This is a genomic window from Corallococcus praedator (genome assembly GCF_003612125.1).
Classification (GTDB): Bacteria; Myxococcota; Myxococcia; order Myxococcales; family Myxococcaceae; genus Corallococcus; species Corallococcus praedator.
Genome location: NZ_RAWI01000017.1, coordinates 1 through 54062 on the forward strand (window position 1 = coordinate 1; position 54062 = coordinate 54062).

46 protein-coding genes are annotated in these 54062 nt (G+C 70.3%); 25 read left to right on the forward strand and 21 right to left on the reverse strand.

The window, feature by feature from the left end; all coding sequences use genetic code 11:
• The first annotated feature begins 227 nt into the window (after positions 1 to 227).
• The 3 genes from D7Y13_RS03965 (at position 228) to D7Y13_RS03975 (ending at position 2591) form a co-directional block, all read left to right on the forward strand.
• Entirely contained in the window at positions 228 to 437 is a 210-nt protein-coding gene (locus D7Y13_RS03965) for a hypothetical protein (RefSeq protein WP_120538344.1), read from the forward strand.
• 118 nt (positions 438 to 555) lie between these two features.
• A complete protein-coding gene (locus tag D7Y13_RS03970) occupies positions 556 to 1932 on the forward strand; it encodes a sigma 54-interacting transcriptional regulator (protein ID WP_120582790.1) in 1377 nt (458 codons plus the stop codon).
• Positions 1933 to 2111: 179 nt separating this feature from the next.
• Positions 2112 to 2591, forward strand: coding sequence for a hypothetical protein (locus D7Y13_RS03975; RefSeq protein WP_147444229.1), 480 nt, complete (start codon positions 2112 to 2114; stop codon positions 2589 to 2591).
• On the opposite strand, the gene D7Y13_RS03980 is transcribed toward D7Y13_RS03975, so the two are convergent.
• The 8 genes from D7Y13_RS03980 to D7Y13_RS04015 are packed head-to-tail and all read right to left on the reverse strand — an operon-like array spanning position 2588 to position 12460.
• Positions 2588 to 3553 (reverse strand): hypothetical protein, encoded by a 966-nt coding sequence (locus D7Y13_RS03980; RefSeq protein ID WP_120582786.1) that lies wholly within the window; start codon positions 3551 to 3553, stop codon positions 2588 to 2590. The genes D7Y13_RS03975 and D7Y13_RS03980 overlap by 4 nt on opposite strands.
• A 31-nt stretch (positions 3554 to 3584) precedes the next feature.
• Positions 3585 to 4271 carry a hypothetical protein gene (locus D7Y13_RS03985; protein WP_120533626.1) on the reverse strand — a complete coding sequence of 229 codons (687 nt, stop codon included), beginning with the start codon at positions 4269 to 4271 and terminating at the stop codon, positions 3585 to 3587.
• Between the two features lie 33 nt (positions 4272 to 4304).
• The gene (locus D7Y13_RS03990) at positions 4305 to 6164 is read right to left on the reverse strand and encodes a metallophosphoesterase family protein (RefSeq protein ID WP_233595364.1); all 1860 of its coding nucleotides are present in this window, start codon (positions 6162 to 6164) and stop codon (positions 4305 to 4307) included.
• Positions 6140 to 7915: a GMC oxidoreductase gene (locus tag D7Y13_RS03995; protein ID WP_120582785.1), complete on the reverse strand. Its 1776-nt coding sequence runs from the start codon at positions 7913 to 7915 to the stop codon at positions 6140 to 6142. The genes D7Y13_RS03990 and D7Y13_RS03995 overlap by 25 nt, the downstream gene beginning before the upstream one ends.
• Positions 7899 to 9983: a patatin-like phospholipase family protein gene (locus D7Y13_RS04000; protein WP_120582784.1), complete on the reverse strand. Its 2085-nt coding sequence runs from the start codon at positions 9981 to 9983 to the stop codon at positions 7899 to 7901. Before D7Y13_RS04000 ends, D7Y13_RS03995 begins: the two co-directional genes overlap by 17 nt.
• Positions 9980 to 10525, reverse strand: a complete 546-nt coding sequence (locus D7Y13_RS04005) for a DUF1772 domain-containing protein (RefSeq protein WP_120582783.1) — start codon at positions 10523 to 10525, stop codon at positions 9980 to 9982. The genes D7Y13_RS04000 and D7Y13_RS04005 overlap by 4 nt, the downstream gene beginning before the upstream one ends.
• Entirely contained in the window at positions 10522 to 11439 is a 918-nt protein-coding gene (locus tag D7Y13_RS04010; RefSeq protein WP_120533630.1) for an acetoacetate decarboxylase family protein, read from the reverse strand. Before D7Y13_RS04010 ends, D7Y13_RS04005 begins: the two co-directional genes overlap by 4 nt.
• 13 nt (positions 11440 to 11452) lie before the next feature.
• Positions 11453 to 12460: an alpha/beta fold hydrolase gene (locus D7Y13_RS04015; protein ID WP_244222313.1), complete on the reverse strand. Its 1008-nt coding sequence runs from the start codon at positions 12458 to 12460 to the stop codon at positions 11453 to 11455.
• A 223-nt stretch (positions 12461 to 12683) separates the two neighbouring features.
• Between D7Y13_RS04015 and D7Y13_RS04020 the strand changes: the two genes are divergently transcribed.
• The 4 genes from D7Y13_RS04020 (at position 12684) to D7Y13_RS04035 (ending at position 16467) form a co-directional block, all read left to right on the forward strand.
• Positions 12684 to 13034: a hypothetical protein gene (locus D7Y13_RS04020; RefSeq protein WP_120533632.1), complete on the forward strand. Its 351-nt coding sequence runs from the start codon at positions 12684 to 12686 to the stop codon at positions 13032 to 13034.
• A 135-nt stretch (positions 13035 to 13169) separates the two neighbouring features.
• Positions 13170 to 14165 (forward strand): dioxygenase family protein, encoded by a 996-nt coding sequence (locus tag D7Y13_RS04025; RefSeq protein WP_120582781.1) that lies wholly within the window; start codon positions 13170 to 13172, stop codon positions 14163 to 14165.
• Positions 14166 to 14227: 62 nt separating this feature from the next.
• Complete coding sequence (locus tag D7Y13_RS04030; protein ID WP_120582780.1) at positions 14228 to 14917, forward strand: response regulator transcription factor; 690 nt, start codon at positions 14228 to 14230, stop codon at positions 14915 to 14917.
• Positions 14914 to 16467, forward strand: coding sequence for a sensor histidine kinase (locus D7Y13_RS04035; RefSeq protein ID WP_120582779.1), 1554 nt, complete (start codon positions 14914 to 14916; stop codon positions 16465 to 16467). Before D7Y13_RS04030 ends, D7Y13_RS04035 begins: the two co-directional genes overlap by 4 nt.
• Positions 16468 to 16670: 203 nt before the next feature.
• Here the strand turns inward: D7Y13_RS04035 and D7Y13_RS04040 are convergent, their stop codons facing one another.
• Together D7Y13_RS04040 and D7Y13_RS04045 are read right to left on the reverse strand one after the other, a co-directional pair.
• Complete coding sequence (locus D7Y13_RS04040) at positions 16671 to 17243, reverse strand: hypothetical protein (RefSeq protein ID WP_120533636.1); 573 nt, start codon at positions 17241 to 17243, stop codon at positions 16671 to 16673.
• Positions 17244 to 17373: 130 nt separating this feature from the next.
• Complete coding sequence (locus tag D7Y13_RS04045) at positions 17374 to 17979, reverse strand: sigma-70 family RNA polymerase sigma factor (RefSeq protein WP_120533637.1); 606 nt, start codon at positions 17977 to 17979, stop codon at positions 17374 to 17376.
• A gap of 211 nt (positions 17980 to 18190) precedes the next feature.
• Between D7Y13_RS04045 and D7Y13_RS04050 the strand changes: the two genes are divergently transcribed.
• The 5 genes from D7Y13_RS04050 to D7Y13_RS04070 all read left to right on the forward strand — a co-directional run bounded on the left by D7Y13_RS04050 (position 18191) and on the right by D7Y13_RS04070 (position 26424).
• The gene (locus D7Y13_RS04050; protein ID WP_120582778.1) at positions 18191 to 20185 is read left to right on the forward strand and encodes an alpha-1,4-glucan--maltose-1-phosphate maltosyltransferase; all 1995 of its coding nucleotides are present in this window, start codon (positions 18191 to 18193) and stop codon (positions 20183 to 20185) included.
• A 17-nt stretch (positions 20186 to 20202) separates the two neighbouring features.
• The gene (gene treS / locus D7Y13_RS04055) at positions 20203 to 21852 is read left to right on the forward strand and encodes a maltose alpha-D-glucosyltransferase (protein WP_120533639.1); all 1650 of its coding nucleotides are present in this window, start codon (positions 20203 to 20205) and stop codon (positions 21850 to 21852) included.
• Positions 21853 to 21858: 6 nt separating this feature from the next.
• Positions 21859 to 23193: a phosphotransferase gene (locus D7Y13_RS04060; RefSeq protein WP_120533640.1), complete on the forward strand. Its 1335-nt coding sequence runs from the start codon at positions 21859 to 21861 to the stop codon at positions 23191 to 23193.
• Positions 23190 to 25394, forward strand: a complete 2205-nt coding sequence (glgB, locus tag D7Y13_RS04065) for a 1,4-alpha-glucan branching protein GlgB (RefSeq protein ID WP_120533641.1) — start codon at positions 23190 to 23192, stop codon at positions 25392 to 25394. The genes D7Y13_RS04060 and glgB overlap by 4 nt, the downstream gene beginning before the upstream one ends.
• A gap of 64 nt (positions 25395 to 25458) precedes the next feature.
• Positions 25459 to 26424, forward strand: coding sequence for an aldo/keto reductase (locus D7Y13_RS04070; protein WP_120582777.1), 966 nt, complete (start codon positions 25459 to 25461; stop codon positions 26422 to 26424).
• A 64-nt stretch (positions 26425 to 26488) separates the two neighbouring features.
• Here D7Y13_RS04070 and D7Y13_RS04075 read toward each other — a convergent pair whose 3' ends face one another.
• The 3 genes from D7Y13_RS04075 to D7Y13_RS04085 form a co-directional block, all read right to left on the reverse strand.
• On the reverse strand, positions 26489 to 26839 hold the full coding sequence (locus D7Y13_RS04075) for a PilZ domain-containing protein (RefSeq protein ID WP_233595363.1): 351 nt from the start codon (positions 26837 to 26839) through the stop codon (positions 26489 to 26491).
• A 133-nt stretch (positions 26840 to 26972) separates the two neighbouring features.
• Entirely contained in the window at positions 26973 to 27758 is a 786-nt protein-coding gene (locus tag D7Y13_RS04080; protein WP_120582776.1) for a biliverdin-producing heme oxygenase, read from the reverse strand.
• On the reverse strand, positions 27755 to 28018 hold the full coding sequence (locus tag D7Y13_RS04085) for a hypothetical protein (RefSeq protein ID WP_120533645.1): 264 nt from the start codon (positions 28016 to 28018) through the stop codon (positions 27755 to 27757). The genes D7Y13_RS04080 and D7Y13_RS04085 overlap by 4 nt, the downstream gene beginning before the upstream one ends.
• Positions 28019 to 28432: 414 nt before the next feature.
• On the opposite strand from D7Y13_RS04085, the gene D7Y13_RS04090 reads away from it, so the two are divergent.
• Positions 28433 to 29839 carry a PQQ-dependent sugar dehydrogenase gene (locus D7Y13_RS04090; protein WP_120582775.1) on the forward strand — a complete coding sequence of 469 codons (1407 nt, stop codon included), beginning with the start codon at positions 28433 to 28435 and terminating at the stop codon, positions 29837 to 29839.
• A gap of 33 nt (positions 29840 to 29872) precedes the next feature.
• On the opposite strand, the gene D7Y13_RS04095 is transcribed toward D7Y13_RS04090, so the two are convergent.
• Genes D7Y13_RS04095 through D7Y13_RS04105 form a run of 3 tightly spaced genes read right to left on the reverse strand, consistent with a single transcriptional unit; the run spans position 29873 to position 32002 of the window.
• On the reverse strand, positions 29873 to 30400 hold the full coding sequence (locus D7Y13_RS04095; RefSeq protein WP_120533647.1) for a gamma-glutamylcyclotransferase family protein: 528 nt from the start codon (positions 30398 to 30400) through the stop codon (positions 29873 to 29875).
• Between the two features lie 16 nt (positions 30401 to 30416).
• Positions 30417 to 31007, reverse strand: coding sequence for a GbsR/MarR family transcriptional regulator (locus tag D7Y13_RS04100; RefSeq protein WP_120582774.1), 591 nt, complete (start codon positions 31005 to 31007; stop codon positions 30417 to 30419).
• Positions 31004 to 32002: a polyprenyl synthetase family protein gene (locus D7Y13_RS04105; protein WP_120533649.1), complete on the reverse strand. Its 999-nt coding sequence runs from the start codon at positions 32000 to 32002 to the stop codon at positions 31004 to 31006. Before D7Y13_RS04105 ends, D7Y13_RS04100 begins: the two co-directional genes overlap by 4 nt.
• 193 nt (positions 32003 to 32195) lie before the next feature.
• On the opposite strand from D7Y13_RS04105, the gene D7Y13_RS04110 reads away from it, so the two are divergent.
• Positions 32196 to 33689, forward strand: a complete 1494-nt coding sequence (locus D7Y13_RS04110; protein ID WP_120582773.1) for an MFS transporter — start codon at positions 32196 to 32198, stop codon at positions 33687 to 33689.
• 12 nt (positions 33690 to 33701) lie between these two features.
• Here D7Y13_RS04110 and D7Y13_RS04115 read toward each other — a convergent pair whose 3' ends face one another.
• From D7Y13_RS04115 to D7Y13_RS04125, 3 genes are all read right to left on the reverse strand, one after another.
• Positions 33702 to 35234, reverse strand: a complete 1533-nt coding sequence (locus tag D7Y13_RS04115; protein ID WP_120534944.1) for a methyl-accepting chemotaxis protein — start codon at positions 35232 to 35234, stop codon at positions 33702 to 33704.
• 220 nt (positions 35235 to 35454) lie between these two features.
• Positions 35455 to 36642 (reverse strand): alpha/beta fold hydrolase, encoded by a 1188-nt coding sequence (locus D7Y13_RS04120; protein ID WP_199732697.1) that lies wholly within the window; start codon positions 36640 to 36642, stop codon positions 35455 to 35457.
• 195 nt (positions 36643 to 36837) lie between these two features.
• Entirely contained in the window at positions 36838 to 38088 is a 1251-nt protein-coding gene (locus D7Y13_RS04125) for a hybrid sensor histidine kinase/response regulator (protein WP_233595362.1), read from the reverse strand.
• Positions 38089 to 38328: 240 nt separating this feature from the next.
• On the opposite strand from D7Y13_RS04125, the gene D7Y13_RS04130 reads away from it, so the two are divergent.
• The 10 genes from D7Y13_RS04130 to D7Y13_RS04175 all read left to right on the forward strand — a co-directional run bounded on the left by D7Y13_RS04130 (position 38329) and on the right by D7Y13_RS04175 (position 50916).
• A complete protein-coding gene (locus D7Y13_RS04130; protein ID WP_120534945.1) occupies positions 38329 to 39432 on the forward strand; it encodes an ornithine cyclodeaminase family protein in 1104 nt (367 codons plus the stop codon).
• 73 nt (positions 39433 to 39505) lie between these two features.
• Entirely contained in the window at positions 39506 to 40732 is a 1227-nt protein-coding gene (locus tag D7Y13_RS04135) for a tetratricopeptide repeat protein (protein WP_120582772.1), read from the forward strand.
• Positions 40729 to 41856 (forward strand): HupE/UreJ family protein, encoded by a 1128-nt coding sequence (locus tag D7Y13_RS04140; RefSeq protein ID WP_120534947.1) that lies wholly within the window; start codon positions 40729 to 40731, stop codon positions 41854 to 41856. Before D7Y13_RS04135 ends, D7Y13_RS04140 begins: the two co-directional genes overlap by 4 nt.
• A gap of 148 nt (positions 41857 to 42004) precedes the next feature.
• Entirely contained in the window at positions 42005 to 43525 is a 1521-nt protein-coding gene (locus D7Y13_RS04145) for a DUF4331 domain-containing protein (protein ID WP_120582771.1), read from the forward strand.
• A gap of 4 nt (positions 43526 to 43529) precedes the next feature.
• Positions 43530 to 43826, forward strand: coding sequence for a hypothetical protein (locus tag D7Y13_RS04150; protein ID WP_147444228.1), 297 nt, complete (start codon positions 43530 to 43532; stop codon positions 43824 to 43826).
• Between the two features lie 152 nt (positions 43827 to 43978).
• Positions 43979 to 44821, forward strand: a complete 843-nt coding sequence (locus tag D7Y13_RS04155) for a peptidoglycan recognition protein family protein (protein ID WP_120534950.1) — start codon at positions 43979 to 43981, stop codon at positions 44819 to 44821.
• A gap of 101 nt (positions 44822 to 44922) precedes the next feature.
• Positions 44923 to 45237, forward strand: coding sequence for a hypothetical protein (locus D7Y13_RS04160; protein ID WP_120582769.1), 315 nt, complete (start codon positions 44923 to 44925; stop codon positions 45235 to 45237).
• Positions 45238 to 45339: 102 nt separating this feature from the next.
• Positions 45340 to 46608: a TolC family protein gene (locus tag D7Y13_RS04165; RefSeq protein ID WP_120582768.1), complete on the forward strand. Its 1269-nt coding sequence runs from the start codon at positions 45340 to 45342 to the stop codon at positions 46606 to 46608.
• On the forward strand, positions 46605 to 47798 hold the full coding sequence (locus D7Y13_RS04170) for an efflux RND transporter periplasmic adaptor subunit (protein WP_120582767.1): 1194 nt from the start codon (positions 46605 to 46607) through the stop codon (positions 47796 to 47798). The genes D7Y13_RS04165 and D7Y13_RS04170 overlap by 4 nt, the downstream gene beginning before the upstream one ends.
• The gene (locus D7Y13_RS04175) at positions 47788 to 50916 is read left to right on the forward strand and encodes an efflux RND transporter permease subunit (RefSeq protein ID WP_120534954.1); all 3129 of its coding nucleotides are present in this window, start codon (positions 47788 to 47790) and stop codon (positions 50914 to 50916) included. The genes D7Y13_RS04170 and D7Y13_RS04175 overlap by 11 nt, the downstream gene beginning before the upstream one ends.
• A 15-nt stretch (positions 50917 to 50931) precedes the next feature.
• Here D7Y13_RS04175 and D7Y13_RS04180 read toward each other — a convergent pair whose 3' ends face one another.
• Together D7Y13_RS04180 and D7Y13_RS48595 are read right to left on the reverse strand one after the other, a co-directional pair.
• Positions 50932 to 51648 (reverse strand): immunity 52 family protein, encoded by a 717-nt coding sequence (locus D7Y13_RS04180; protein ID WP_120582766.1) that lies wholly within the window; start codon positions 51646 to 51648, stop codon positions 50932 to 50934.
• 13 nt (positions 51649 to 51661) lie between these two features.
• Entirely contained in the window at positions 51662 to 53248 is a 1587-nt protein-coding gene (locus tag D7Y13_RS48595; protein WP_120582765.1) for a Tox-REase-5 domain-containing protein, read from the reverse strand.
• A 159-nt stretch (positions 53249 to 53407) separates the two neighbouring features.
• On the opposite strand from D7Y13_RS48595, the gene D7Y13_RS04190 reads away from it, so the two are divergent.
• Positions 53408 to 53953: an RNA polymerase sigma factor gene (locus D7Y13_RS04190; protein ID WP_120582764.1), complete on the forward strand. Its 546-nt coding sequence runs from the start codon at positions 53408 to 53410 to the stop codon at positions 53951 to 53953.
• Positions 53954 to 54062 lie beyond the last annotated feature (109 nt).

Here is a 54062-nt window from a genome sequence, read left to right on the forward strand (position 1 = left end):
CCCATGCCCCTGGAACCGCCACGGCTCCGGGCCCCGCCCCAATCCAGACCGGGTGCGACCGGATGAACCTATGCATGCCGTCCACCGTGCAAACCCCCGGGCGTCCCGCTCCCTTGCCCCCTCGCACTCCCCCACATTCCGGGCGCCGCATTTTTGACACCTTGAAACGGCGTGTGCGATAACTCCCGGTCAGCCTTTTCTCACCACCGCACAAGGAGTGGCAGGCGATGTTCACGGGCGTGAAGGTCTTCTCCGCTACCAAGGCCAAGGAGCGGGAAGAGTTGGGTGAGAACGTCACCCGCTGGATCAAGAGCAACTCCGATCTCGAGATCGTGGACCGGGTCGTCTGCCAGTCCTCCGACAACGAGTTCCACTGCTACACGCTGGTGCTGTTCTACAAGCACGCGAAGCCGGCGGTACCGGCCACAGCGCCTTAACGGACCTCTTCTCCAGCACCGCTTCTTTCGTCGAGGGCCTGATCCCCCCGCACGCGCGGCCTCACAACGCGCGCGGGGAGACCGGGCCTTTCTATTTCCCCATGTTAAGGTGCGCGCCGTGGCGCGCTTCGGTGACGACAACGGGGAGGAAGATCGGCTGCTCCGCACGGATGCCCTCCCGGCCCTGCGCCCGACGCGGGTGCGGGTGCGGCTGGTGGTGCTGTCCGGTCCGGAGGCGGGCCAGAGCTATCCGCTGACCCCCGGGCGCTACCGGCTGGGCGCGGATCCGGCGTCGGACATCGTCATCGCGGACCGCGCCGTCTCCCGCAGCCACCTGCTCTTGGACGTGCGCGAGGACACCATCCAGGCGGTGGACGTGGGCTCGCGCAACGGGTCCTTCTGCGAGGGCATGCGCTTCACCACCCTGGACGTGCGTCCGGGCGCGGTGCTCACGCTGGGCACCACGGAGCTGAAGCTGGTGCCGGAGGGCGAACAGTCGCGCGCCATGCCGCTGTCCACCCGCGAACGCTTCGGGAACCTGGTGGGAACGAGCCGCCGCATGCGGGAGCTGTTCACCCTGCTGGAGCGGCTGGCGCAGGGCGAATCCGACGTGCTCATCCAGGGTGAGACGGGCACCGGCAAGGAGCTGTGCGCGGAGGCCCTGCACACGCACGGGACGCGCTCCAAGGGGCCCTTCGTCATCGTGGACCTGGCGGGCGTGGCGCCGCAGCTCCTGGAGTCGGAGCTGTTCGGCCACGTGAAGGGCGCCTTCACCGGGGCGCAGGCGGACCGCGCGGGCGCCTTCGAGCGCGCGCACGGGGGCACCGTCTTCCTGGACGAGGTGGGGGAGCTGCCCCTGGAGGTGCAGCCCCGGCTGTTGCGCGCGCTGGAGCGCCGGCAGGTCAAGCGCGTGGGCGCCAACGACTACCGCGCGGTGGACGTGCGGGTGGTGGCCGCCACGCACCAGGACCTGGAGGGCGCGGTGAAGGCGGGCCGCTTCCGGGGGGACCTGTTCCACCGGCTCGCGGTGCTGCGCGCGACGCTGCCGCCCCTGCGCGAGCGCCCGGAGGACATCCCGCTGCTCATCGACACCGTGCTGGAGCGCATGGGGAAGAAGTCCAGCGCCCTGTCGGATCAGACGCGCGCCCTGCTCACCCAGTACCCGTGGCCCGGCAACGTGCGCGAGCTGCGCAACGTGGTGGACCGGGTGGTGAACCTGGGCGAGTCCGCCCTGCCGGACCTGCCGGAGGCGCCCGTCAAGGCAGCCCGCGCGGCGGCGGACCTGGACCCCGAGGACACGCTGTCGCTGCCGTTGGATCTGCCCTTCAAGGAGGCCAAGGAGCGCCTCATCGAAGGCTTCGAGCGCGACTACCTCAAGACACTGCTGGAGCGGTGCGGCGGCAATGTCTCCAAGGCGTCGCGCGAGGCGGGCATCGACCGCGTCTACCTGCGCAAGCTGCTGCGCAAGCACGGCCTCGCGTCCGGGCCGGACTAGCTTTCGCGAAGCAAGCGCCCTCCCCTGCCCCACTCCCGGGGTGCGGGCGTCGCGCCACGGTTTGCTCCCGGAGTCACGGCCGCAGTGCCCCCCAGGACACTGGGCCTGCCCTACCTCCCGGGGACGCTTGTCGGCGTGGGTTTCCAGCCCATCTTGGAGGGGACCGCGAGGAGGGTGCCATGCGACAGGGACGGGGGATGCTGCTGTTGCTCGGGGGGCTGGGGCTGCTCGCCGCCGCGTGTCAGTCCCGGGGAGGGACGGCCGAGGAGGTACGGACGCCGGGTTCGGCGCTCGCGGTGTTCCCTCTGTCCCGCCTGGAGGCCCTGCCGGAGGGCAGTGGCGGCAGTGGCAGCGCGGGCGAGATGGTGGCCAGCGAGGTGCCCGACTTCTACGGGACCGTCACCGCGGCGGGCAGCCGGGGCTTCACGGTGCGGGATGACGACGGCGTGGAGCGGCCCTTCGAGGTGGCCCCGTCGACGCGCATCCTGCGGGATGGCCAGCGCGTGCCCCGGGCCCAGCTTCGCGAGGGCGTGATGGTGCACACCACCTACGGCGAGCGGCTGGGGAGCTGGGTGGCCACCGACGTGGAGATCTACGCCGGCACGCCGTCACGCGACCTGACCGCGACGGCGACGACAGCGGCACCGACGAAGCGCTAGTAGACGGCGAGCGCCTGCGGCAGGTGGTAACCCACGATGGTGAGCACCGGGATCTTCGGACCCTCGTCCTCTTCGTCGTTCGTCATGCCGGACGTTTCGCGCAGGCCGTCGAAGCGCGCGAGGATGACGTAGTCGCGGCGCGTCTCCAGGAACGGATCCGCGGAGGCCAGCCGGCCCAGGGCCTCGCGGCCCGTCTCGTCGGAGATGTTGTCGTAGGTCCGCTCCGTCGTGGACCGGGCGGTGCGCTCGCGCGTGAAGATGGAACCCCCCACCCGCCCCTCACCGGTCATCGCCGTGCGTCCGCCCAGGTCGCCGGACGTCTCCGACACGCTGTCCGAGTGGTACGTCACCCCCACCTCGCGCTGCGAGCCCACGGACTGGAGGCCCTGCTCCACCAGCCACAGCGTGGGACGCTCACCGTCCAGGCGCTGATCCGCCACCTGGGCGCGCAAGAGCACGTAGCGGCCCCGGTAGGTGTCCGGCTGCGCGATGGCGGACGCGAGCGAGAAGATGGGCACCTTGCGCGAGTGCAGCAGGCGCAACTCGCCATCCACGCTGCCACCCCGGTGGGCCACCACCCGGGCGATGAGGTTGGCGGCGTCCGGACGCACGCGCAGGTCTTCGGCCCACGCGCTGCCCAGCACCGCGCCCAGCTGCGTGAACGCGGGCGACTCCGAGCACACCTTCAGCGCCAGCCACGCGTCGTCGCGCGACGTCGCCTGGAGCCTGCGGGCCGCGCCCTCGCAGGTGGCGGGCGTGGGGTAGCGGGCCGTGAATGCGCGGGCATCCTGGGGCGACGGCGGCGGGTTCTCCGCGGGCGGCCGGGCCTGGGCCTGCACCCGGGCCGGCTGGGGCGCCGGCGCGTCCGTGAGGGCGCGGTCCTCCAGGTTCACATGCGAGTGCGCGGCACCGCAGCCGGTGGCGAGCGCGCCCAGCAGGGTCAGCATCGGGAAACGGAGCATGGCGCGAGCCTCTTTCGAAAGGGACGGTGGGTTACAGCGCCGCGGAGCCGGTGTCCTGGCTCGCGCGCGACGGGGGCGGACGGGGAATGGACGCGGACGGGGGCAGCATCATCGAACAGGCGTCACGGCAGCGCTCGTCCAGACACGCGAGCGTGCCGGGCCCGGCCTGCTGGCGCGACACGTCCGCGTAGCAGGCCTCCCCGTTGCCCGGGCAGTGGCTGCGCGCGGCGCACTCGCAGCAGGAGGAGGCCACGGCGGCCATCAACTGCACGTCCTGGAGCACGGTGGACAGCGCCCGGTAGCAGGCGCGGGCCGCGGGCGCGAAGCGTCCCTTCGAATCCACCACCGGTGAGTTGCCATCCAGGCCGCAGCGGCCCACCACGGTGGCGTACTTGCGCTCGCAGACGGAGACGAGCTTGTCATCCGCCACGCCGTCCCGGGCGTTGCTGATGGCCTCCGAACACAGGGCGCGCGACGCCTCCTTGAGCAGCTGGAGGTTGGCGTGCTCCACGTCAGCGTTGGGGGCGCCGGGAGGCGGCAGCTCCGCCTCGAAGACGCACTCCTTGCCCGCGCGCAGCGTGTCGATGGTGCAGGCCCACGCCGTGGGCGACGCATCCACCAGCGGGGGCGCGCCCAGCGCTTCGGGAGGAAGGGACGACGGCGCGGCACCGGGCGGTGCGGCACCGAGGAGCAGCAGGGACAAGAGCATCGCCTTCATGACCGCCCAGCGTAGGACTTCGGCTCGCGCCACTCAAACCGGGCCGGCCGGAGGCTGTTCGTCCTGCGTCACGAGGGCGGGTGCCAATTGACCGGTGCCCAACGTCAGCGGCGGTGCCTTCGAGCGCCCGATGACGACGGGCGGCTCGATGAGCGCGGGGGGCGTGGCCCGGTGGTCGCGCGGGTCCGGCACCCAGACCGGCTCCTCTGGAGAATGGCCGTGCTGCCACCGGCGCGGCACCCGGCGCAGGCCCACCGGATACACCGTCAGCTCCCCGTCCTTGTCGAAGTGGAGCCGCAGGAAGTTCTTCCAGTCCGGAATGGCCAGCGAGGAGAACGCCTCATTGGGGTGACACGAGAACACGTTGAGCGACAACAGCAGGTACACGCCCACCACCAGGGGGCCCACCAGCGCGCCCCCGCCAAAGAGCAGCAGGCCGCTCAGGAAGTCGCGCCGCAGGCTCCATTGCAGCTCGCTCGCCAGGGGCGCGGCGACGGAGGACACGCCCCAGGTCAGCAGCAACGCGACGACCAGGTGCGCCGCCCCGTGAACGCCTCCGGACACCTTCTGCCAGGCCTTGCCTCTGCGGTCGTCCGCGAAGGCGATGGCGCCCAGCAGCGTTCCCGCGGCGACCAGCAACGAACCCGTGCTCTGCAGCGCGGCGCTGAGGACTTCGCGCAGGGGTGGCGCGGACACGGCGCCTTCGTTGAGGTTCGCGGCCACGCCCCACCCCAGCAGCGCGTACACGAAGCCCATGAACGCGGCGAACCAGGGGTTGATGGCGGGGAACAGCAGGTTGCGCCAGGTCAGCTCCCGGGACGTCTTCTGGGACGGGAAGCACTCCTTCAACACGAAGCCGTCCGGACGCGTGTCCACCCGGGGCAGGTGCGTGGGATGCAGGAAGGCCCCTCCCCCACCCGCGACGATCTTCTGCCGCCCTTCCGTGTTCTCGTGCCGACGGTAGTGGTGCAGGTCCCCCGCCAGGAACACGCTCACCCGCTTGCCCAGGATCCGCTGCTCCAGGAAGTCGATGTTGTTGTCCAGGAAGCCGCGCCCCGCGTGAGGCTTCACCTGCTGTTTGATCCACGCCGGCTCCGCGTTGCAGAGGATGACGCGGTCATCGGAGCCCATCTGCGCGGCCACCTTGCGGAAGAACTCCACCTGCGACGCATCCAGGTCGGACTCCAGTTGCATGTCCGTACCCAACAGCCACCAACCGTGCGGCAGCTTCAGCGCGAAGTAGCTGCGCTGTTGCCGCGTCTGCCAGCCCCTGGAGCGCCGGCCCTGGCAGAACAGGCGCGTGAAGGACACCAGCCCGTCGTACCAGTCGTGATTGCCCGGCACCGCGAACAGGTGCGGCCGGTGGCGGCGGTCGTTCAGCGCGTCCTCGTACGGCACCACCGTGCGCGCCTGGTACTCCTCCACGCTCGCGGTCGGGTACACCTCATCCCCACCGAACACGAGCACGTCGCCGCCCTCGGTGTGGTGCACCTGTCCCGTCGCGTCCCGCACCTCCAGCGTCGGCGCCATCACGGCGGACGCCACCGCGTAGGTGGAGTCCCAGCCGTCACCCAGGTCCGAGACGTAGTCCAGCCACAGCTCCTCGCGGGCCTTCCCGTCACCGTCCTCCGAGTAGTCGAACGCCAGCGGCTGCGGCCGCGCCACCGCGTCCAGCAGCCGCCGGTCCGCCTGCCGTCCAATGGTCTCCGACAGCAGCGACTTCAGGCCCGTCTTCGCGAGCACCCCGGGGTCGTACCAGGCCACCATCGGCTTGCCCGGAGGCGTGTCCCGGAGAGGGGCCCGCCGCGCGTGGCGCCGCGCCCGGAGCCGGGCGGGAAGCGGGCGCGAGAGCGGGCCGACATGCCGGCTCACATCCGTGGAGCGGACGGCCATGCCTCCTCCTCCGTCCGGCGCCACCCGTGGACGGGCGCGTCGTGGTGATGGGCGTCGATGAGGTGATCCGCGAAGCGGTCCGCGAGCGCGGCGATGGTGAGGCTGGGGTTGGGTCCGGTGGGGCCCGGCATCATCGCGCCGTCCGCCACGTACAGGCCCGGGTGCCCGAACGCCTCACCCGTCGAGTCCACCACGCCCGACTCCGGCGCGGACCCCATGGGACAGCCCCCCAGCGGGTGCACGGTGATGACCCGGCTCAGGTAGCTGAGCGGGTTCTGCACCAGCTTCCCTTCGAGCGCGGTGGCGATGTCCGCCATCGACTGGCGCACGCGGTCGAAGTACGCCTTCGACCCGCTCAGCTTCCAGTCGATGTCCAGCATCCCGTCCTCCGTCAGGCGCATGTGCCCGGTGGGGATGTCGCGCCCCATGCCCAGCAGCGGCAGCGACGTCGCGGAGCCCAGGCAGTCGCCCAACAGCTCGGCGATCTCCTCGCTCACATCCGAGTCGCGCGTGAGGCCCGTCCAGCCGCGCACGAGGCGCCAGCCCAGCCGCAGGCCACGCTTCAGCAACGGCACCTGGTGCGCACCCTCGTAGAGCCAGTTGACGAACTCCGGGAAGCCCGCGTCCTCGATGTAGTAGCCCCGTCCGGTGCCGCCCTCCTCCGCGCCCCGGAAGTGGAGCGCGCTGGTGATGACCGGCCCGTGCCCGCCATCCAGGATGCGAGGCAGCGCCTTGCCTGTGCTGGTGTCGCGGCACTGCCGCATGAAGCCCAGCAGGTCCCCGTTGCCGCAGAAGCGCGCCCCCAACTGGTCGCTGAGCGCGGGGAAGTGCCGCCGGTTCTTCAAGAGCAGGTACGTGGTGCCGAACGTGCCCGCCGCCAGCACCAGCCGGTCCGCCGTCACGGTGGTGCGCGGCTGCATCGACTGGGGGCCCTCGCGCGGCGTCTCCTCCGTCACGTCGCGGTGATCCAGGTACTGCACGACGTAGCCCCCACCGTCGGCGGGCCACAGCTCCGTCACCTCGGCGCGCGTGCGCAGCTCCGCCCCGGCGCGCTTCGCCGCGGAGAGGTACGTGTAATCGAGCGTGTTCTTGCTGCCGGTGTTGCAGCCGATGTCGCACTCGCCGCAGAGGTGACAGGTGGTGCGCGTGCGGCCGTGGAGGTTGGGATGCTCCTCGCGGATGGGCTCGCCCGGCACGGGTGCCTCGCCGGGGTTCCCGAACGTCACCGCCAGCGGAGGAAGCTGCCAGTCCGCGGCGCGGCCCAGGCGCTGGGCGGCCAGCCGCATGGCCTGCGTCTTCGCGGTGGAGGCATAGGGCGCGTGCTCCAGCGGGTAGCGCTGCACGCGCATCATCCGCTCCACGGCGTCGTAGTGCGCTTCCAGATCCTCGCGGGTGACGGGCCAGTTCTCATAGCCCCCGTCGCGCGGGTCCTCGTGGATGAAGGTCTTCTCGTCCTTGCGCAAGAGCACGTTGGCGTAGATGAGCGACCCACCGCCCAGGCCCGAGGACACCACGCCCCCCAGCCCCTTGAAGGACCACAGGTTGAAGAGGCCGTGCAGGCCCTGGCGCGGGTCCCAGAAGTTGCGGCGCATGTCGTGCGGACTCCGGGGGAACGAACCGGGCGGGTACGCCTTGCCGCGCTCCAGCACGCACACCCGCAGGCCCGCTTCCGCCAGGCGCCACGCCATCACCGAACCGCCGAAACCCGAACCCACGATGACGACGTCGAAGTGTTCAGACCTCGTTTTCATGCAGCTCCTTCGCGTCCGAGCCGCCCCGCGCCCGGAGCGAGTAGAGGTCCCAGAGCGCGCCCATGAACAGCTTGCCGAACCGGGTGATGATCTGCAGTCCCTCCACGCCTTCGCGCGAGGAGCGCATGCTGGTGACCAGTTGCAGCAGCTCCCGCAGGCTCAGCACCAGGATGCCGGAGCCCACCACGGGGCCTCGCGCGTCGGTGCCTTCGTGCAGGTGGCAGTACAAGCGCGTGGTGTCCCGCCAGAGGTCCGGCCCCGCGTCGTCGTGGAGGGTCTTCGTCCCCTCCAGGTAGTACTCGCGGTCGTGGGCCTGGAAGTTCAGGCCGTAGCTCATGATCTGCGTGGTGGGGTCGTCGGTGGGACGGAAGAGGTTGAAGCTCCCCTGCTGCACGGGCAGGTCGTCCCCCAGCGGCCGATATTGGATGTGGGCCACCAGCCGGGCGGCGTGGGACGGGTCGCGGACGAACGCGTCCATGTCGTCGATGCTGATGGTGCAGTGCATGGTGAAGAGCGTGGAGCGACCATCGTGGGCTCCCGCCTCGGGGTCGGTGGTGCCCAGGGCCAGTGGACCGGACATGGTCTCGCGGAAGGTCAGTTCAGGGGCGGATTCAGTCATCTGCGTGATCTCCGGGTTGAGGGGCAGGCCCTGGGGGTCCGCCGAGCGCAGGTAGCGGCAGGCGTCCGAGTAGCCCTGGTCGATGAGGGACGCGGCGGTGACATGTCCCGCGTAGAAGTCCGGATCCAACGGCAGGGGCCGCTCCGGCTTGATGAGGTGGACGACGATGGGCCGGGGGTGTCCCGGAACGTGTTCGCCCGCGAGGATGCGCGCGTTGAGCTCGCGCACCTGCTCCAGCTGGGCGAAGAGCGCACCGTTCGCGCTGAGTTCAATCATGTTGACGTACTGGTGGAAGAAGCCCTTGCCGTAGCCGGATGTGTTGCCGATGCACCAGACGACCCACACCTCGTCCGCCCCGCGCCGCACGGCCTCCATCACGTTCGCATCCTGGATCCACACCGAGTCCAGGTAGAGCCGACCGTCCTTCGACACGGGCGGCATGAAGAGCGGCAGGGAGATGCCGGCCACCAGCAGGTCGCGGTCCACGTCGGTGTGGGGGATGGCCTCGTTGGTCTTCCGGCCGAAGTCACAGACGTTGAAGGTGCCCGCGCGTTCGCGGCTCGCGCGCACGGCGTCCACGTCGATGCCCAGGTGCGGGAAGACGCGCTCCACGATGCCGTCCGCGTCGCCCAGCGCCTCGAGCCTCCAGGGACGCGCGTACGCATCCAGCGGCATCAGGGACACGAAGTCCTTCACGCGCAGGGTCCGCCACCGCTCGCACATCTCGGCGGGAGACAAGCCGGACAGCCACATCGCCAGGGTGATGATGCCGCCCGACGTGCCGTCCGCATGCGCGAAGGTCAGCCCCTTGTCCGTCAGCGCGCGCAACACCCCCGACTGCCAGGCGACGCGCATGCCGCCACCCGCCAGGACCAGGGAGCGGCGGGGTTCAGCGGCCTCTCCCTGGAAGGCCGCCTGCGAACCCGCGAAGGGCTCCACACCGGGCTCGATGGGCGCGACCGAGACGGGGCCGGTGTCATCGCCCGGCTCCACCTCCGAAGGCGGCTTGAGCACGGAGATGACCTGCTCGCGCTGGCGCAGCGTCACGTAGAACCCGAGCACCAGCGCGGCCGACAGGGCATCGAACGCCGCCACGAGCAGCGACACCGGCGACAGCAGTCCCCGCGCGACGGCCACCGCCACCATCAGGCACGCCCCGACCTTCTGGAGCCCCGACCACAGGAAGGCCGCGGGGTTCGCGCGGGGCTCGTGCAGGCCGTGCAGCAGCAGGCCGCCGAACAGCACCATGAACATCCCCACGATGCGGAAGAAGTGCGCGGGCGCGGCGGACGCATCCGCCTGCATGAGGCGCAGCTCCGTGCCGGGCAGGAACATCTGCACCACGCCGGACACGACGGTGATCCACCCGATCGCCGCGAGCGCCCAGCGCCATCCGCGCCCGTGGGTGCGGGACAGGCGCTCCAGCCGCCGCGGCAGGCCCGGGCTCATGCGTGGACCTCCCGGCGCGGCGGGATGGACAGCCCGAAGCGTGGCGAGCGGGCACCCACCGGATGCTCGGCGCGCAGCACGCGGTGCACGAAGTAGCCCAGCATGGACAGCCACTGCACCGTCCACAGCCCCACCCGGATGCGGTTCATCCGCATCCACGCGCCCAGCACCTCCGCCAGCCGCTCGGGCGACGTGATGCCGGCCGCCATCTCGTCGTTGTACGGGAAGATGAAGATGCGCGTGAGCAGCGTGGCCACCACCACGGCCAGCAGCACCATCAACGGATACCACCGCAGCGCGGACCTCCGCTCCCGCCACGCCAGCACCACCGCCGACAGCAGCATCACCATCGTCATGCCGGTGAAGAAGCGCGTCGCGGCCTGCACCTGCGGCACGAACTGGAGGTAGTAATTGTCCACCGTGAGCTGGGGCGCGATGGGGAACGTGAACAGGATGAGCGACCACCCCGTGCCCAGGTACATGGACACGCACAGGAACAGCAGGCACGCGTTCGCCAGGTGGAGAAGCTCGCCGCGCTTCATGGCCAGACGCCCTGCGTGCTTTCGGAGATGCTCCGCGTCGACACCCGGGCCCCGTCCGGAGGCGGCATCGGCGTCTGGTCCTGTCCCAGGTCCACGACGCTCTCCAGCCCTTCCGGATACGTGTCCATGGGCAGCGTGGGCTGGGTGAGGAACCACGCCTCGAAGTGGTCATCCAGCACGCCGCTCGACGACGGGAAGAACCCGGTGAAGAACGCGCGCGGGGAGATGCTCAGGTCCCGCAGCGCCTGCACGCGCGGGTGGTCCCCCAACTCCAGCGTGGCCCAGGCCTTGCTCCCGAGCCGGAAGCCGAACCGGCCCCGGAAGTAGATGGTGGACTTCATCAGCATCCCGCGGAACGCGCAGTAGTTCACCGCCGACGTCCGGATGGGCAGCCACGCGTGCGCCGGCCGTTCAATGCGCACGCGCACCGCCTCCTGGCCTCCTTCCGCGTAGCGGCTGCTGACCGACCCGTCCTCCATCCGGAAGTCCAGGCGGGCCAGGTGCTTGGGCATGCCCCAGATGCCCTTGCCGCCCTTCACGGACACCTCCGTGTTGACCGGCAGGTCCACCACGTACTGCCCCACACCGTAACGCTTGGGGAACAGCAGCGGCAGCAGCGGCGGCGCGGGCCTGCGCCCATGCGTGCACGCCAGCGCGATGCTGAACTCGATGTACGCGCCGATGTCCGTCTTCTTGTAGTCGATGACGGAGATGAGCAGCACGCCCTTGTCCCTGGACACGCGCAGCGGGTGCAGTTCATTGCCGGGCAGCAGCGCGGCCACGCGCCGCGCATCCACCTTGAAGGCGGCCACCAGGGCCGGGGACCCCTGCGAGTTCACCGGCAGCGCGTACGGGATGTCATCCACGCGCGAATACCGACCCGACTGCCGCTGGATGCGTCTGGGGAGGAACATGGCAGGCCTTTCGTCACACCGGGCGATCCAGCTCGGCGAGGAGGAGGGGGAAGACGTCCTGGGCCGCGTACTTGCCCATGAAGACGTCCAGGTGGCCGTAGCCGGGCAACACGTGCAGCGCGTGCCGGCCTGGTTGGAAGCGGTCCATGTATTCGAAGCTGCGGCGCTGGCTCTCCGCGAGGAAGCAGCGGTTCTCCTCGCCCGCCAGGAAGACGAAGCGCGCGTCCGTCTGGGGCTCGCGCTCGCCCAGGTCCTCCGGCAGCGCGGTGAAGTGCTCCACCGGCACCAGGTGGCCCGCGCGCACGCACGCCTCCATCTGCTTGAAGAAGCTGAAGGGCACCGGCCCGAACTCGTGCTGGAGCCAGTCATGCGTGCGGGCGTTCAGGTTCTCGTGCCGCCACAGCACCGGGAAGCCCGTGCCGTAGGTGAAGCTCGTCCAGCGGCAGACCAGGTTGTCGCACTCGTGATGCGTCGCCTTCACCACGCGCGTCAGCGCCCGGGCCGTGCGCGTGGGGCCGCCGAAGGCCCACTGCGGATCCAGGTACGGCGTCAACTGGGAGACCAGCGGGACGGCGTAGCGCAGCTTCAGCTTCGCGGACGCGGGCACCACCGGGTGCAGCGACACCGCGTTGCTGACGATGACGTCCACCTCCGGCAGCAGGCCCGCCACCGCGGCCATCGCGAAGCTGGTGGACCCCTGGCAGTGGATGACCGCCTTGACGGTGTCATGCCCGGTCTCTTCCAGGATGGTGCGGATGGCGGGCGGGTGGTCCAGCACGGCGGCCTGGTCCAACGTCCATTCGCCGGGCTCCACGTCCATGCTCGCGCGCCAGTTCTCCAGCCACACGTCGTAGCCATCGTCGATGAGCGCATCCACCACCGTCTGGCGCACGGGTGCGCGGAAGATGTTGCCGCGTACGCCCGCGCCATGCACCAGCACCACCGGCCCCTTGGCCGGCTCCTCCTGTCCGCGCAGGTGCACCAGGTGCAGCGCGCGACCGTCGCCCGCGAGGAAGGGCACAACCTCCTCGGAGTAACGTGGTGAATGAAACGGTTCGACGGACATGAAGGCGGCCCCCCGTTGAAGCCCACCTCAAAACTGGGGCGGTGCAAGGGGGGTGACAACAGGGGCGCACCCCGGGGTGCACGACCCCTCGCCCTTCCTGTCCGGAGCCTCGCGGAACGGCGTGGCGCTTCCCCGACACTCCGCCCATGAGCGAGCGCGCGGTGCTAAGGGTGGAGGCATGGACCAGGACACGGGCTGGAGCGAATACGCGTCGGGCTCGACGCTGGGGGGCGAAGGCAGCCAGGGCGGCATCGTGGTGCGCGACGAGGGCCATCGCGGTGGCAACCTGCGCCTCACCTACGAAGCGGATGACGCGCGCTCCTTCCACTCCATCACCAGCGGCATCGCGGGGTGGCTGCGGCATCCGCGCTTCTTCGACAACGCCGACGCGGCGGCACGCGCCTTCGAGGAGATGAAGCCCGCCCTGGAGGAGCTGGGCGCGAAGCTCTCCGAAGGAGGCCCGCGCTCGACGGCGGACGGCCAGGCGGCGGGTCCCCTGCTCGCGGCCTTCGTGGTGCGCTTTTCCTGAGCGCCGGTCCCCGCGCGTAAGGGTTGCTTAAGATTCTCTGGCGATAACCCGGTTCGCCCTCCGGTCAGCCCCGGAGGGTCCCGTGAGTGGCACCCCCGCCGCTCCCGGCTCCCCAGCTCCCGGAGGAACCACCGGATGAAGAGCGAAACCCCTCAGGACCTTCTCCCCAAGGCCCTCACCCGTCGAGGCATGCTGCGCGGCATCGGCCTGACCCTGGCCGCGGTTCCCCTGGGCAAGCTGCTCGTCGCCTGCGGTGGCAGCGAGACGGACGACCCGACCGGCGGCGGCACCGACACCGACGCGGGCGTCACGGACCCCGGCGTGTGGGCCACCGGCGGCACCGCGGCGATGACGGCCGCGGCCAGCTACCCGGATCCGTTCGCCGCCGGCATCGGCACCGTGTGCGCGCTCACCTGCGAGTCCACGCTGGGCCCCTGCTACGCGACGACGGTGGAGCGCAAGGACATCAGCGAAGGGCACGACGGTCTGCCCGTGCGGCTGGCGTTCCTCATCGTGGATGAGACGTGCAAGCCCATCCCGAACGCCACGGTGGACATCTGGCACGCCGCGCCCGAAGGGCTCTACTCCGGCGAGGACGCCAGCGACTTCTGCACCTCCGGCGACCCGGTGGCCCGCGCGGCGCGGTGGTTCCGCGGCGTGCAGACCACGGACGCCAACGGCCGGGCGGACTTCGACACGTGCTTCCCCGGTTGGTACAGCAGCCGCACCATCCACATCCACTTCACCGTGCGCGTGGGCGGCCAGGAGTTCGTCACCTCGCAGCTGTTCTTCGACGACACGCTCAACGACGACATCGTCAACCACCAGCCGCTCTACAACACGCGCGGCGCCCGGGACACGACCAACGCGAACGACAACGTCGTCTCCGCGGAGAGCGTGGGCAACTACCTGTTCGCGACCCAGCGCATGGCGGACGGCGCGATGCTGGCCTCCAAGACGCTGATCATCCGCTCCTCGCTCGCCAACGAGCAGTGCGCCATCCCGGGCGGCGGTGGCGGAGGCGGCGGGGGTGGCGGTCCCCCGCCGTTCGGTGACGGCGGCATGGGCCCGCCCCCGGGCGACGGCGGCTTCGGAGGTCCTCCGCCGGGCTTCGACGCCGGGACGCCGTGAACCAGGGTGGGTGGGAGCCCCGGAAGCCTCCGGGGCTCCCGGGCCGAAGGGAGCGCTGGCGCATGGGTGACCGCATCCTGCTGGTGGAGGATGACGATCCGCTGGGTTCGCAGATCGTCGGGCACCTGAGGGGCGCGGGCTTCGAACCGCTCTGGTGGCGCGAGGGCCGCATGCTGGTGGCCGGCGAGCTTCCGGACGTGAGCCTCGTGGTGTTGGACCTGATGCTGCCCGGCACCTACGGTCTGGACATGCTCAAGGCACTGCGGACCTTCTCGGAGGTTCCGGTGCTCATCCTGAGCGCGCGCAACGACACGCTGGACAAGGTCCGCTCGCTGAAGCTGGGCGCGGACGACTACATGACCAAGCCCTTCTGGCCGGAGGAGCTGGTGGAGCGCGTGCGAGCACGCCTGCGCCGCCCCACCCTCCAGAAGGACACCCTCCAGAAGGAGCAGGCGGTGGTGGAGGTGGGCCCGCTGAGAATCGACCTCCAGGCGCACGCCGTCCAGGTGCAGGGGCGTCCGGTGGAGCTCACGCGGGTGGAGTTCGAGCTGCTCGCGGCGCTGGCGCGCAGGCCCCAGGAGGCCGTGACGCGGCAGTGGCTGGTGGAGCACGTGTTGGATCCGGAGCGTGAAGGCACGGAGCGCACGCTGGACGTCCACGTCTCGCGGCTGCGGCGCAAGCTGGGCCCGGTGAAGTGCGTGGAGACGGTGTGGGGTGTGGGCTACCGACTGGTCCCCGGGGAGGATGCGTGAAGCTGCGACTGCGCCTGGCGCTCACGGCGGTGGCGGTGACGGTGCCCGCGGTGTTCGCGCTGGTGCAGGTGGAGCACTCGGTGCGCCGGCGCACGACGGATGAGGTCATCGCCGCGTCCGTCCTGACGCAGATGCAATCCGGTGGACGCGAGCGCTGCGAGTCCGCGCCCGACACCTGGATGGTGCGCACCCGCTCCCAGCGTCCACCGTGGGAGCGCGAGGGTGTCCCCAATCTGGGAGACGGTCCACCGTCGGGCGCACCCAACGGCCCGTCCCCGGGTGAAGCACCGGGCTCCGGGCCCCGCGAACCGGGCAGCGATGGACCGCCCCGGGGACGCACCGGCGACCGGGGTCCGTTCGGAAGACGGTTGCCGCCGGTGAGCCTCTTCCCGTTCGACGGCAGGTTCGTGTCGGCCAATGCGCAGGCCCCCGTGCTGGACGACGACCTGCGCGAAGGGGCGCTGGCGGACGGCGTCGGCGTGCGCCGCTACACGAAGGAGCAGGACGGCGCGCTGGTGCAGGACCTGCTCCTGCGCATGCCCTGGGACGGCGGGCCGTGCGCGTACGTGCTGGCCCGGCGCGTGGAGCCTGCCGACTCGCCGGAGGTGGGCCTGCCCCCGCTGTACATCTGGGGCGTGCCCACGTTCATCCTGTTGTCCGCGATGGTGTTGGCGCTGGGGCCGGTGATGCAGCGGCTGCGCCGGCTCACGGAGGAGGTGCGCGCCTCCTCCGGCAGCCACTACCAGCAGCCGGTGACGGTGCGGGGCCACGACGAGATCGCGGAGCTGGCAAGGGCCTTCCAGGAAGCACGGGCGGAGATCCAGGCCCAGATGGCGCACCAGGAGGCGCGCGAGCAGACGCTGCGCGACTTCCTGGCCAACACCACGCACGACGTGATGACGCCGCTGACGGTGCTGCAGGGCCACCTGGCCGCGATGCAGCAGCGGATCCTGGCAGGAGAGCCGCTGGAGCCCACGCTGATGCACTCCGCGATGAGCGAGGCGCACTACATGGCCTCGCTGGTGCACAACCTGGGAGCGGCCGCGAGGCTGGAGGCCGGAGCCCCCCAGGTGCAGCACGCGCCGGTGGACCTGAACGCGCTGGTGTCGCGGGTGCTGGGCCGGCACCAGCCCATCGCGAGGCCCCAGCGGATGACCCTGGAGAGCGGCGTGCCGGCGAAGCCTACGTGGGTGATGGGAGACGAGACGCTGCTGGAGCAGGCGGTGAGCAACGTGGTGCTCAACGGCATCCGCTACGGACGCCTGGACGGCCACGTGGCGGTGGTGCTGGAGACGACGCGCCAGCAGACCTTCCACCTGCGCGTCATCGACGATGGACCGGGCATTTCGGACGAGGAGCGCTCACGACTCCTGGAGCGCCGCTTCCGGGGCAACGCGGCCCGCACCCGGGATCCTCAAGGCCAGGGCCTGGGCCTGCACATCGTGCACAACGTCGTGGAGCTGCACGGCTGGACGTTGACCCTGGCCCCGTCCGAATACGGAGGGCTGGAGGTCGGCTTCACCGGCCCGCTGATGCCGCCCCCAGGCTGAGTGGGGGCTGGAGGGGACGAACGAGCGCGCCGCTTCATAGGCGCCGGGCTCGAAGTGGGCGAGCACGCGGGGCACGACGGCGAGCGCCACCCCCAACACCCCGCCGATGATCCATTGGGTCCGCATGGGCCGGCTTCTACCATCGCCGGGCCCTCTTCCGCGTCCGCCCCACTCCCCCGTGAGGCGGACGCGGTGACGAAGCGCTAGCGCGTCGCATCCCGGCGCGCCTGCGTCCGGCGGCCCTGCGAGGCCCGGTGCGCCTGCGTCTTCATGGACGAGAAGCCCTGCGCCTTGCGCGCCCCGCCCTTCACCTGCCCCCGGCGCGCGTAGCCCGCGGGCCGCGCCGTCCGCTTCGCCATCGCGGTCTTCTTGCGCAGGGGCGTGGCACGCGTCGCCTTCCTCGCCACGGGCCGCTTGCGCATCGCGGGGCGGGCCTTGCGCATCGCGGGCCGGGCCTTGCGCATCGCCGCGCGCTCCATCCGGCCCAGCTGCATCTCGAAGCGCGACAGCGCCGTGCGGAACAGCGCCGCCTTGCGCCGGGTGTTCATGTCCCCTTCCGCCTTGCGGCTGCGCGTGGGGACGCGCTTGCCGGACGCCTCGCGCCGCAGCATGTGCGAGCGCTGCGTGTACTTGTCCATCATCCCGCGCGCCCGCTTCACCATCCCCTTGAGCTCGCGCTCCGACAGCTCCATGAGGTTTCGCGGCGCACTGGCCAGCACCAGCTTCATCTCGCGATCGTTCATCAACGCCACACCCGGATCCTTCACCTTGCGCATGTCCGCCCCTCCCTGGGGTTCTCGAAACAGTCGCAACGTTTGGGGTGACCCGCGGCGGCGGCAAGGCAGACACGGCCCGGGCCTGCTCCACCGCCCATCCCCGCGGACCGGGACGGATGTCCTGCTCAGCTCAACCGGACGCCGCGGTGGGGTGCTCTTCCAACAACACCGCCAGCTTCTCCAGCGCCAGCCGCGCCCGCGTCTTCACCGTGCCCAGCGGGTGTCCCGTGCGCTCGGAGATCTCGCTCTGCGACAGGCCCTCGAAGTACGCGAGCATCACCACCTCGCGCTGCTCCGGCGGCAGCTGCGTCAGCGCCTCGCGCACCCGCGCCTGCTCCTGCTTCGTGGACGCGGAGGCATCCGGCGCCGGCGGCATCGCACTCACCGGGGGCGGCTGCTGGCCTACGCCCTCCACCATCCGCGACACCGTCCCCAACGAACGCAGCCGGTCGATGGAGCGCGTGCGCGCGATGGTCGTGACCCACGTCTCCAGTCCGCCGCGCGAGGGATCGAACTCCCGCGCACGCCGCCACACGTCCAGGAAGGCCTCCTGCAGCACCTCTTCCGCGTCCGCGCGCGTGGGCAGCAACCGGACCGCGATGGCGAACGCCCGCGCTGAACACCGCGCGTACACCGCGCGCATGGCCTCCGCGCTGCCGAGCGCCACCTGCCGCAGCAGGTCGCGATCGGCCGACAGGTCACTCGCTTGCTGAGCGGAGGAGTCGGTAGGCGCCATGTTCTTCCCGGATACCGCAACCGGTGGGGCGGATCCCAGCTTCAACTATCGAAGCCCGTTCACCCAGCCCCTGAGGGTAGTCGCCTGTCCCCTCCATCCCTAACGTTGACCGGCCAACGCGACCAGGCGGTCGCCTTCTTCAATCAACAACACCCGCACATTGCCGCCTGGAGCCACCCACTCACAGTCCTATAAGGCACCGCCAGCCGATATGACCGACCGACTCGGAAGCGTGTTCATCGAGAGCGTCCAGCCGGAGCTGGACGCAGGGCGCTACGCCATCAAGCGCATCGCCGGAGAGAGCCTGACCGTCCGCGCGGACATCTTCAAGGAAGGCCACGACGTCCTCGTGGCCGTCGCGCGCTGGCGCCAGGTCACCCCCGCCGCCCAGAAGACCGAATGGGCGGAGGTACCCCTCACCCCCAAAAGCAACGACGCGTGGGAGGGTGTCATCCCCCTCGCCCGCAATGGCCGCTACGAATACACGATTGAAGCGTGGCCGGATCTCTTCCGCACCTGGGCGCACGAGCTGAAGCGCAAGGTGGACGCGGGCCGCGACGTGAAGAGCGAGCTGCTCGAAGGCGCGGCCCTGCTGGAAGGCGCCGCCGTGCGCGCGAAGGCCGTCTCCGCCGAGGACGCCCGCTCGCTCGCCGAGGCAGGGGCGCGCCTGCGCACCCCACCCTCGCCGGAACACCTGCTCGTCGCCCTGTCGCCCGAGCTGGCGGACACCGCGTCGCGGCACCCCGACCGGTCGCTCGCGCGCCGCTATGACGAGGTGCTGGAGGTCTTCGCGGACCGGGAGAAGGCGCGCAACGCGGCCTGGTACGAGTTCTTCCCGCGCTCGGCGAAGCGCGACGGCAAGACGCACGGCACCTTCAAGGACGCGCAGGACTGGCTGCCCTACATCCAGAAGCTCGGCTTCGACACCGTCTACCTCCCGCCCATCCACCCCATCGGCCGCACCGCGCGCAAGGGGAAGAACAACACCCTCAACGCGCAGCCCGGTGACGTGGGCAGCCCCTGGGCCATTGGCGCGAAGGAGGGCGGCCACAAGGCCATCCATCCGGAGCTGGGCACGTTCGCGGACTTCGCCGCGTTCGTGGACGCGGCGAAGGCGCATGGCATCGAGGTGGCGTTGGACCTCGCGTTCCAGTGCGCGCCGGACCACCCCTACGTGAAGGAACATCCGGAGTGGTTCCAGCACCGCCCGGACGGCACCATCAAGACGGCGGAGAACCCGCCCAAGCGCTACGAGGACATCGTCAACTTCGACTGGATGGGCCCCGCGCGCGACGCCCTCTGGCAGGAGCTGAAGTCCGTCGTCCTGTTCTGGGTGGACCACGGCGTGCGCACCTTCCGCGTGGACAATCCGCACACCAAGCCCATGCAGTTCTGGCACTGGCTCATCCGCGAGGTGCAGGACCTGCATCCGGACGTGCTCTTCCTGTCGGAGGCCTTCACGCGTCCCAAGGTGATGAAGGCGCTGGGCAAGGTGGGCTTCACCCAGTCGTACACGTACTTCACCTGGCGCCTCTTCAAGGACGAGCTGCGCACGTACCTGGAGGAGATCACCCAGCCTCCGGTGGCGGACTACTTCCGCGGCAACCTCTGGCCCAACACGCCGGACATCCTCCCGGAGAACCTCCAGAACGCGGGCCCCGGCGCCTTCCGCCTGCGCGTGGCGCTGGCCTCCACGCTGTCGTCGGTGTGGGGCATGTACTCCGGCTATGAGCTGTGCGAGGGCCGTCCGGTGCCGGGCAAGGAGGAGTACCTGGACTCGGAGAAGTACCAGCTCGTCGCGTGGGACTGGGACAAGCCGGGCAACATCTCCGACTGGATTGCGAAGCTCAACGCCGCGCGCAAGCAGCACCCCGCGCTCCAGCAGTACTCGGGCCTGCGCTTCTTCGAATCCGACAACGAGCGCGTCCTCTTCTACGGCAAGCGCACGCCGGACGGCACCAGCACGGTGCTGGTGGCGGTGAGCCTGGATCCGTACGCGCCGCAGGAGGCGCTCTTGCACGTCCCCATGGAATGGCTGGGCGTGAAGCCGGAGGAGACGTACCAGGTGCACGAACTGATGGCCGACCAACGCTCCCTGTGGCAGGGACCGGACGTGCAGGTGCGCCTGACGCCGGAACAGCCCGCGGCCGTGTATGCCGTGTATCGCTTCCGCCGCACCGAGCACGCGTTCGACTACTTCGAGTGACACCCTCCGAGAGGCGTATGGACCTGGATCCGCTCTGGTACAAAAAGGCGCTCATCTACGAGCTGCACATCCGCGCATTCCACGACTCGAACGGGGACGGCCACGGGGACATCCCGGGCCTCATCGAGAAGCTGCCCTATCTCCAGGACCTGGGCGTGGACTGTCTGTGGCTGCTGCCGCACTACCCTTCCCCGCTGCGCGATGACGGCTACGACATCGCGGACTACTACGGCATCCACCCGGACTACGGCACGCTGGCGGACTTCCAGCGGCTGGTGGAGGAGGCGCACAAGCGCGGCCTGCGCATCCTCACCGAGCTGGTGGTGAACCACACCAGCGACCAGCACCCCTGGTTCCAGGAGGCCCGCCGCGACCCGAAGAGCCCCAAGCGCAACTGGTACGTCTGGAGCGACACCGACGAACAGTACAAGGGCACGCGCATCATCTTCACCGACACGGAGCGCTCCAACTGGACGTGGGATCCGGTGGCCAAGCAGTACTTCTGGCACCGCTTCTTCAGCCACCAGCCGGACCTCAACTACGACAACCCCGAAGTGCAGGAAGCCATGCTGGACGTCATGCGCTTCTGGCTCAACATGGGCGTGGACGGGTTCCGCTGCGACGCCGTGCCCTACCTCTTCGAGCGCGAGGGCACCAACTGCGAGAACCTCCCGGAGACGCACGCGTTCTTGAAGCGCCTGCGAAAGACGATCGACTCCGAGTACCAGGGCAAGGTGCTGCTCGCGGAGGCCAATCAGTGGCCCGCCGACGTGCGCAAGTACTTCGGCGAGGGCGACGAGTTCCACATGGGCTTCCACTTCCCGGTGATGCCCCGCCTGTTCATGGCGGTGCGCCGCGAGGACCGCACGCCCATCGTGGAGATCATGCAGCAGACGCCGGAGATCCCGGACAACTGCCAGTGGGCCATCTTCCTGCGCAACCACGATGAGCTGACGCTGGAGATGGTGACGGACGAGGACCGGGACTACATGTACCGGGAGTACGCCACCGACCCGCGCATGCGCATCAACCTGGGCATCCGCCGCCGCCTGGCGCCGCTGATGGACAACGGCCGGCGGCGCATCGAGCTGATGCACAGCCTGCTGTTCACCCTGCCCGGCACGCCGGTCCTCTACTACGGGGATGAAATCGGCATGGGCGACAACATCTACCTGGGCGACCGCAACGGCGTGCGCACGCCCATGCAGTGGACCGGCGACCGCAACGCGGGCTTCAGCCGCGCGGACTACGCGCGCCTGTTCGCGCCCGTCATCGCGGACCCCGTCTACGGCTACCAGGCCATCAACGTGGAGGCGCAGGACCGGCAGAAGTCCAGCCTGCTGCAGTGGGTGAAGCGGATGATCCGCATCCGCCAGCGCTACCCCGTGTTCGCCATGGGCAGCTTGCGCTTCCTCACGACGGACAACCGCAAGGTGCTGGCCTTCGTGCGCGAATGGGAGGGCCAGTCCGTGCTGGTCATCTGCAACCTGTCGCGCTTCGCGCAGCCGGCCGTCCTGGACATGCGCGAGCTGAGCGGCTCCGTGCCGGTGGAGCTGATTGGCGAGACGGCGTTCCCCCGCATCAGCGACCTGCCCTATCAGTTGTCGATGGGCCCCTACATGTTCCTGTGGTTCCGGTTGGACAAGCCTCTGCCGGGGAAGGAGTAAACGCGCGTGACACCCTTGGACCTGACAAAGCTGCCCGACTTCCTCAAGGCCCAGCGCTGGTTCGCCGGCAAGGCGTGGCCCATCAAGAGCGTCAGCGTGGCGGACCACGTGAACATGGAGCTGGGCACGTGTTCGTTCACGCTCGCCATCGTGGAGGTGGTGTACGAGCTGGGCCAGCCGGAGCGCTACCAGCTCCTGGCGCGGCAGACCCCGGAGGGCCTGACGAGCGCGCTGGAGGACGACACCTGCGTGCGCGCCCTCTTCGCCCTGGCGCGGGAGGGTCGCGAGCTGCCCTCCGGCTCCGGCCGCGTGCTGGGCGAATGGATTGCCTCCACCGACAGCGGCGTGGCCCTGCCGGATCCGCTGCCGGTGCGCCGGCTGAGCGTGGAGCAGAGCAACACGTCGCTCGTGCTGGGGGAGCGGGTCATCATCAAGGTCATCCGCAAGCTCGAAGCGGGCGTGAACCCCGAGTACGAGGTTGGCCGCTTCCTCGCGACGAAGACGTCCTTCCGCGCGACGCCGCAGTTGTTGGGCGCGCTCAACCTGGAAGGCCCCGCGGGCGCGACGTTGGCCCTGGCGCACCGCTTCGTGCCGGACGCGGTGGACGGCTGGAAGTACACGCTGGACCGGCTGCGCCAGACGAAGGCCCTGGGCGACGGCTTCCTGACGGACATGCGGGAGCTGGGCGCGCGCCTGGGGGACCTGCACAAGGCCTTCGCCTCCGCGGCGCCGGACGATCTGGCCTTCTCCCCGGAGCCCCTGTTGCTGGAGGACCTGCAGCGCTGGAGCGCGTCCATCGTGGGCGAGCTGGGCGTGACGCTGGCGGACGCGGGCCGGCTGCACGCGGACCTGGAGGGCCGGCGCGACGGACTCATCGCGTACGCGAAGAAGCTGGCGCACGTGACGCCGTCCGGACAGAAGATCCGCATCCACGGCGACCTGCACCTGGGTCAGGTGCTGCGCTCGGAGAACCAGTGGCTGTTCTTCGACTTCGAGGGAGAGCCCTCGCGTTCGTTCACCGCGCGCCGGGAGAAGTACAGCGCGCTGCGCGACGTGGCGGGGATGATCCGCTCCTTCGACTACGCGGAGGCCACCGTGGCGCTGGAGGGCGGCCAGCCGCGCGGGCGCGTGGGCCCCACCCGAGACGCGTTTTTGGAGGGCTACCGCGCGGCGACCCGAGGCGCGCCCTTCCTGCCGGACACCGACGAAGCGTTTGAGGTGATGTTGCGCGCCTTCGAGCTGGAGAAGCTGTTGTACGAAGTGCGCTACGAGCTCGCGAACCGGCCCGACTGGGTGCGCATCCCCGTCGAGGCCCTGTTGCGGATGGAGGATGCCCAGTGAGGAAGCCGGCGGACAGAGCACAGGTGGAGGCGGAGCTGCAACGCGTGGTGGAGCTGCGCCATCCGGAGCCGCACTCCGTGCTGGGCGTCCACCCGGACGGGGACGGCATGGTGGTCCGGGCCTACCGGCCGGAAGCCGTGTCCATCCACGTGCTGCCGGAGTTCGGCGGCAAGGTGCCCATGGTGCACCGCACCGGCGGCGTCTTCGAGGCGCGCATCAACGGCCGCACGGAGCCCTTCAGCTACCTCTTGGAGGTGGAGTACCCGGGCAAGAAGGTCTTCACGCTGCGCGACCCGTACAGCTTCCTGCCCACGCTGGGGGAGCTGGACCTGTACTTCGCCGGCGAGGGCCGCCACGAGCGGCTCTGGGAGCGCATGGGCGCGCACCTCATCCACCACAACGGGGTGAAGGGCACGTCCTTCGCCGTCTGGGCGCCCACGGCGGCCAGCGTGTCGGTGGTGGGTGACTTCAACGGCTGGGACGGGCGCCTGCACAGCATGCGGCGCATGGGGTCCTCCGGCATCTGGGAGCTGTTCGTCCCGGAGGTCGGCGAAGGCACCCGCTACAAGTTCGAGATCCGCCCGGGCCACGGCGGCGGCCGGCTGCTCAAGTCGGATCCGTTCGCCTTCCGCACGGAGACGCCGCCGGCCACCGCGTCGGTGGTGCACGACCTGGCCCGCTATTCCTGGGGCGACACCGCGTGGCTGGAGGCCCGGGAGAAGCACACGGACGCCGCGCGCCAGCCCTGGAGCGTCTACGAGGTGCACCTGGGAAGCTGGCGCCGCGTGGTGGAGGACGGCGACCGGCCCATGACGTACCGCGAGCTGGCGCCGGAGCTGTCGCGCTACGTGAAGGAGCTGGGCTTCACGCACGTGGAGCTCCTGCCCGTGGCGGAGCATCCCTACGGCGGCTCCTGGGGCTATCAGGTGGGCGGCTATTACGCGCCCACGTCGCGCTTCGGCCACCCGGACGACTTCCGCTACCTGGTGGACTACCTGCACCAGGAGGGCGTCGGCATCATCGTGGACTGGGTGCCGGGCCACTTCCCGCGCGACAGTCACGCGCTGGGCGACTTCGACGGCACGTCCCTCTACGAGCACGCCGACCCGCGCAAGGGAGCGCAGCCGGACTGGGGCACGCTCGTCTTCAACTTCGGCCGCAACGAGGTGCGCAACTTCCTCATCGCCAACGCGCTGTTCTGGCTGGAGGAGTACCACATCGACGGGCTGCGCGTAGACGCGGTGGCCTCCATGCTCTACCTGGACTACAGCCGGAAGCACGGCGAGTGGATCCCCAACCGCTGGGGCGGCCGCGAGAACGAGGAGGCCATCCAGTTCCTGCGCGAGCTCAACGACACCATCCGCCGCAAGCACCCGGGCGTGGTGGTCATCGCGGAGGAGTCCACCGCGTGGCCCAAGGTGAGCCAGCCCACGAGCGAGGGCGGCCTGGGCTTCCACTTCAAGTGGAACATGGGGTGGATGCACGACACGCTGTCGTACTTCGGCAAGGATCCCATCCACCGGCAGTACCACCACAACCAGCTCACCTTCGGCCTGCTGTACGCGTTCAGCGAGCACTTCATGCTGCCGCTGAGCCACGACGAGGTGGTGCACGGCAAGGGCAGCCTCTACGGCCGCATGCCGGGAGACCCGTGGCAGAAGCGCGCCAACCTGCGCGCGCTCTTCGCGTGGATGTGGGCCCACCCGGGCAAGAAGCTGCTCTTCATGGGCGGTGAGTTCGGCCAGCCCGGCGAGTGGAACCACGACAAGAGCCTGGACTGGCACCTGCTGGATGACGCCGGCCACAAGGGCATCCAGAAGCTGGTGGGGGACCTGAACCGCGTCTACCGCGAGCTGCCCGCGCTGCACGACGCCGACAGCGAGCCGGTGGGCTTCCAGTGGCTCCAGCCGGACGCCTCCGCGGCGAACGTGCTGGCCTTCGTGCGCCGCTCGCGCACCCCCGGGCGTCACGTGGTGTGCGTGGCCAACCTGTCCCCGGTGCCGCGTGAGAATTATCGCGTGGGCTTCCCGCTCCACGGCCGTTACGTGGAGTTGGTCAACAGCGACGCAGGGGAGTACGGCGGCAGCGGCCTGGGCAACAACGGTCAGGTGCACACCGAACCCACGGGCTGGGATGGTCAGCCGGCGTCGGTGGCCCTCACCCTGCCCCCGCTGTCGGTGGTGTGGTTCACGCCGGGCTGACAAGGGCGCCTGGAGCGCGTCCTTTCGTCCGGTGACTTCACGGCGGCAACGAAAGGACGCGCGAATGGCCTCGCAGGCAGCGACGAAGCGGAAGCTGGGAACGACCGGGCTGGAGGTGTTCCCACTGTGTCTGGGCGGGAACGTCTTCGGCTGGACGAGCGATGAAGCCACCTCCTTCGCCGTGCTCGACGCGTTCGTCGAAGGCGGCGGCAACTTCATCGACACCGCGGACGTGTACTCGCGGTGGATCCCCGGTCACCAGGGCGGCGAATCGGAGACGGTGCTGGGCAGGTGGATTGCCTCGCGCAAGGCGAGGGACCGCGTGGTGGTGGCCACGAAGGTCGGCGCGGAGACGGCGCTGGGCAAGGGCCTGCGTCGCGAGCACATCGAGCAGAGCGTGGACGCCTCCCTGCGCCGCCTGGGCGTGGAGCGCATCGACCTGTACTACGCGCACTACGACGACCCGAATACGCCATTCGAGGAGACGCTCCGCGCCTTCGACGCGTTGGTGAAGGCGGGCAAGGTGAAGGCGCTGGGCCTGAGCAACCACACCGCGGAGCGCGCCGCGGAGGCGCTGGCCACGCAGAAGCGCCTGGGGCTCGCGCGCTATGAGGTGCTCCAGCCGGAGTACAACCTGGTGGAGCGCCCCGGCTTCGAGAACGCGCTCCAGCCGCTGAGCGAGAAGGAAGGGCTCGCGGTGGCGCCCTACTTCGGGCTCGCGTCGGGGTTCCTCACCGGCAAGTACCAGGAGGGACAGCCGGCGCCGCGGTCCGCGCGCGCGGGCGGCGTGCTGAAGAAGTACGGCAACGCGAAGGGCTGGGGCGTCGTGGCCGCGCTGAAGAAGGTGGCGCAGCGCCGGGGTGCCAGCGAGGCGCAGGTGGCGCTCGCGTGGCTCGCGACGCGGCCCACGGTGGTGGCGCCCATCGCCAGCGCGACGTCGGTGCCGCAGGTGAAGGAGCTGCTGGGGGCGTTCAGCCTGAAGCTGGAAGCGGACGACCTGCGCGAGCTGGACGGCGCGTCGTCGAAATAACGTGTTTCACGGGGCGGGCCCGGGCGTCATGACACCGGGCCGCGGCTCCGCGGTGTCGCAGCCGTCAGGTTTCATCCGCGACGAGCACGGTCTTCAACCGCTCCAGCGTCTCATCCGGCACGTCGATGAAGGACAGGCCGATCTCGAAGCGGGCCACGGCGTCCTTGGGTAGCTTGACGGCCCAGACGATGCGGGCCGTACATTCCAGGGAGCTGCCGTCCGGCAGGAACAACTCCAGGTCCAACCGCGAACCCACGTCCTGCGGCTCGTCGGAGTAGATGCGGGCGCCGCCGAGGCTGACGTCGAGCACCTGCTTCTTCTCCCCGATCTTCATCCGCGCGGGGCGCGAATAGAGGGGAGCCTGGAGCCTGGGGAAGGAGCGGCGATCGATGTTCGAGGTCATCTGGGTCGTCACGATCAGCCATCCTAGCGTGCCTGTCACGAAAGGGCATATCGCCCTCCCAGACGAGGATATGACCCGTGGGGTGGGATGAACCGCCGTGGGTTTACAGTCACCCCATCCCCAAGGGCCGTGTTGCCTGGATGCGTCAGGGATTGAACGGGCCGCGTGGGTTCTCGATACCGGGAGCGTCTCGCGCCAGCTCGTCGCAGATGAGCCCCTGGATGCGGAACGCCAGCCGCGCTTCCTGGACCACCTCCTGGGACTCGAGTTCTCCCAGCGCCACCTCGTCCAGTCGCGCCACCAGCCGACGCTGGAAGGCCTGCATCTCCCCCTCGGACACCGCGTTGTAGAAGGCGGTGCCTCGACCGCCCTCCAGCTCGAACGCCTGCGCGACCTGCTCCGCGCGCTGGGGCGCCGTGAACAGATCCTGCACGCACCGGGCGTAGGCGTGCGCGAGCAGCAGGTGGGGCGCCTCCGTGGCCACCTCGTGGATGCGCTGCGCGTGCAGCCGCGTCTCCGCGCACGCGAAGGGCTGCGTGCGCGTGTCGCCGCAGAACCAGTCCAGATCCGCCGCCAGCGCCGAGGCACGCCGCAGCTCCGGCAGCCGCAGCACCCGCGCGAGCGCGACGTCCTTCACCGCCGGCAGCGCGGACTCGAAGGCCTCGTAGAGGACGTGCAGTTGGCGCAGGTGGTTCACGTAGTGCCGGGCCCGCACGAACTGTCCATACACGCCGCCGTTCCATGAACCGTGGAAGAGCGCCTCCAGGAAGGTGGACTGCTCCACCTGTCGCCGCGCACTGCCCGTCCCCTCCTCCAGGCGCACCGACAGCGGCTGGGAAGACGTCTCGGCCGGCGCGGCCGCCGCGGTCCCCAGCCGCCGATCCCTGGCGGAGCGGATGCCACCCCACCGCAACGTGCCCTGGGGGCTCACTGCTTCCACCCGCCGTTGGGCGCCCCATGCGCGGGGGCCGGGGGCTCCGACGCCTCGGGCTCGTGGCGGGGCTGCTGCGACGCCGCCTCCAGGTGGTGGATGGCCTCCAGCAGCGTGTGGCCCAGCGCGCGCAGGACGTCCTCCTCCAGGCGCAGCGTCACCGGCCCCACCGCCAGGTGGATGTGCCCACAGCTGCACCGCGTGACTTCGGCGCACGGGCCTCGCGCCAGCACCGCCCTGCAGCATTCCTGACCGAGCATCGCGACCTCCAATTGATTTTGATTATCGAAATCAAATTCATGAAGCCACAACGTCTCGCCGGGGTCAAGCCGATCCGCGCCGTTTCCGGATCCCCTGCCCGCCATCGACGCCCCAAAGACAGACATGAAACATCAATAAAACACACACAAAACGACTGTCTTTACCCGCCAATGACAGACATTCATCGATTCAAGTGCGACGGCGCGGAGGGACCCTCACCCCGGGGAAATGGCTGCTTTTCTGTTCATGTAGGTATGAGGGTTCTGGGACACCTGAAAACTGGCTGAAGGTTTGTTCAGGTCCGTTCAGGCCCCTTCGCGGCCACTGAAAAACTGGCTGCAGTTTTGTTCAGTATCCGTTCAGTCCAAGTGAGGGCACCTCGCGTCGAAGTGTCCGGTTAGAAAAAGGGGACCATGCGGCTCACCCTCGTGCTGACGACCTTCCTGGGGCTGGCGTCCTTGCAGCCCGGCTGCCGTTCCAACGACGCCCTCCCCTCCCCGGCTCCGCCCGAGAACCCGGACTCGGCGCTGGGGGACGCGGGCCTGGCGGACGCTGGCGACACCACGGATGCGGGACTCCCCGCCGAGCTGACCCTCCAGCAGGTGGAGGTGCGGGTTCCGGCCGGAATGAATGCGCAGCCGTTCAACGTGACGCGCTCCCTGAACATCCCTTCAGGCATGCAGGTGTCCGTCTGGGCGCGGGTGCCGGGTGCCCGGTTCATCGCCTTCTCTCCGGAGGGCACCCTGCTGGTGTCGGTGCCCGGGCAGAACCGGGTGATGCAGGTGCGCCCCCGGGACGGGCAGGCCCCGGAGGTGACGCAGTGGGCGTCCGGCCTGGGCCGGCCGCACGACATCGTCTTCCACGAGCGCGACGGCCAGGTGTGGGTGTTCCTGTCGGAGAAGAACCGCGTCACCCGCTCCCGGTGGACCGCGGGCGAGGCGACGCGCGGCCCGGTGGACACCGTGGTCTCCGGCCTGCCGGATGCGTCCCTGCCGGAACTGCAGGGCGCGTACGGGCACGAGCTGAAGAACCTCGCGGTGGACTCGCGGCACCGGCTGTACGTGGCCATCGCGTCCACCTGCAACGTGTGCCTGAGCGACACGACGAGCGACCCGCTGCGCGGCGCCATCTACCGCTGGAACTGGGACGGCGGCTCGCGGGAGCTGTTCGCGCGGGGCCTGCGCAACGCGGAGGGGCTGGCGTGGGTGCCGGGCACCGACACGCTGTGGGTGGCGGTCAACAACCGCGACAACACGCCCTACCCGCTGGATGACGGCACGGGGAAGTACGGCAAGGTCATCCCCGAGTACGTGGACAACCACCCGCCGGAGGCCCTCACGTCCGTGCGCGCCGGGGGGCACTACGGCTGGCCCTTCTGCAACTCCAACCCGGACTCACCTGGCGGCCTGAAGCACATGCCCCTGGACCGCGACTACGACATGAACCGGGACGGCTCGAGGGCGGACTGCGCGACGTTGGACAGGACGGACCAGGGCATCCAGGCGCACTCGGCGCCGCTGGGCCTGACGTTCTTCGACAACGGGGAGGTCCACCCGGGATGGAAGCGCGGCGCGCTGGTGGCCTACCACGGCTCGTGGAACCGCACGGAGCGGACCGGCTACAAGGTCACCGCGTTCCCGTGGGATCTCGCGACGGACCAGCCCACGGGCGAGGTGGACGTCGTCACCGGGTTCAAGAACCCGGACCTGAGCGTGTGGGGCCGGCCGGTGGACGTGGCCCTGGCGCCGGGCGGCGGCTTCATCATCAGCGACGATCAGGCCGGCGCGCTCTACCGCGTGGAGCCCGCCGCGCGGCCGTGACCTCCGGGCCTCGCGGCGGATTGCGCGGGAGCTTCAGCGCGTCTCGCCGCGGCCCAGCTTCGCCACGTAGTCCGCGGGCAGCCCGGCGCTCGTCGCACCGCGCACCAGCGCCTCCACGAAGCGCGGGCTCACCGGCCCGTCCTGCGACGCCCGGCGCGGGTTGGTCACGAACGCGGTGGCCTCCAGCTCCTGGCCATCCACGCGCACGCGCACCGTGCGCTCCACGCACATGCCGGTGACGAAGCCCTCCTTGTGCTGGACGATGGACCAGTCCTTGCCGGCGATCTGGAAGAGCCGGCCATACACGCGCGCGCCCGGCGCGTCGGTGAGGCCCGCCACCCGTCCACCCCACCAGCGCGAGGGGAAGTCGTAGACCAGATCCACGTCCAGCGCCTCGGCGAGCTGGCCTTCGGGCAGATCGAAGAAGCCGTAGCTGTGCTGGTCCCTCCATTCCTCGAAGGCGGCCCGGTCCAGGATGGTCGAGTACGCGAAGTACAGCCGGGGCGCGTCCGCATCCGCCTGCGCGCGCGCCTTCATCACCTGATCGTAGTGCGAGTCCATGCGTGCCCTCCTACCACTAGCCCTTGCGCGAAAGGGCGCCGTCGCGGAACGCCCCCAGCACGCCCGCCACGTCCAGGCGCGAGGTCTTGATGAACAGCCGCAGCGCCCGCTCCACGTGCTCGGCCAGCGTGGCCATGCGCTCCAGCCGGCGCAGCCGTTCGGTGGGCAGGCTGCCCACGCCTTCCGCCAGCCGGCGCGCCTCCGACAGGTCCGCCCGGATGCGGGTGACGAAGGCCGCCTCGCGCTCCTCCACCACGTGCGTCACCATCCGCACCAGGTCCGTCTCCGCGGAATAGCGCCACACCGTGTCCTGCGGCACGCGCACCCGCTGCACGGCGCCCCAGCGCTCCAGGTCGCGCAGCAGCATGGACACGCCGCCCTTGGACAAGTCCAGCTCGCGCTCGATCTCCCCCGCGGTCAGCGGCTCACCGCGCAGGTACAGCAGCGCCCACACGCGGCCCTGGTTGCGCTTGAAGCCCCAGAACTCGATGACGTTGCCCACCGCCTCCACGGCGATGGACTCCCACGGCGCCAGCCGGGCGTTGTCCAGCGGAGCAGCGGTCTTCTGGCTCCCGGGATCCCCCCCCGTCCACAGGTAGCCTTTCACGCAGCGCGTCCCTTGACCTGATGGGCGATGCCCTCGGCCAGCTTGTGCGCCCAGCTGGCCAGCTCCGCGCCCGCCGCGTCCTTGGAGTAGGCCCCCAGCTTGTCCAGCGCCGCCTCGACCTCGGCGTTCATCATCGCCATGGACGCCTCCACCGCGCCGGTGGCCTCGATGGCGTTGCCAATCTCCCGCGTGCGCTCCGGGGTGATGACGGAGAACGCCCACGCGTCCTTGAGCTTGCGGCGCAGCGACTCATCGCGCGCCACCGCCAGCAGGATGGGCAGCGACGGCGTGCGCGAGTGCACGTCCGCGTACCGGGGCTTGCCCACGTCCGTGCCCAGGATGTCGCGGATGTCGTCGGCGATCTGGAACGCCACACCCAGGTGCCGGCCGAACGCGTCGAAGCGGGCCATGGCCTCCGGCTGATCCGCCAGCGTCGCGGCCGCCTTGCCACACCAGCCGAACAGGGAACCCGTCTTGCCCTCGGCGATGTAGCGCAGCCGCGTGAGCGGCAGGTTCATGTCGCCCCGCGCCTCCACCTCCGCGATGGCCGCGCGGGTCATCTCCGTGACGATGGCCAGCCCGCTCTGCACCACGCGCGCGTCCAGCAGGGACAGCTGCGTGAGCGCCGTGGACAGGATGAGGTCGCCGCTCATCACCGCGACGATGTTGCCCCAGCGCGCGTTCACCGTCGGGCGGCCCCGGCGGTACATGCCCGCGTCCACCACGTCGTCGTGCAGCAGGCTGGCCGAGTGGATCATCTCCGCCGCCACACCCACATCCACCAGCCGCGCCGCCGGAACCCCCACCACGCCACCGAACAGGCGCACGAGCATGGGCCGCGCACGCTTGCCCCCCGTGCCCAGGCACAGATGACGCGCCGCGTTCATCAGCGTGTCACCTTCCACGTCCGGTCCGACGTCGCCATCCGCGAGCAGTGCGTTCAGCCGCTGCTCCACCTGCCCCAGAAACTCCGTCAGCTCGTGAGCGACATCCATGTACGCGGTCTCCTTCAGGCGTTCATATAGTTCAAGACCGCTTGAACCGCACCTGAATCCAACCTGCCCAGCGGGCAGCCGGACAGCGCGAGGAACGTCAGGGATAAGGCCGGTTGGTGGGCGGCCATGCGCCCGGGCCACACCGGGGGTGCTGTTGAGGGGGAATGGAGGGGCGTGGGACATCTGGGGCCGCGTGTCCCCCGCCGCCTTCCGCCGCCACCTCGTCCAGGGTTTCGCTTCCCTCGCCACCGGAGTCCCACTCTTCCGTCCCGGGGCTTCCCTGCCCGGTTCGTCGGCGCCGCTCCTGGGGGCCCCACCGCCCCCGGACAGCCACCGGGGCCCGCCCGTCCACCGGAGGCTGCGCGGGTCGCTGCGCATGTCCGTCGTGGAGGGGATGTTCGCGGAGGTGTTCACCGCGTGCGCGGGTGCCACGGTGCTCACCGCGTGGGCCATCGCGCTGAAGCTGGGCCCCTTCCTCGTGGGCGTGATGACGGCGCTGCCGTTCTTCGCCCAGTTCGTGCAGTTCCCCGCCGCGTGGCTGACGCTCTGCTTCGGTCACCGGCGGGTGGCGCTCACCGCCGTGTGCCTGTCGCGGCTCGTGATGCTGCCCCTGGCGGTGCTGCCCTGGCTGAAGCTGTCGCTCGCGGGCCAGCAGCACCTGCTCCTGGGCGTGGCCGGCCTGTCCGCGCTTCTGGCGGTGGTGGGCAACAACGCCTGGGTGGCCTGGATGGGGGAACTGGTGCCGCGCGCCGTGCGGGGCCGCTTCTTCGGCAAGCGCACCGCGCTCACCACGCTGATGGGCACCGGCGCGTCGCTCACCGCGGGCCTGCTGATGGACCGGCTGCGGATTGTGGATGGCGTGGGCATGGCCCTGCCGCTGCTGGCGCTGGCCGCCTGCGGGATGGGGCTCGTCACCACACTGATGATGGCCGCGCAGCATGACCCCGCGCCCCCGGGCAGCTCGCCCCGCCTGGAGCTGAAGGCGGCGCTGCTGCCCTGGAAGGATGACGGCGCCCGGCGCGTGCTGCTGTATCAGGTGGCGTGGAACGCGGCGGTGGGCGTGTCCGCGCCCTTCTTCGCGCTGCACTCCCTGCAGAACCTCAAGATGACCTTCGTCATCATGGCCCTGCACGCGGCGGCGGTGGCGGGCGTGCGCGTGCTCACCGCCTCCATGTGGGGCCGCGCCATCGATCGGCTGGGCGCGCAGCCGGTGCTGATGGCGTGCTCGCTGGGGATCAGCGTCATCCCGCTCTTGTGGCTCCTGCCGTCCGCGGGGACGCTGTGGCCGCTGCTGTTCGACGTGCTGCTGGCGGGCTCGCTGTGGAGCGGCCACGGCCTGGCCATCTTCGCGCTGCCCCTCACGGTGGCGCCGCGCCGGGGGCGGCCCTTCTACCTGGCGGCGTTCGCCACCGCGGGAGGTCTGGCCTACGCGGCGGCGGCGGCCCTGGGAGGCGCCCTGGCCGCCCGCATCCCTCAGCAGTTCATGCTGGGCGGACACCTGTGGGCGAACCTGCACGTCCTCTTCGTCGTGTCGGCGGTGGCCCGCCTGGGCGCGGCGTTCCTCGCGGCCCGGGTCAACGAGCCCGGAGCGGCCACCGCGCGCACCGTGGGCCAGGTGGTGGAGCGGCTCCTGCCCCGCCCCCGCCCCGCGCTGCGCGAGGCCCGCGCCCCGGACCTCCGCTCCTGAGGAGCGGCCGGCCTACAGCCGGTAGTCCTTCACCATCGCGGCCACGCGCTCGGACAGCATCTTGAGCGCCACGGCGGACTCGCTGGTGGTGGAGATGCGCTTCACCGTGTCGCCCATCACCGCGTTGAGCTCGTTCACGGCGGTGAAGATCTGCTCGATGCCGGTGGCCTGCTGGTTCACGGTCTGGGAAATCTGACGGGCGGACACCACGCTGTCGCGCACGATGGAGGACAGCTGGCGCAGCGTGTCCCCGGACGTGCGCACCTGCGCGAGCCCGGACTCCATGCGCTGCGTGCCCGCCGCGGTGATCTCCACCGTGGCGAAGATGGCCGTGCTGATGTCCGCCAGGATGCCGCGCACCTGGTTGGTGGCGCGGATGGACTGGTCCGCCAGCCCGCGGATCTCCCGGGCCACCACCGCGAAGCCCTTGCCGTGCTCCCCGGAGCGCGCCGCCTCGATGGCCGCGTTCACCGCCAGCAGGTGCGACTGGTCCGCCAGGTCCTTCACCGTCTCCGTGATGCCGGAGATCTGCTCGGTGCGCTCGCCCAGCGCCATGATGCGCTCGGCGATCTGCTCCACCTGCGAGCGCAGGTCCACCAGGCCCTCGATGCTGTCCGTGATGGCGCTCTCGCCCGTCTTGCCCAGGGCCTCCGCGCGCTCCGCCACGTCGATGACCGCTTCGGCCGCGCGCGACGCCACCACCGACGTCTGGCGGATCTCCTGCGCCGTCACCTGCGTCTCCTGCAGCGCGGCGGCATGGCGCGACACCATCTCGTTCTGCCGGCCCGCGGAATCATTCAGGTGGTCCACCGACCCCTTGAGCATGTCCGACGACTGCTGCAGCTGCACGAGCAGGTCCTTCACCTTCGTCACCATCAGCGTGAAGGCGCCCGCCAGCTGCCCCACCTCGTCCGTGGAGTCGATGCGGACCATCTCCCGCAGGTCGCCGTGCTCCGCGATGCGCTGCGCCGCCTCCGTCAGCTGCACCAGCGGCCCCGCGATGCGCCGCGCCAGCACGATGCCCACCACCACGAACAGCACCAGCGCCAGCACCAGCACCACGCTCACGCCGGTGGTGATGCTCTTCACCTGGGCGCGCGCCGCCGTGCGGTTGAAGCCCACGTGCACGCTGCCCGCCCCGTTCGCCATCCGCGAGCTCAGGTCCATCAGCTCCGCGTCGCGCACGTAGAACGTCGCCTCGCCCGTGGCCTTGCCCAGCCGATCCCTCAGCTCCCGCATGGCCGGGCCAAACTCCCCCGCCACCGCGCGAAGCTGCCCCGTCCCGTCGAAGACGGCCACGTAGGCCACCTTCCCGTTGCGGGCCACCGGCTCCAGCACCGCCTGGAGCGACTCCGCCTGGCCGTTGGCCATGGCCCCCGACAGCGTGGCGGCGAGCGCCGCGGGCATGGCCACCCCCACGTCCCGGCCCTGCGCCTCGAAGGCGGTGGACACGCGCGGGATGAGGTACCCGAAGAAGAGGACCGTGAAGAACAGCGCCACCAGGAGCGGCGCCAGCGAGAGCTTCTGGGACAGGGAAAGTCGCATCCGGGCGTCGGTGGCGGCCTCCTTCCACGCTGTCGCCAGCGCGCGGAGACCACTCCAGAGGGAAATCTGGGAAACGAAGCCCCCCTGGACTATCCAGTGAGGTGCCTTATTGTGAACACCCCCAGCGAGCCCGCGCAATGGCCCCGCGCGTTTCCCGCGTGAAAGTCAGACACCGCGCCCTGGGTAGCCGTCACCCCGGGGCGCGGGCGTCATCCCTTTTTCAGCCCGCCTGACGCTTGGCGGGGGCGCTGTCGTCCCACTTCTCCATCAGGGTGTTGGACGGCAGCTGCTCATCCAGCAGCTTGCGCGCGGACTCCGCGCCGGACACCGGCAGCCCCTGGGGGTTGAGCAGCCCCAGCTGCACCAGCACCGTCGCCTGATCCCAGTAGATGTGCTCGTGGTAGAGCTTGTCGCCGCGGAAGTTCACCACCGCGACGAACGGCACCTCCACGTACTTGCCCGTGGGCGGGATGCCCGGGAGCATCCAGTCCATCTCGATGTCGTGGGTGAAGCAGAAGATGAACTCGTCCACCACGCGGTCGGCACCCACGGTGCGCGACAGCGGGATCATCTTCGTGTCCTTCGGGTTCGCGTGGATGAAGTGGTTCTCGTAGAAGCGGTGCAGGTAGTTGGCCCCCACGCCGCCCGTCATCACCGGCACGCTGTTGACGTACGGATGCGACACCATGGTGGCCATCGTCGCGTCGGCGTCCCGGACGGCGAACTCCAGCTCCGTGTGCCGGTCCCACAGCGCGGACAGGTCGTAGTGGGGACCCATCGTCCGGCGCAGGATGGCCATGGTGCGGGTGTGGGCCATCATCTGCGAGGGCCGGTGGTACGCCGGAGACCCCTGGCGGAAGAAGCCATGCCGCACGCCCGGGTACACGTACAGCTCCACGTCGGGCGTGACCTGCTTGCGCACGCGCGCCACCGCGGACGGGGGCACGAAGCCGTCCCACTCCGCGAAGTTGAGCACCATCGGGGACGCATCAGGCCCGGCTTCCGCGAGCACGTCCTCCATCCCCGGGGCGCAGTAGGCCACCGCGCAGTCCACCTGGCCGTGCACCGCGAGCTGCGCGGCCAGCGTGCCGCCCAGTCCGAAGCCCAGCGCGCCCACCTGCTTCTTGCCCTTCAGGCCCGTCACCTCCGGCAGGGCACGGGCGTAGGCGACCACCGCCTTCAGGTCCGCTTCCTCCGGCTCTCCCCGCGACGCGAGGTCCGGCGCGACCACCACGTAACCCTCTTCCGCGAAGTGTTCGGCCATGTGCTTGAGGTGTTCGTTGCCCTCGAACGCCTCCACCATCAGCACCACCAACGCCGGGCCACTCCCGGATGCTGGACGACGGATCCACGCCCTCATCGGGTCGTTTCCATCCACGGGAATCCACATCGAGTTGTCGGTCGTCATTGTCTCGCACCCTCCCCAAAGCGGACATGTAAGTCCGGTGGCACCTCACCTCCCGGACGTCTGGCATTGTAGCAAACTGCCCAGAGCTTCGCTGAGAGATTGAGAGGTTTTGATCGGGGCGGATAGTTGTATGCCTTTGACTGAAGTAATCAGCCGGCACTGCAATATCCTCCTGACGCGACGGGACTTGTGTTTTCAGCCTGTCAGCGTTTCCGCGAGCGTGGCATCCGCGCAGGCGGAGAGGTGGCGCCCGTCCTGCTGGGATTGACGCGGCAGACACAGGAAGAAGGTCGTGCCCGCCTCCAGGGTGGATTCGACCCGGAGGGTTCCCCCATGGGCCTCCACGATGCTGTGCGCGATGTAGAGCCCCAGGCCCAGGCTCTCGCGGCCCTCGGTGTCGACGCCCCGGCGGAAGGGCTGGAACAGCGTGGAGCGCAGGTGCGTGGGGATGGGGGCCCCGCCGTTGTGCACCTCCACGTGGACGGTGTCCTCGCCCTGTTCGGACGTGCGGATGCGCACCGGGCTGTCGCTGGGGCTGTACTTGAGCGCGTTGTCCACCAGGTTGGCCAGCACCTGCGCCAGCCGGTCCAGGTCCCACGCGCCCGGCAGGCTGTCGTGGGTGAACTCGCAGAGCACGGTGCGGTCGGGGCGCGCCGCGCGCAGCTCATCCGCCACCTTGCAGCACAGCTCGTTCAGGTCTCCCGGGCGCGGCACCACGGGGATGCCTCCGCCCAGGCGGGCGCGGGTGAAGTCCAGGAGCTGCTCCACGATGCGCTGGATGCGCTCCCCGCCCCGGATCACGCGCTCGAAGGCCTTGCGCTGGCCCTCCGGCAGCGTCTCACGCGCCAGTTGAAGGCTCGCGGTGGTGAGGATGGCGGCCAGGGGGGAGCGGATGTCGTGTCCCACGATGCCGACAATCTGTTGCTCCAGCTCCGCCGCGCGCTGGAGCTGCTCCTCCACGCGCCGCCGCTCGGCCAGCTCCAGCGCCTGCTGCCGCAGCTGCTCACCGCGCAGGTACAGCTCCACGAACACCGACACCTTCGCGCGCAGGATGTCCGGATCCACGGGCTTGAGCAGGTAGTCCACCGCGCCGTATTCGTAGCCCCGGGTGACGTAGGCCGTCTCACGGCTGAGCGCGGTGATGAAGAGGATGGGCAGGTGCTTCGTGCGCTCCCTCGCGCGCACCAGCTTCGCCGTCTCCAGCCCATCCAACCCTGGCATCTGCACGTCCATCAGCACGCAGGCGTACTCGTCCAGGAGCAGCGCCTTGAGCGCCTCGTCGCCGGAGCGCACCGACACCAGCTCCTGGCCCAGCGGCTCCAGGATGCCCTCCAGGGCGAGCAGGTTCGCCGGCACGTCGTCCACCAGCAGCACCCGCGCGCGGCGCAGCTCGTTCGAGGGAGGCTGTGGAACTCCAGCAAGCACGTCGGACACGGCACTGAGCACGGAATTCCTGGGACCAGGAGGCATCACGGGGCTTGTCACTCGGGCGTTGGGGTGGAGGGGCTCGGGTGGCAGACAGGGGCGTGAATTTTGTGACTCCGCTGGATGACGAGCGCTCACGTCCAACAGGGACTGGGAGCTGCCTTGTTCCCTGCACCTGTATTCAAAAGACACAGCGCAGGAGGAATTCCTGCTCAAAACTGTCAGGTTGCAATTCCTGGCAGGGGCGTAAATTCTGAACACATGACGCCCCCGGTCCCTCGCACGCTCCTCATCAGTCCCACCGACCTGCGCGCCATCGTGGCAGGGGTGGGCCTGCACGCCTTGATGGATGAACTCATCCAGTCACTCACCGTGGCGCTGCGGGACCTGGATGCGTCCGTCACGCAGGTGCACAAGCGGGAGGGCTTCTCGCTTTCGGATGAAGCGCGTCCGCTGGGAGCGCTCGGTTGGATGCCCGTCCTGCGGCGGGGCGAGAGCATGACGATGAAGGTGGCGGGCTCCTGCCCCTCCAACATGCTGGACACCGGGCTGCCGACGCTCATCGCGACGCACAGCGTGTACGACGCGCGCACGGGCCACCTGATGGCGGTGATGGACGGCGTGTTCGCCACCGCGCTGCGCACGGGGGCCGCGTCCGCCGTGGCCAGCCGGTGTCTTGCGTCGCCGGACAGCAAGGTGCTGGGACTGGTGGGCTGTGGCGCGCAGGCCGTCACGCAGCTGCATGCGCTCAGCCGCGTGTTCCGGCTGGAGCAGGTGCTGGTGCACGACGTGGATCCGGACGCGGCGCGCTCCTTCGTGCGGCGCGTGGCGTTCCTGGGGCTGGACGTGCGGCCCACGCTGCTGGCGGACCTGGAGGCCCGCTCGGACATCCTCTGCACCGCGACCACCGTGGCCGCGGGCTCCGGGCCGGTGATCTCCGGCCACGCGCTCAAGCCGCATGCGCACATCAACGCGGTGGGCGCGGACCGGGCGGGCAAGACGGAGCTGCCGCTGGCGCTGCTGCGCCGCAGCCTCGTGTGCCCGGACCTTCCCAGCCAGGCGCGCCTGGACGGCGAATGTCAGCAGCTCCATCCGGATCAGATAGGTCCAGACCTGGCCACCGTGGTGCAGCAGCCGGAGGAGTTCCAGGGCTGGCGTCAGCGCAACACGGTGTTCGACTCCACCGGCCACGCGCTGGAGGATCAGGTCGTCACGCGCATGCTGCTGGAGTACGCGCGGCGCATGGGGCTGGGCACGTGGGTGACGCTGGAGGGGCTGGGCGGGGATCCGCTGGACCCGTACGCGCTGGTGCACGGTGACGCGGCGAGCCTGGGCGAGGCGCCGCGCCGCGCCACCGGCAGCTGACGTCCGCCGCGCGACACACTCCTTCCCCCCACAGGCATCCGGCCGGGCTCGGGCTCCGTAGAGTCCTGCACCCATGCGTCCGCACTTCCTGTCGTCGAAAGGTGTTTCGCGCACCGCGCTCGGGCTGACCCTGGCGGTGTCGCTGGGCCTCGCCGGCTGTGGCCAGACGCCCTCGGCGGAGCGCGTGCCCTTCACCCCCGCCACCGACGGCGAGGTGCTGGAGCAGGTGCCGGCGACCGCGACGGATGCGAAGGCCCGGGAGCGCGCCGCGCTGCGCCGGGCCCTGGCCGCCCGCTCGGATCAACTGGATCTGGCGCTGCGGCTGGCGCGGCTGGACATCGAGGAGGGGCGCGCGTCCGGGGACCCGCGCTACCTGGGCCGGGCGCAGGCCGCGCTCGCGCCCTGGTGGGACGCGGCCACCCCTCCTCCCGGCGTGCGCCTCTTGCGCGCCACCATCCTCCAGGGCCGCCATGAGTTTCCCGCCGCGCTGGCGGACCTGGATACCCTGGTGCGCGAATCCCCCGACGACGCTCAGGCCTGGCTCACACGCGCCGTCGTACTGGGCGTGCGCGGTGAACACGCGGAGGCATCGAAGAGCTGCGCGAGGCTCGCGCCCCTGGCGGGTCCGCTGGCGGGCGCGGTGTGTCAGGCGCAGGTGAAGAGTCTGGCGGGCCGCTCGAAGGAGGCCCAGACGCTGCTGTCCGCCGCCCTGGCCCGGGGTGCCCACGGACTGGAGGAGCAGGCGTGGGCGCTGTCCACGCTGGCGGAGGCCACCGCGCGCGCGGGTGACACCGACCGCGCCACGAAGCTCTTCGCCCGCGTGCTGTCCCTGGATCCGGCTGATGCCTACACGCGCGCCGCCTACGCGGATCTGTTGCTGGATCTGGACCGGCCGCGCGACGTCATCGCCCTGGTGAAGGACCACGGCCAGGACGACAACCAGCTTTTGCGCCGGGTGCTCGCGGAAGCGGCCCTGGGCACGCCGGAGGCGGCCGCGCTCGCCGCCGAGCTGGGCTCGCGCCACGCCGCCAGCCACCTGCGGGGAGACGCGCTGCACGCGCGCGAGGAAGCCCGCTTCGCCCTCCACGTCCTGAAGGATGCCGCGAAGGCGCTGAAGCTCGCCCAGGTGAACTGGGAGGTGCAGCACGAACCGTGGGACGTGCGCCTCCTCATGGAGACCGCGCTCGCGAACCATACCCCCGAGGCCGCCGCCCCCGCCCTGCGCTTCCTGGAAGCGAGCGGCGCGGACGACCCCGGCCTGATGGCGCTCGCCGAACGCGTGCGAAAGGCGTCCCCATGAAGGCCCTGGCCCTGGCCGTGCTCCTCCTGCCGCTGGCGGCGCTGGCCCACAAGCCGAGCGACAGCTACCTGCACCTGGACCGCGCCGGTGACGGCTTCACCGGACGCTGGGACGTGGCCCTGCGCGACCTGGAGGAGGTGCTCGTCCTGGACGCGGACGGCGACGGCGCCATCACCTGGAGCGAGCTGCGCGCGCGGCAGGCGGACGTCGCGGGCTACGCGCTCGCCCGGCTGAAGCTGTCCGCGCAAGGCGCTGGCTGTCCCCTGTCCCCCGACTCCGCGCTCCGGGTGGTGCGCCACTCCGACGGGGCCTATGCCGTCGTCGGCTTCACCGCCGCGTGCCCGGCTGTGCCCGTGGCGCTGGACGTGGACTATTCGCTGCTCTTCGACCGCGACCCGCAGCACCGGGGCATCGTGCGGGTGGGCAGCGATGGCGCGGGCGAACCGCTGATCCTCTCCGCCACGCGTCACACCGCCCGGGTGTCCCTGGAGGGCCTGTCCCCCTGGCGACGCTTCGGGCAGATGGTGCACTCCGGCGTCGAACACATCTGGGCCGGCGTGGATCACCTGCTCTTCCTCCTGGCGCTGCTGCTGCCGTCCGTGCTGCGGCGCGACAGCGCGACGGGCCGGTGGGTGCCGGTGACGGACTTCGCTTCGGCGGTGAAGGACGTGGTGAAGGTGGTGTCCGCCTTCACGCTGGCCCATTCACTCACCCTGAGCGCCGCGTCCCTGGGCTGGGTGTCGCTGCCGTCGCGCCTGGTGGAGTCCGCCATCGCGGCCAGCGTCATCGTCGCCGCGCTCAACAATGTCTTCCCGTTGATGGATCGCACCCGCTGGATGGCGGCGTTCGCGCTGGGGCTCCTGCACGGCTTCGGCTTCGCGTCGGTGCTGGCGGATCTGGAGCTGCCCGCGGGCAGCCTCGCGGTGACGCTGTTCGGCTTCAACGTGGGCGTGGAGCTGGGGCAGCTCGCGTGCGTCGCCGTCTTCCTGCCCCTGGCGTACCTGCTGCGCGGCACGCCCGTGTATCGCCGGGCGCTGCTCGTGGGCGGCTCCGCGGTCATCGCGCTGGTGGCGTGCGCGTGGTTCGCGGAGCGCGCGTTCGGCGTGGGCGTGTCCTTCACCTGACGCCCCTGCCCTCCGGGGCAGGCCTTCCGTCCGCTCCGGAAATCCACGCGAATCCCAGCAGCGTATTGCCATGACCCGGAGGTATGTCCTGCTCCTGCAAGACACCCGGGGACTCCAGCAAACACATCCCACGCAGCAGGAGGTTCAGATGAGAGCGAAGAAGCTCGCGGCGGTGCTTACCGTCGCGACCACGCTGGGCGCGTCTGGCGCCATGGCGTCGAGTCACCGGGAAGCACCCTTCATCACGAAGTCACCCAAGGTCGACGCGACCGACTTCTACATGTTCCGCAGCTATGAGGCGGACCGCGCGGACTTCGTCACGTTGATCGCCAACTACATCCCCTTCCAGGAGCCGTACGGCGGTCCCAACTTCTTCACCCTGGATTCGGAAGCGCTGTACGAGATCCACATCGACAACAACGGGAACGGGGAGGAGGACCTCACCTTCCAGTTCCGCTTCACCAACACGCTGGCCAACGCCAACAACGGCGCGACGCTGACCATCGGCACCGGCGCCCAGGCGAAGACGGTCGCCGTGCCGCTCTTCAACGTGGGTCCCATCACCACGGCGGACCAGTCCAGCCTGAACGTGCAGGAGTCCTTCACGCTCAAGGTGGTCCGCGGCGACCGCCGCACCGGCACCGCCAAGGACGTGACCAACGCGGCGGGCGGTTCCCCCACGTTCCGCAAGCCCACGGACTACATCGGCACCAAGTCGCTGGGCCTGCCCGCCGCGTACGAGGCCTACGCGAAGGAGCACATCTATTCGGTGAACATCCCGGACTGTGCCACCCCGGGCAAGGTGTTCGTCGGTCAGCGCAAGGAGTCCTTCGCGGTCAACCTGGGTCCGGTGTTCGACCTGGTGAACGCGCCCGGGGCCACCATCACCAACGCGGCCAACCGCAACGCGGTGACCAACCCGCTGGCGGGGAACAACATCACCACGCTGGCCCTGGAAGTCCCCATCGCCTGCCTCAAGGCCGGCACCCAGGACGTCATCGGTGGCTGGACGACCGCGAGCGTGCGCCAGGCGCGCGCCATCAACCCGTCGCCCACGTTCGCCAAGCCCTCGCGTGAAGGCGGCGCGTGGCAGCAGGTCAGCCGCCTGGGCATGCCGCTGGTGAACGAGATCGTCATCGGCCTGCCGGACAAGGACAAGTTCAACGCGAGCGAGCCCAAGGACGACGCCCAGTTCGCCACCTACGTGACGAATCCCACCCTGCCTGCCCTGCTGGAGACGCTCTTCGGCACGAAGGCGCCCACCGTCTTCCCGCGCACGGACCTGGTGACGGCGTTCCTCACCGGCGTCACCGGCGTCAACGCCAACGGCTCCACGGCGGAGATGCAGCGGCTGAACATGGCGCTGCCGGCCACCGCGAAGGCCACCCAGAACAACCTGGGTGCCGCGGGCTGCTTCAAGGACGGCAAGCTGGACACGTCCCTCACCGGGTGTGATCCGGCGGGCTTCCCCAACGGCCGTCGCCCCGGCGACGACGTCGTGGACATCGAGCTGCGCGTGGCCATGGGCTACCTGCTGGCCGACGACACCCAGGCCCCGTCGCGCAACACCGCGTTCCACGACGCCGTGCTCCAGGATGCGTCACAGTTCGACGCCACCTTCCCCTACCTGCGGACGCCCAACGCGGGCGCCAACGGCGACGGGACGTGATGCCATGCGCAGCCTGAGAGCCATGGCCTGCATCCTCGCGCTGGGCGCAACCCTGGCCTACACCGGATGCAGCGACGACGACGACGACAACAAGCCGGACGGCGGAAGCACGCCCGATTCCGGCACGCCCGACTCCGGCACCCCGGACGCCGGCCCCACGGCCATCGAGTTCACGACCTTCGTACGGGACACCATCGTGAACCAGACCAACGAGACGGGCACGCCCGTGACGCTCGACGACAAGACCTTTGTCGACACCGAGCCGGCGGACGCGTTCCCGCCCAGCTTCTTCCAGCCCTAGGCGGAAGCCGCTCACCCGCCGCCCCGATGCCCGGCAAGAACGCCGGGCGTCGGGGCTGTTTTCATTGTGGGATCCGAAACACACAACTTCCGGAAGCCCGGGGCGATAATCGCGAAAGCAACCTCTCTTCACTTTTACCGGGATTTTACATCATGAGCATCCGCTCCATCGCTTCCCGCGTCACCGCCACCGTGACTTCGCGGGCGGCGGCCACGGCCCCCGCGATCACCGCGCCGCCCGCCGGCCTGAAGAAGGGTGACAGCGGCCCGAAGGTGAAGCAGCTCCAGGACGGCCTGGTGAAGCTGGGCTACCTGACGAAGACGCAGGCGGCCACGGGCCCGGGCACCTTCGGTTCCCTGACCGAAGGCGCGGTGAAGAAGTTCCAGGCGGATCAGAAGCTGCCCACCACCGGCTTCTACGGCGAGCAGACGGCCGCGGCGCTGAAGAAGGCGCTCGCGAAGCCGACGACGCCCACGACCCCGACGACGCCCACCCAGCCGGGGAAGTTCACCAAGCCGGCGGTCATCAGCGCGCCGTCTCCCAACTCGGACTCGCGCAACGGCGCGGACATCGACGCCATCGTCCTGCACCACACCGGGACGAACAACGGCAAGGGTGACATGGCGTGGATGCGCGACCCGGCGAGCAAGGTGTCGGCGCACTACATGCTGGACCGGGACGGGAAGATCTACCAGCTCGTCGGGGACGACAAGCGCGCCTGGCACGCCGGCAAGGGCGAGCTGAACGGCGTGCCCACGGATGTGAACGGGCGCTCCATCGGCATCGAGATCGTCAACGACGGCAGCGGCAAGACGGCCTTCACGGATGCCCAGTACAAGGCCCTGACGCAGCTCGTGGGCTACCTGAAGCAGGAGCACAAGGTGCCGGCGGGCAACATCGTCGGGCACAAGGACGTCGCGGTGCCCAAGGGCCGCAAGGATGACCCGGCGGCCAACTTCGACTGGGCCCGCCTGCGCAAGGGCATCGGGACCTGAGACGCGGCCGTGGCCGGAGCGCTCCTGGAAGCCGTCCTCCGGAGCGCTCCAGTGCCTGACCGCGTGTGAAGTCGCGCCGGAGCGTGCTAGAAGACCGCCCGGTGCTCCGACTCTGGCTCTTCATCTGCCTGATGATCCTCGCTCCGGTGGGAGGCGGCCTCGCGCACGCCTTCGGACCGGCGCCGTCGGAGATCTGCGCCACGGGGTGCTCGGATGACGACGCCCATGGGCAGTGCGCACCCACCTGCGTGGACTGCGCCTGTTGCAGCCACGTGAAGCCCCTGGCCGTCGCGGTTCCGCTGCCGGGCTTCGTGAGTTCAGCGCCCCGTCCCCTCCGCTTCACGCTCGACGCCGTCGAGCCGTCGTCCGCGGACGCGGATGACATCCTGCACGTCCCGATAGCCCCCCTGGCCTAGGCCCGCGTCCGTCTTCCGTTCGCACGCGCTCCGCCACCGGTGTGCCCGGCCCCTGTCCGGGACCGCTGGCGCGCGGCGCCCGCCATTCCAGGGGTTCCTCTCGTGTCCATCCGTTCCGCGACGGCCGCCTTCGGGCTCGCCGCCGCACTGCTCGCGACGCGCCCCGCCGGCGCGTCTTCGCCCGGCGCGCGCGCCGCTCCACAGCGGCTGTCCGGTCCACTCCTCACGCTCGAGGCCGCCCTGGCGCTGGCCCGGGAGCGGGCCCCCGCCCTGCTGGAAGCCCGCGCTCACGTCCAGGCCGCCCGGGGTCAGGTGGCCGGCGCCGCGCCGCTGCTCCGGAACAACCCGCAGCTCGACCTGCAGGCGGGCCCGCGCCGGCTCGTCACCGGAGAGCGCGGGATGGATCTCGCGGTGGGGCTATCACAGCCGCTCGAAATCGGAGGCCAGCAGGGCCTGCGCCGGGACGCCGCGCGGGCCGGACTCTCCCGCGAAGAAGCCCAGGTGCGCGATGCGGAACGGCTCGCCCTGGGTGAGGTGGCCGCCCGCTTCCTGCGCGTCCTGCACGCCCAGGAGCGCGTGAAGCTTGCGGACACCGTCGTGGTGGCGTTGACCGAAACGGTTCACGCCACCGAGCGCCGCTTCGAGGCCGGAGACGTGCCGGTCGTGGACGTCAACGTGGCGCGGGTGGCCCGGGCGCGGGCGCGGGCGGAGCAGGCCATCGCCAGGGGCGAGGTGACGGCCTGGATGGGAGAACTGCGCGCCCTGCTGGGGGCCACCGTCCCGGAGGTCCCTGGCGTCCAGGGGGACCTGCGGACCCTCGCGCTGGCGCCGCTCTCCAGGCCCGGGGGCAAGACGCTGGAGCGCGCGGACCTCACGGCCCTGGAGGAGGAACAGGCCCAGGCCCGGGCCACCGCCACCCTGGGCCGGCGCGAGGTGCTCCCGGACGTGACGGTGGGCGTGCGCTACCAGCGCGAGGCGGACGAAACGGCGCTGCTGGGAACGCTCAGCGTGCCGCTGCCCGTCTTCGCCAGGGGACAGGAGGCGCGCGCCACGGCAGAGGCCGATGTAGGCCGCATCGAGAGCATGCTGAAGGTCGCGCGGCTGGCCGTGTCGAACCAGGGCTCCGCCGCGGGCGAGCGGTACTTCGCGCGCGTGGAGGCACTGGAGCTGCTGGAAGCGGAAGCACTGCCGCTGCTCACCGACAACGAATCGCTCGCCCGGCGCTCCTATGACGCCGGAGAGCTGGACCTCGCGGGCTTCATGCTGATCCGGCGCGATGCGCTGGAGGCGCGGACGGAGTGGCTCGACAGCCTGCTCCAGACCGCCCTCGCCCGCGTCCAATACGCCGTGGAACTGGGAGTCACGCCATGAAGTCCACCCTCCTGCTGCTGACCGCCCTCGTCGTGGGCCTCACCGCCTGCAAGTCCTCCAAGGCCGGACACGACGATGACCACGAGGACGGACACGACGAAGCAACCCCGTCGAAGACCCACGACGAGCCCGAGGACGGCCACCATGTGCACGTCCCCCAGGAGATGCTCCGGGACCTGCGCGTCACCACCGCCAGGGTGGAGGCGCGCCCCGGTGGGGAGAGCGTCACCGCGCTGGGGGAGCTGACCTTCAGCGAGGACGCCTACGCGGAGGTGTCCACGCCAGTGCCCGCGCGGGTGGCCGCCGTCGTCGTCACCACGGGCCAGGCGGTGAAGCAGGGCCAGCGGCTGGCGGATCTCCAGAGTCCGGAGCTGGGCCGCGCCCGCGCGGAGCTCCAGGCCGCGCAGGCCCGGGCCACCGCCGCGAGGCAGGCCGCCGAGCGCAAGCGCACGCTGGCCGACGAGCGCATCGTCGCGCGCAAGGACGTACAGGCCGCCGAAGCGGAGGCCGCCGCGTCTGAGGCGGAGGTCGCCGCCGCGAAGGCGTCGCTGCTGTCCCTGGGCGCGAGCGGTGCGTCCAGCGACGGCACCCCGAACTTCGTGCTCAAGGCGCCCATCGACGGCACGGTCATCGAGCGCTCGGCGCGGCTGGGGCAGATGGCGGATCCCTCCCAGCCCCTCTTCCGCATCGGGGACCTGTCATCGCTGTGGCTCATCGTGCACGCGTTCGAACGGGACGCGGTGCGCCTGAAGCACGGCACGGAGGCTCGCGTCACCTTCGCCGCGTTCCCGGGCCAGGAGTTCCCCGCGAAGGTGGGCCACGTGGGCCAGCGGGTGGACCCGTCCAGCCGGACCATTCCCGTCCGCCTGGAGCTGGACAACGGCAAGGGGCTGTTGCGCCCGGGCATGTCCGCGACGGCGTCCGTGCCGTTGGGGGACTCGAACGCCACGCTCACGGCGGTGCCGGCGGCGGCGCTCCAGCGGGTGGAGAACGGCTGGGTGGCCTTCATTCCGACCGAGGAGCCCGGGGTCTTCGAGCAGCGCGAGGTGGGCCGGGGGCGCAGCGTGGGCTCGCTGGTGGAGGTGCTGTCGGGGCTCGCCGTCGGAGAGCAGGTGGTGGTGGAGGGCGCCTTCCTGCTCAAGGCCGAGGTGGAGAAGTCCAAGGGCGGGGGCGACGAACATGGCCACTGATCCGCGCGCGTCGCTGCCGGGGCGCATCCTCACGGCGTCCTTCGCGAGGCCCGGCCTGACGGTGGTGCTCATCCTGGCGCTGGCGGCGTTTGGCGCGGTGGCGCTCAAGAACCTGCGGCAGGACGTCTTCCCGGACCTGTCCGCGCCCATCTTCAACATCATCGTGCAGAACCCGGCCATGGGCGCGGAGGAGCTGGAGACGGCGGTGGCCATCCCCATGGAGGTGGCACTGGCGGGCCTGCCGGAGGTGCGCCGCATCCGGTCCACGTCGCAGTTGGGCGTCACGCAGGTGACGGTGGAGTTCGAACCGGACGCGGACTACTTCCGCAGCCGCCAGTACGTTGTGGAGCGCGTGGCCCAGGCGGAAGGAGAGCTGCCCCCCGGCACCGACGCGCCGCTCGTGTCCAGCCTCACGGGCCGCCTCAATGAAGTCTTCGAGTTCACGCTGGAGGCGGAGCCCGGCAGCGCGGACCTGATGGCGCTCCGGGACCTGGCGGAGTTCGACATCAAGAACCGGCTGCTCGCGGTGCCCGGGGTCGCGGGCGTGGAGCGGCTGGGCGGCTACCTGCGCCAGTTCCAGGTGTTGTTGGATCCGGATCAGCTCGTGGCGCGAGGCATCACGCTCAACGAGGTGCAGCACGGCCTGGAGGGCGCCAGCGTCAACGCGTCCGGGGGCTTCGTGGTGCAGGGCCCCATGGAGTGGACCGTGCGCGCGCTGGGCCGCGCGGAGTCGGTGGAGGACCTGAACAACACCGTGGTCGCGCTGCGCGACGGCACGCCGGTGCTGCTGGGGGACGTGGCGGACGTGCGCGAGGCCCCGGCCCTGCGGCGGGGCATGGCCCACCGGCTCAAGGGCGAGGTGGTGAGCTGCCGCGTGAGCAAGCAGTTCGGCGCGGACACGGTGCGGGTGACGGAGGGGGTGCGCGCGGCCATCGACGAGCTGCGCCGCTCGCTGCCGCCGGGCGTCGCGCTGCGCGTCGTCTACGATCAGTCGGAGCTGGTGGGCTCCGCGCTGGGAGGCGTGGGCCGGGCCATCCTGCTGGGCGCGTTCCTGGTGGTGCTGGTGCTCTTCCTCATGCTGGGGGACTGGAGGGCGGCGCTCATCGTCACGCTCACCCTGCCCCTGTCGCTGGCGCTGGCGGGGCTGCTCCTGAAGGCGGCGGGCATCGGGTTGAACACGATGACGCTGGGAGGGCTGGCCATCGCGGTGGGCCTGCTGGTGGACGCGGCGATCATCGTCGTGGAGAACGTCATCCACGACCTGCGCGAGGGCAAGGGGCGCCGTTCGGTGCGCGACGAGGCCCTGCACGCGGCGCTGGAGGTGGGCCGGCCCATCGCCTTCGCCACGCTCATCGTCGTGTCGGTGTTCATTCCGTTGTTCGCGATGACGGGCATCGAGGGCCGCATGTACCAGCCGCTCGCGGCGGCGGTGGTGGCGTGCCTGGCCGCGTCGCTCGCGCTGGCGCTCACGCTGGTGCCGGTGGTGTCGGGGCTCCTCTTGCGAGCGCCGCGCGAGGACGCACCGGAGGACGTGTGGCTCATCCGCAAGGCGAAGGCCGTGTACGCGCCGCTGTTGGAGGCGTGCATGCGCCGCGCGGGGCTGGTGCGCGTGGTGGCGCTGGCGATCACCGTGCCCGCGTTGGGGCTGGCGTTCATGGTGGGCAGTGACTTCATGCCGAGACTGGATGAAGGCGCGTTCCTGCTCCAGACGGTGTTGCCACCGGAGGCGTCGCTGGAGGAGGTGGACCGGCTCAACCACCGGGTGGAGGACGTGCTGCGCGAGTTCCCGGAGGTGGAGGACGTGGTGCGCCGCACCGGCCGCGCCGAGCGCACGGAGGACCCGATGCCGCACACGCTCTCCGACGTGCTGGTGGTGCTGAAGAAGGACGTCGTGGGGGGGCGGGAGGCGTTGGAGGCGCGGATGCGCGAGGCGGTGGAGAAGGTGCCGGGCGTGTCCGCGCTCTTCACCACGCCGCTGGGAATGCGCATCGACGAGGGGTTGGGCGGCAGTCCGGCGGACCTGTCGGTGCGCATCTTCGGGCCGGACCTGGACACGCTGGCGGCGCTCGCGGAGCGCACGCGGGTGTTGATGGCGAAGGTGGAGGGGCTGGAGGACCTGCGGGTGGAGAAGCTGAGTGGGCTGCCCCAGCTGCGCATCCAGGTGAACCGCGCCGCGGTGGCGCGGGTGGGCCTGACGCCGGGGGACGTCATCAAGGCGATCCGCGTGGGGCTGGTGGGCGAGGACGCCGCGCAGATCTGGAAGGGCCAGCGCCGGTACGACCTGGTGTTGAAGCTGGCGGACCACCGCCGGGGCGACGTGAACGCGCTGCGCAACCTGCTGGTGGACGGGCACGACGGCACGCGCATCCCGCTGGGACAGCTGGCGACGATTGAAGAGACGTTCGGCGCGGGCAGCGTGCGGCGGGAGGCGGGCAGCCGGCGCATCGCGGTGGAGGCGGGGGTGTCCGGCCGCGACCTGGGCGGCACGGCGAAGGAGCTGCGCGAGGTGCTGGCCACGCAGTTGAAGCTGCCCACGGGCTACTTCGTGGACGTGGGCGGCAAGGTGGAGAGCCAGGAGCGCGCGGCGCAGTCGTTGACGATGGCGATCGCGGTGGCGCTGCTGGCGGTGTTCATCCTGTTGTACCTCGCGTTGGATTCGGTGGCGGAGGCGCTGGTCATCCTGGCGACGCTGCCGGACGCGTTCGTGGGCGGCATCCTCGCGTTGCTCATCGCGGGGGAGACCTGGAACGTGTCCAGTCTGGTGGGGCTCATCGGCCTGTTCGGCATCGCGGTGCAGAACGGGTTGGTGCTCGTGTCACAGACGAAGGACCTGCTCGCCCGGGGCAAGCCCTTCCCGGAGGCCGTGCGCGAAGCGAGCCTCGGCCGGGTGAGGCCCAAGCTGATGACGGCGGGCACGGCGATCCTCGGCCTATTGCCCCTGCTGGTGCTGCCGCTGCATGGCACGGAGATCGAAAGGCCGCTGGCGGTGGTGATGGTGGGAGGGCTTGTGACGTCCACCCTCTTCACGCTGCTGGCGCTGCCCACGTTCTACGCGTTGGTGCATGGGCTCCAGGAACGTCTCGCGGCCCGCCGGGCGGCGCGCAAGGCCACCGCGTAAGAGCGTGGGCAGCGCTCAGGGAGCGAGGGGCTTCATCAGTCCTGCGTTGGCCAGGAGCCCCCGCACGCGCTCGGCCAGCGCGACGTGCTCCGGGTTGCTCACGGTGAAGCGCTCGGGGGTGAGGATGATCAACGTGCCCTGGTCCTCGACGGGTTCGATGCGCACGGGGGCGGGCAGCGGCGGTACGGTTCCCCGGGCTCGGGCGAGGTACATGACCCAACCGACGAAGGTTCCAGGCTTGGGGCTATCGGTCACCAGGTTTCGGTGAGCCGGGGAGGTCGCGATCGCCCACTCCGGTTCCCAGGCAATCGCCATGCTCCGAACGAGCCCGCCCAGGACGGGCGCGGTCAAAACTTGCTCCGCGTGACTGCCAAGGCTGGGGAGGTTGAAGACACAGAAGTTGTTCACGGCGTGGGAGTAGCCACCGCAGGTGACCTCGAAGCCGCTGGCGCCATGGTCATCGCCCACGCCATTCCAGCCGCTGATCCTGAATCCAAGGTCCTCGAACACACGGTCCCTGCCTCGACGAATCAGCGGCTCGAGGGCAGACGCCTTGGGCTCGATGGGTCGTTGGAGCGCAGCCTTCCGCGACCTGCCCTGCTGGAACCATTGGGCGAAACAGGGGCCGACGTTGGCGAGCTCCGCGAAGAGGCGTTCCATCCGGAGAGCACATTCCTCCGCAGACTCCTTTCGCGCTCCCCAGTAGGAGCCCGCGTAGATGGTTTCGATCATGTGCGACCTCGCCTCAAGGTAGTGGAGGAGTGAAGACAACTTCAATTTCCGTGATGCCCCTCCCCCGCAGAAGATCCCGGATCGCTTCGGCCGTCTTCTGCTCCGCGACATGCCACCGCACCGGGGTTGCTGTTCCGTGGGAGGCACGGCTCTGTCGCTGCGCCTGCTCGACGAGCCCCTTCGCTCCCGACCTCTCGAACCAGACCTTGGGCGTGAGGTTGTCGAGGAACTTGTTCGCATAGCCCGGCCCCTTGGCCTCCAGAAGCACACCGTCCTTGTAGCCGTCGAACTTCACCTCTCCGACCCAGTAGGCCTCATCGGCCGAGCGCCCTGAAATCTGTTCCTGGTAGCGCCGGGCGCGTTCGGACATCGACTCCCTGGCGGGTCCCCACTTGCCGGGCCCCGCCGAAGGAGCGTCACCAGGAGAGGCCGTGTGGGCGCGCTGAAGGACGATGACCGCCCCGGGCCCACTGCTCAGCACCGTCGCCGTGCGTCCCACCGGCACCACGATGCGCTCCAGCACCAGTGCACCCTCCGCCGACAGCGAGAGCACCGGCACCGTGGCCTCCGCGCCCGCCATCATTCCCGTCACGGTGCGAGTCGTGGCGGATGCCGCACCCCAGGTGACGAGGACATTCGTCGCCAACCGCGCCACCTCCCGTATCTGCTCCCCTGCCGTCATGAGCTGAAACCGCTCCCAGTACTCGGGCGACGACGCGATGAGCGCCACCACGCCCGCAGGAAGGTGTCTCAATCCCGCGATGCTGTCCGTCGGACGGGAGAGCACCTGTCCCACGGCGTGGTACAGGCCCAAGAACGCATCCTCCGCGCCATCCAACGAGCGGTTGATGACGTCCGCGTCGTCGTACACCTCGGCCAGGGGCCTCCAGTCCGAGGCTCGCAGTTGTGCATCCACGTGGCGGAAGACACCTCCCCGTCCGCTGTAGAAATGCCCCAACTCGAAGGAGCCCGCTCGGAACGCCCCGTCCGTCCACGCGACGGGCGCCACCTTCTGCTGCGTGCTCCCGTCGAGCGCCCACGCCAGGTAGCCGTCTGGCCGCAGCACCGCCACCTGCTCGCGGGCGAAGCGCGCCACCCGGCGCACCATCTCCTCACGGGAGACCTCACCTCGCTCCAGCACCTCGCGCAGCAGGAAGCCCGCCGCCATGCGCGGCGGGAGGGAGCGCAGCGACACCGGCTTCTCCATCAACCGCCCCAGCACCTCGACCGCGTCCTCGGGCGTGAAGGGATTGCGGCGGACAGGCAGGTCGTCCACATCCTCCAGCCCCGCTCGCACCAGCAACTTCTCGAACGCGTCCACGTCCAGCAGACCCAACTCCAGGGCCTGCCGCGACAGCGCACCGGGACGGTTGCCAAGAATGACCGTCCCGCTCGGCAGGCGCACCGGCTGACCCCGACGCGGTTGCTCGGGGTCCTCGTCTTCCGCCTCGGCGCTCCGTCGTCCTTCGCTGGAGCCGTCCGAGGCGTAGGCCGCGCGCTGCCGGAGCACCCGCGAGCCTCCTCTCCCAGACGGCGTCTCCACCCCAGCGCATCCAGCGACCACGAGCGCCAGGCACAACACCACGACGTCCGCGCGCATTGTCCGCTCCCTGTGCCTCATCGTTCGGAAGCATGCGGCATGGAAGCCCCCCTGCTCCGACAAGGCGACGCCTCGCTGTGCGGCGTTGCACCTTCCGCGACCCACGGGCTATCTCGTGGCCATGCACGGGCACGGAACCCAAGGGCACGAGACCACCGCATGAGCCTGTCGCCCGAAGCGCTCGAAACCCTGCTGCGCCATCACCACGCATTCCTCGCGTTCCTCACGCCGCGCGTGGGCAGCCAGGAAGCGGCCCGCGAGGTGTTGCAGGCCGCCTTCGTCAAGGGCATGGAACAGGGCGGATCCCTGCGCGAAGAGCAGAGCGCGGTGGCCTGGTTCTACCGCTTGCTGCGCAACGCGCTGGTGGACGCGCACCGGCGCACGCGGCGCGAATCCTCGGCGTTGGAATCACTGGGCCGCGAGCAGCCCCTGTCCACGGAGGACGACCCGGGCCTGGAGGCCACCGTGTGCGGCTGCGTCGCGGGACTCGCCGGCACCCTCAAGCCCGAGTACGCCCAGGCCGTACGCCGCGTCGACCTGGAGGGTGTGTCCGTCGCCGCGTTCGCCCAGGAGGCCGGCATCTCCGCCAACAACGCCGCCGTGCGGCTGCACCGTGCCCGTCAGGCCCTGGGTCGACAACTGGTGGACCTGTGCGGTCACTGCTGCGCGGAGGGGTGCGTGGACTGCGCCTGCTCGCCCTCCTGAAAATGCAGGTGTAAGGCCGCGAAGGTCCGGGCGTCAGCCTGGAGGAACAGGGACGGCGACGCCCCTCCCCATCCTTCCGAGGCCCCATGGACATCACCTCCTTCACCCG

What these genes read in the sequence shown, in the direction of transcription:
- D7Y13_RS03965 (WP_120538344.1), top strand. Translation starts at nt 228, where the DNA reads ATGTTCACGGGCGTGAAGGTCTTCTCCGCTACCAAGGCCAAGGAGCGG.
- D7Y13_RS03975 (WP_147444229.1), top strand. Translation starts at nt 2,112, where the DNA reads ATGCGACAGGGACGGGGGATGCTGCTGTTGCTCGGGGGGCTGGGGCTG.
- D7Y13_RS03980 (WP_120582786.1), bottom strand. Translation starts at nt 3,553, where the DNA reads ATGCTCCGTTTCCCGATGCTGACCCTGCTGGGCGCGCTCGCCACCGGC.
- D7Y13_RS03985 (WP_120533626.1), bottom strand. Translation starts at nt 4,271, where the DNA reads ATGAAGGCGATGCTCTTGTCCCTGCTGCTCCTCGGTGCCGCACCGCCC.
- D7Y13_RS03990 (WP_233595364.1), bottom strand. Translation starts at nt 6,164, where the DNA reads ATGGCCGTCCGCTCCACGGATGTGAGCCGGCATGTCGGCCCGCTCTCG.
- D7Y13_RS03995 (WP_120582785.1), bottom strand. Translation starts at nt 7,915, where the DNA reads ATGAAAACGAGGTCTGAACACTTCGACGTCGTCATCGTGGGTTCGGGT.
- D7Y13_RS04000 (WP_120582784.1), bottom strand. Translation starts at nt 9,983, where the DNA reads ATGAGCCCGGGCCTGCCGCGGCGGCTGGAGCGCCTGTCCCGCACCCAC.
- D7Y13_RS04005 (WP_120582783.1), bottom strand. Translation starts at nt 10,525, where the DNA reads ATGAAGCGCGGCGAGCTTCTCCACCTGGCGAACGCGTGCCTGCTGTTC.
- D7Y13_RS04010 (WP_120533630.1), bottom strand. Translation starts at nt 11,439, where the DNA reads ATGTTCCTCCCCAGACGCATCCAGCGGCAGTCGGGTCGGTATTCGCGC.
- D7Y13_RS04020 (WP_120533632.1), top strand. Translation starts at nt 12,684, where the DNA reads ATGGACCAGGACACGGGCTGGAGCGAATACGCGTCGGGCTCGACGCTG.
- D7Y13_RS04025 (WP_120582781.1), top strand. Translation starts at nt 13,170, where the DNA reads ATGAAGAGCGAAACCCCTCAGGACCTTCTCCCCAAGGCCCTCACCCGT.
- D7Y13_RS04030 (WP_120582780.1), top strand. Translation starts at nt 14,228, where the DNA reads ATGGGTGACCGCATCCTGCTGGTGGAGGATGACGATCCGCTGGGTTCG.
- D7Y13_RS04040 (WP_120533636.1), bottom strand. Translation starts at nt 17,243, where the DNA reads ATGCGCAAGGTGAAGGATCCGGGTGTGGCGTTGATGAACGATCGCGAG.
- D7Y13_RS04045 (WP_120533637.1), bottom strand. Translation starts at nt 17,979, where the DNA reads ATGGCGCCTACCGACTCCTCCGCTCAGCAAGCGAGTGACCTGTCGGCC.
- D7Y13_RS04050 (WP_120582778.1), top strand. Translation starts at nt 18,191, where the DNA reads ATGACCGACCGACTCGGAAGCGTGTTCATCGAGAGCGTCCAGCCGGAG.
- treS (WP_120533639.1), top strand. Translation starts at nt 20,203, where the DNA reads ATGGACCTGGATCCGCTCTGGTACAAAAAGGCGCTCATCTACGAGCTG.
- D7Y13_RS04070 (WP_120582777.1), top strand. Translation starts at nt 25,459, where the DNA reads ATGGCCTCGCAGGCAGCGACGAAGCGGAAGCTGGGAACGACCGGGCTG.
- D7Y13_RS04085 (WP_120533645.1), bottom strand. Translation starts at nt 28,018, where the DNA reads ATGCTCGGTCAGGAATGCTGCAGGGCGGTGCTGGCGCGAGGCCCGTGC.
- D7Y13_RS04090 (WP_120582775.1), top strand. Translation starts at nt 28,433, where the DNA reads ATGCGGCTCACCCTCGTGCTGACGACCTTCCTGGGGCTGGCGTCCTTG.
- D7Y13_RS04095 (WP_120533647.1), bottom strand. Translation starts at nt 30,400, where the DNA reads ATGGACTCGCACTACGATCAGGTGATGAAGGCGCGCGCGCAGGCGGAT.
- D7Y13_RS04105 (WP_120533649.1), bottom strand. Translation starts at nt 32,002, where the DNA reads ATGGATGTCGCTCACGAGCTGACGGAGTTTCTGGGGCAGGTGGAGCAG.
- D7Y13_RS04115 (WP_120534944.1), bottom strand. Translation starts at nt 35,234, where the DNA reads ATGCGACTTTCCCTGTCCCAGAAGCTCTCGCTGGCGCCGCTCCTGGTG.
- D7Y13_RS04120 (WP_199732697.1), bottom strand. Translation starts at nt 36,642, where the DNA reads ATGACGACCGACAACTCGATGTGGATTCCCGTGGATGGAAACGACCCG.
- D7Y13_RS04130 (WP_120534945.1), top strand. Translation starts at nt 38,329, where the DNA reads ATGACGCCCCCGGTCCCTCGCACGCTCCTCATCAGTCCCACCGACCTG.
- D7Y13_RS04135 (WP_120582772.1), top strand. Translation starts at nt 39,506, where the DNA reads ATGCGTCCGCACTTCCTGTCGTCGAAAGGTGTTTCGCGCACCGCGCTC.
- D7Y13_RS04140 (WP_120534947.1), top strand. Translation starts at nt 40,729, where the DNA reads ATGAAGGCCCTGGCCCTGGCCGTGCTCCTCCTGCCGCTGGCGGCGCTG.
- D7Y13_RS04145 (WP_120582771.1), top strand. Translation starts at nt 42,005, where the DNA reads ATGAGAGCGAAGAAGCTCGCGGCGGTGCTTACCGTCGCGACCACGCTG.
- D7Y13_RS04150 (WP_147444228.1), top strand. Translation starts at nt 43,530, where the DNA reads ATGCGCAGCCTGAGAGCCATGGCCTGCATCCTCGCGCTGGGCGCAACC.
- D7Y13_RS04155 (WP_120534950.1), top strand. Translation starts at nt 43,979, where the DNA reads ATGAGCATCCGCTCCATCGCTTCCCGCGTCACCGCCACCGTGACTTCG.
- D7Y13_RS04170 (WP_120582767.1), top strand. Translation starts at nt 46,605, where the DNA reads ATGAAGTCCACCCTCCTGCTGCTGACCGCCCTCGTCGTGGGCCTCACC.
- D7Y13_RS04175 (WP_120534954.1), top strand. Translation starts at nt 47,788, where the DNA reads ATGGCCACTGATCCGCGCGCGTCGCTGCCGGGGCGCATCCTCACGGCG.
- D7Y13_RS04180 (WP_120582766.1), bottom strand. Translation starts at nt 51,648, where the DNA reads ATGATCGAAACCATCTACGCGGGCTCCTACTGGGGAGCGCGAAAGGAG.
- D7Y13_RS48595 (WP_120582765.1), bottom strand. Translation starts at nt 53,248, where the DNA reads ATGCGCGCGGACGTCGTGGTGTTGTGCCTGGCGCTCGTGGTCGCTGGA.
- D7Y13_RS04190 (WP_120582764.1), top strand. Translation starts at nt 53,408, where the DNA reads ATGAGCCTGTCGCCCGAAGCGCTCGAAACCCTGCTGCGCCATCACCAC.